General features: G+C 45.8%; 39 protein-coding genes (1 of these 39 running past the window's edge). 29 read left to right on the top strand and 10 right to left on the bottom strand.

The features are described 5' to 3' along the window. A protein-coding gene (locus LZG73_RS20955; RefSeq protein WP_233854286.1) for a S8 family serine peptidase crosses the window boundary here: on the bottom strand, positions 1-1,192 show its 5' portion. 4,214 nt of this gene lie to the left of the window's left edge; only the first 1,192 of its 5,406 coding nucleotides appear in the window; the start codon lies at positions 1,190-1,192; its stop codon lies off the left edge, out of view. Positions 1,193-1,404: 212 nt separating this feature from the next. Between LZG73_RS20955 and LZG73_RS20950 the strand changes: the two genes are divergently transcribed. After that, complete coding sequence (locus tag LZG73_RS20950) at positions 1,405-2,178, top strand: shikimate dehydrogenase (RefSeq protein ID WP_233854285.1); 774 nt, start codon at positions 1,405-1,407, stop codon at positions 2,176-2,178. Here the strand turns inward: LZG73_RS20950 and ribD are convergent. Further along, entirely contained in the window at positions 2,175-3,242 is a 1,068-nt protein-coding gene (gene ribD, locus LZG73_RS20945; protein WP_233854284.1) for a bifunctional diaminohydroxyphosphoribosylaminopyrimidine deaminase/5-amino-6-(5-phosphoribosylamino)uracil reductase RibD, read from the bottom strand. The two genes, LZG73_RS20950 and ribD, sit on opposite strands and share 4 nt — an antisense overlap. Positions 3,243-3,334: 92 nt before the next feature. On the opposite strand from ribD, the gene prmC reads away from it, so the two are divergent. Beyond that, positions 3,335-4,195, top strand: a complete 861-nt coding sequence (gene prmC / locus LZG73_RS20940) for a peptide chain release factor N(5)-glutamine methyltransferase (RefSeq protein WP_233854283.1) — start codon at positions 3,335-3,337, stop codon at positions 4,193-4,195. A 15-nt stretch (positions 4,196-4,210) separates the two neighbouring features. After that, positions 4,211-5,164, top strand: coding sequence for a MoxR family ATPase (locus LZG73_RS20935; protein ID WP_233854281.1), 954 nt, complete (start codon positions 4,211-4,213; stop codon positions 5,162-5,164). On the opposite strand, the gene yidD is transcribed toward LZG73_RS20935, so the two are convergent. Then, entirely contained in the window at positions 5,161-5,370 is a 210-nt protein-coding gene (gene yidD / locus LZG73_RS20930) for a membrane protein insertion efficiency factor YidD (RefSeq protein ID WP_233854280.1), read from the bottom strand. The two genes, LZG73_RS20935 and yidD, sit on opposite strands and share 4 nt — an antisense overlap. A gap of 50 nt (positions 5,371-5,420) precedes the next feature. On the opposite strand from yidD, the gene lgt reads away from it, so the two are divergent. After that, positions 5,421-6,266 (top strand): prolipoprotein diacylglyceryl transferase, encoded by an 846-nt coding sequence (lgt, locus tag LZG73_RS20925; RefSeq protein ID WP_233854278.1) that lies wholly within the window; start codon positions 5,421-5,423, stop codon positions 6,264-6,266. Continuing rightward, positions 6,263-6,871, top strand: a complete 609-nt coding sequence (locus tag LZG73_RS20920; protein ID WP_233854276.1) for a hypothetical protein — start codon at positions 6,263-6,265, stop codon at positions 6,869-6,871. The genes lgt and LZG73_RS20920 overlap by 4 nt, the downstream gene beginning before the upstream one ends. A gap of 49 nt (positions 6,872-6,920) precedes the next feature. Here LZG73_RS20920 and LZG73_RS20915 read toward each other — a convergent pair whose 3' ends face one another. Further along, positions 6,921-7,463: an RNA polymerase sigma factor gene (locus tag LZG73_RS20915; RefSeq protein ID WP_233854274.1), complete on the bottom strand. Its 543-nt coding sequence runs from the start codon at positions 7,461-7,463 to the stop codon at positions 6,921-6,923. A 562-nt stretch (positions 7,464-8,025) separates the two neighbouring features. On the opposite strand from LZG73_RS20915, the gene LZG73_RS20910 reads away from it, so the two are divergent. The 10 genes from LZG73_RS20910 to LZG73_RS20865 all read left to right on the top strand — a co-directional run bounded on the left by LZG73_RS20910 (position 8,026) and on the right by LZG73_RS20865 (position 22,421). Next, positions 8,026-9,951, top strand: coding sequence for a PfkB family carbohydrate kinase (locus LZG73_RS20910; protein ID WP_233854272.1), 1,926 nt, complete (start codon positions 8,026-8,028; stop codon positions 9,949-9,951). Beyond that, positions 9,948-12,206, top strand: coding sequence for a regulator (locus tag LZG73_RS20905; protein WP_233854270.1), 2,259 nt, complete (start codon positions 9,948-9,950; stop codon positions 12,204-12,206). The genes LZG73_RS20910 and LZG73_RS20905 overlap by 4 nt, the downstream gene beginning before the upstream one ends. A gap of 1 nt (position 12,207) precedes the next feature. Then, complete coding sequence (locus LZG73_RS20900) at positions 12,208-13,377, top strand: exo-alpha-sialidase (RefSeq protein WP_233854268.1); 1,170 nt, start codon at positions 12,208-12,210, stop codon at positions 13,375-13,377. A gap of 131 nt (positions 13,378-13,508) precedes the next feature. Then, positions 13,509-15,737, top strand: a complete 2,229-nt coding sequence (locus LZG73_RS20895) for a hypothetical protein (protein ID WP_233854266.1) — start codon at positions 13,509-13,511, stop codon at positions 15,735-15,737. Positions 15,738-15,742: 5 nt separating this feature from the next. Next, on the top strand, positions 15,743-17,119 hold the full coding sequence (locus tag LZG73_RS20890; RefSeq protein ID WP_233854264.1) for a DUF3748 domain-containing protein: 1,377 nt from the start codon (positions 15,743-15,745) through the stop codon (positions 17,117-17,119). Positions 17,120-17,174: 55 nt separating this feature from the next. Next, positions 17,175-18,374, top strand: coding sequence for a mannonate dehydratase (gene uxuA, locus LZG73_RS20885; RefSeq protein WP_233854262.1), 1,200 nt, complete (start codon positions 17,175-17,177; stop codon positions 18,372-18,374). A gap of 44 nt (positions 18,375-18,418) precedes the next feature. Then, positions 18,419-19,207, top strand: a complete 789-nt coding sequence (locus tag LZG73_RS20880; RefSeq protein WP_233854543.1) for an SDR family NAD(P)-dependent oxidoreductase — start codon at positions 18,419-18,421, stop codon at positions 19,205-19,207. A gap of 29 nt (positions 19,208-19,236) precedes the next feature. Beyond that, positions 19,237-20,070 (top strand): Bro-N domain-containing protein, encoded by an 834-nt coding sequence (locus LZG73_RS20875; protein ID WP_233854261.1) that lies wholly within the window; start codon positions 19,237-19,239, stop codon positions 20,068-20,070. 44 nt (positions 20,071-20,114) lie between these two features. Beyond that, positions 20,115-20,957, top strand: coding sequence for a ThuA domain-containing protein (locus LZG73_RS20870; protein WP_233854259.1), 843 nt, complete (start codon positions 20,115-20,117; stop codon positions 20,955-20,957). A 27-nt stretch (positions 20,958-20,984) separates the two neighbouring features. Continuing rightward, the gene (locus LZG73_RS20865) at positions 20,985-22,421 is read left to right on the top strand and encodes a Gfo/Idh/MocA family protein (protein WP_233854257.1); all 1,437 of its coding nucleotides are present in this window, start codon (positions 20,985-20,987) and stop codon (positions 22,419-22,421) included. Between the two features lie 49 nt (positions 22,422-22,470). Here LZG73_RS20865 and LZG73_RS20860 read toward each other — a convergent pair whose 3' ends face one another. Beyond that, positions 22,471-23,331: an AraC family transcriptional regulator gene (locus tag LZG73_RS20860; RefSeq protein WP_233854256.1), complete on the bottom strand. Its 861-nt coding sequence runs from the start codon at positions 23,329-23,331 to the stop codon at positions 22,471-22,473. Between the two features lie 286 nt (positions 23,332-23,617). On the opposite strand from LZG73_RS20860, the gene LZG73_RS20855 reads away from it, so the two are divergent. The 4 genes from LZG73_RS20855 (at position 23,618) to LZG73_RS20840 (ending at position 28,163) form a co-directional block, all read left to right on the top strand. Further along, on the top strand, positions 23,618-24,046 hold the full coding sequence (locus tag LZG73_RS20855) for an META domain-containing protein (RefSeq protein WP_233854255.1): 429 nt from the start codon (positions 23,618-23,620) through the stop codon (positions 24,044-24,046). Positions 24,047-24,273: 227 nt separating this feature from the next. Beyond that, positions 24,274-25,104 (top strand): sugar phosphate isomerase/epimerase, encoded by an 831-nt coding sequence (locus tag LZG73_RS20850; protein ID WP_233854254.1) that lies wholly within the window; start codon positions 24,274-24,276, stop codon positions 25,102-25,104. A 178-nt stretch (positions 25,105-25,282) separates the two neighbouring features. Then, positions 25,283-27,757: a TonB-dependent receptor gene (locus LZG73_RS20845; protein WP_233854253.1), complete on the top strand. Its 2,475-nt coding sequence runs from the start codon at positions 25,283-25,285 to the stop codon at positions 27,755-27,757. A 166-nt stretch (positions 27,758-27,923) separates the two neighbouring features. After that, positions 27,924-28,163 carry a helix-turn-helix domain-containing protein gene (locus tag LZG73_RS20840; RefSeq protein WP_233854252.1) on the top strand — a complete coding sequence of 80 codons (240 nt, stop codon included), beginning with the start codon at positions 27,924-27,926 and terminating at the stop codon, positions 28,161-28,163. Between the two features lie 50 nt (positions 28,164-28,213). Here the strand turns inward: LZG73_RS20840 and LZG73_RS20835 are convergent, their stop codons facing one another. The 3 genes from LZG73_RS20835 to LZG73_RS20825 form a co-directional block, all read right to left on the bottom strand. Further along, positions 28,214-29,659 (bottom strand): glycoside hydrolase family 125 protein, encoded by a 1,446-nt coding sequence (locus tag LZG73_RS20835; RefSeq protein WP_233854251.1) that lies wholly within the window; start codon positions 29,657-29,659, stop codon positions 28,214-28,216. Between the two features lie 80 nt (positions 29,660-29,739). Continuing rightward, on the bottom strand, positions 29,740-31,011 hold the full coding sequence (locus LZG73_RS20830) for an acyltransferase family protein (protein WP_233854250.1): 1,272 nt from the start codon (positions 31,009-31,011) through the stop codon (positions 29,740-29,742). 20 nt (positions 31,012-31,031) lie between these two features. Further along, positions 31,032-31,589, bottom strand: coding sequence for a GNAT family N-acetyltransferase (locus tag LZG73_RS20825; RefSeq protein ID WP_233854249.1), 558 nt, complete (start codon positions 31,587-31,589; stop codon positions 31,032-31,034). A 160-nt stretch (positions 31,590-31,749) separates the two neighbouring features. Between LZG73_RS20825 and LZG73_RS20820 the strand changes: the two genes are divergently transcribed. The 3 genes from LZG73_RS20820 (at position 31,750) to LZG73_RS20810 (ending at position 37,685) form a co-directional block, all read left to right on the top strand. Next, the gene (locus LZG73_RS20820) at positions 31,750-32,874 is read left to right on the top strand and encodes a Gfo/Idh/MocA family protein (protein ID WP_233854247.1); all 1,125 of its coding nucleotides are present in this window, start codon (positions 31,750-31,752) and stop codon (positions 32,872-32,874) included. Positions 32,875-32,935: 61 nt separating this feature from the next. Then, a complete protein-coding gene (locus tag LZG73_RS20815) occupies positions 32,936-36,700 on the top strand; it encodes a PVC-type heme-binding CxxCH protein (RefSeq protein WP_233854245.1) in 3,765 nt (1,254 codons plus the stop codon). Between the two features lie 106 nt (positions 36,701-36,806). Next, positions 36,807-37,685, top strand: coding sequence for an AraC family transcriptional regulator (locus LZG73_RS20810; RefSeq protein ID WP_233854243.1), 879 nt, complete (start codon positions 36,807-36,809; stop codon positions 37,683-37,685). A 25-nt stretch (positions 37,686-37,710) separates the two neighbouring features. Here the strand turns inward: LZG73_RS20810 and LZG73_RS20805 are convergent, their stop codons facing one another. Continuing rightward, positions 37,711-39,207 carry a hypothetical protein gene (locus tag LZG73_RS20805; protein WP_233854241.1) on the bottom strand — a complete coding sequence of 499 codons (1,497 nt, stop codon included), beginning with the start codon at positions 39,205-39,207 and terminating at the stop codon, positions 37,711-37,713. 113 nt (positions 39,208-39,320) lie between these two features. Here LZG73_RS20805 and LZG73_RS20800 point away from each other — a divergent pair, with 113 nt between their 5' ends. The 6 genes from LZG73_RS20800 to LZG73_RS20775 all read left to right on the top strand — a co-directional run bounded on the left by LZG73_RS20800 (position 39,321) and on the right by LZG73_RS20775 (position 55,050). Beyond that, entirely contained in the window at positions 39,321-43,115 is a 3,795-nt protein-coding gene (locus tag LZG73_RS20800) for a hydantoinase B/oxoprolinase family protein (protein WP_233854239.1), read from the top strand. 14 nt (positions 43,116-43,129) lie between these two features. After that, positions 43,130-44,293 (top strand): NRAMP family divalent metal transporter, encoded by a 1,164-nt coding sequence (locus LZG73_RS20795; RefSeq protein WP_233854238.1) that lies wholly within the window; start codon positions 43,130-43,132, stop codon positions 44,291-44,293. A 201-nt stretch (positions 44,294-44,494) separates the two neighbouring features. After that, positions 44,495-46,816 carry a S9 family peptidase gene (locus LZG73_RS20790; RefSeq protein WP_233854237.1) on the top strand — a complete coding sequence of 774 codons (2,322 nt, stop codon included), beginning with the start codon at positions 44,495-44,497 and terminating at the stop codon, positions 46,814-46,816. A gap of 82 nt (positions 46,817-46,898) precedes the next feature. Next, positions 46,899-50,402 (top strand): PVC-type heme-binding CxxCH protein, encoded by a 3,504-nt coding sequence (locus LZG73_RS20785; RefSeq protein WP_233854236.1) that lies wholly within the window; start codon positions 46,899-46,901, stop codon positions 50,400-50,402. Between the two features lie 45 nt (positions 50,403-50,447). Continuing rightward, positions 50,448-53,444, top strand: a complete 2,997-nt coding sequence (locus LZG73_RS20780; RefSeq protein ID WP_233854235.1) for a SusC/RagA family TonB-linked outer membrane protein — start codon at positions 50,448-50,450, stop codon at positions 53,442-53,444. A gap of 22 nt (positions 53,445-53,466) precedes the next feature. Next, positions 53,467-55,050, top strand: coding sequence for a RagB/SusD family nutrient uptake outer membrane protein (locus LZG73_RS20775; protein WP_233854234.1), 1,584 nt, complete (start codon positions 53,467-53,469; stop codon positions 55,048-55,050). A 171-nt stretch (positions 55,051-55,221) separates the two neighbouring features. Here LZG73_RS20775 and LZG73_RS20770 read toward each other — a convergent pair whose 3' ends face one another. After that, positions 55,222-56,043 carry a DUF3800 domain-containing protein gene (locus LZG73_RS20770; protein ID WP_233854233.1) on the bottom strand — a complete coding sequence of 274 codons (822 nt, stop codon included), beginning with the start codon at positions 56,041-56,043 and terminating at the stop codon, positions 55,222-55,224. 131 nt (positions 56,044-56,174) lie between these two features. Between LZG73_RS20770 and LZG73_RS20765 the strand changes: the two genes are divergently transcribed. Next, entirely contained in the window at positions 56,175-57,560 is a 1,386-nt protein-coding gene (locus LZG73_RS20765; RefSeq protein ID WP_233854231.1) for an aminopeptidase P family protein, read from the top strand. Positions 57,561-57,671: the final 111 nt, after the last annotated feature.

Here is a 57,671-nt window from a genome sequence, read left to right as displayed (position 1 = left end):
TTCCTACGCTGATGACGTTTTTGGCGCTTTGAAAACCACTTAAAACATTGGCATATCCGGCCGGATATGGCCCGCATGAAAAGTTGCCGCCACTGTTCCCTGCTGAAAAAACGTGCTGCAAGTAAGGCAGTTGAAAAGCCTGTTCATCCAAAATGTGCGAATAAAGATCATAAACCCCATAAGTGTCGCAATTGTTGATTTCGCCTCCGTAGGAATTGCTGGTAACGACCATTCCAAAATCGTTGACATACGCAGGTGAATAAAGAATGATGTTGGAAAAACTTTGCGAAACCACCGTCGTCTTGGGAGCATAACCTTGATAAAGCTCATTCATGATGCCTGCTCCCGCAAGCGTGCCCAATGTGTGCACGCCATGCTGCCCGCCTTCGATGGCAGCGCGGTTGATAATGCGGTTATTAAAATCCACGTGCTGCAACGGATTGGAATCATCACCATGTCCCACTACAACGCCTTTTCCCGTTAAATTACGCCCATTTGGAAGAGACGACTGCAACACATTTGCGCGTCCGTTGGTCAGGCTTCGGTTGTTGGTTGGCTTGTCCCCGGACGGCACCGCCTGCACATATTGAATGAAAGGCAATGCAGCCAGCTCCTTGATTCGCGTATCCTTAATGCGCAATGCAATGACCTGATAATCTTTGTATTGCTCTGAAATGATTTCAAAACCGTTGGCCTTCAAACCTTCCCTGACCTCATTCAAAGAAAATGTTTTTGGAAAATTGATCCAGACGTCGATTGTGCCCGGCAATTGGACTGCATGAATGGGAAACTGGCCCCTGGCAAGTCCCGGCTGCATTTTCTGCTCAGGAGTCAGCTCAAAAATCGCCCTGCCGCGCATTCTTGAAAGCACGTTTTGATCGGTGTTGCTTGTAATGGTGGCGGTGTAGGCATTATTGGGAATGTAATCGAGCAATGTAATGCCTTGTTCTTTCAGCTCGGCGCGTTCCAATGCAGTAGGAATTGTTTCAAACTGAATGATTACCAATGTTTTGGAACCACTAGCGATCGTGCGAAGGCTTGCAGTTTGCTTCCCGGAAACTGCTATATTTTTTTCAGGCGTAAACGATCCGCTTTTCAACAAGATCTTGAAATCCCTGTTATGCTGCGCATTCACTGAAAGCGAGGCAAGCAAGAAAATAAAAAGTGTGTGGTAAAGTTTTTTCCATTCCATAATTTTAAATTGAATGCATTAGGTAATTCTACTCGAATAAAGTTCTATTTACAAATTAATTCGATCATACTTTAACTGAATATGTTACAGTTTTATAATGCTACACGCGCGTTTTCAGGATCGGTCACTTAATTTTTGCAAATGCCTGCGCCGCGCGTAACTTCGCAAATTGAATTTCACTTGCCATTGCATTGTCATCAGTGCCCAGAATTATGAATTTATACGGCCTAATCGGATTCCCCCTGACCCATTCTTTTTCAAAACGCTATTTTACCGACAAATTTATTCGGGAAAAGATCAGGGAAAGCAGTTACGAGCTTTTCGAAATGAGCTCGCTGGAAGGTCTGCCCGCATTGCTGAAAAAGAAAACCGATCTGCGCGGACTGAATGTGACCATTCCCTATAAAAAAGATGTGATTCCTTATCTGGACGATCTGGACGATGCTTCTGCTGAACGGATAGGCGCGGTAAACACAATCAAAATTTACGCTGACGGAAGCACAAAAGGCTTTAATACAGACTATTATGGTTTCCGGCAATCATTGGAAGAATGGCTGGACAGACGCGGAGAAAAGTGCAGCAACTTCAAAGCATTGGTGCTGGGAAACGGCGGAGCGGCAAAGGCGGTGCAGGTTGCATTGCAGGATCTCCACATGGAATACATTCTCGTGTCGCGGCAAAAAAGTGACGACTCCATCGTGTACGAGGCGATTACGGAGGAGGTTATGAGCTCGCATTTGCTGATCATTAACACCACGCCGCTAGGCACATTTCCAAAAACCGAAGAGTGCCCGGCCATCCCTTACGACCTCCTTACGAAGCAACATTATCTCTACGACCTGGTTTACAATCCTGCCGAAACATTGTTTTTGAAAAAAGGCATTGAAAAAGGAGCCGCTGTGCAAAACGGACTGAAAATGCTTGAACTGCAAGCGGAAAAAGCCTGGGATATCTGGACTGAGGAAGAAAACCTTTGGAGCGTTTAGATCCTGGAATAATATGTCCAGAGATCTTTTTCAATTTGCTCGGAAGAGCGCAAAACGCCCTGAGCCAATGGAGCCTTCACGCCGCTGCCAAGGACAACAGCTCCCTGACATCTGCGGATTTCATCCCAAAGGCCTCTTTGTAAAAATGCGTTGATCACAGCCGCTCCGCCTTCCACAAACACGGACTGGATTCCCCTGGCAAGCAGCGCTTGCAGCAACTGATCAATTTCGTCATCACCCGGAGTTACTTTTAGATAAGCGACATCTCCCGGTTCTGCATAACGTTCCGGCGAAACGGGTAACGCATTCGCTTTGTGATAATTGACAACGACGGTGGGCTGCGTTTTGTCAAACAAATTCAATGTTTCCGGCAAGCGCAAATGCCTGTCCAGCACAACTCTAACCGGATTTTTACCGGCCCAGCTTCGCACATTCAACCGCGGATTGTCCGTTAACGCAGTTTTATAGCCAACCAAGATCGCATCCTCTTCCGTGCGCCATTTGTGCACCCGCATGCTTGATAATGTCCCGCTAATCTGCAACGCTGAACCTGTCTCCGGACCGAGAAATCCGTCAGCCGTTTCTGCCCATTTCAAAATGACATATAGCCTTTTCTGTTCCATTGCGGTAAAAAACCTTTTGTTAAGGCTAAGTCCCTCAGCAGCAAGCAAGCCGCTCTCCACTTCAATACCCGCAGCCTGCATGCGCGCAATGCCTCGCCCCGAAACCAACGGATTGGGATCGTTATTGCAGATGATTACTTTCTTGATTTCCTTTCGAATGATCAGGTCGGCGCAAGGCGGCGTTTTGCCTGTATGCGAGCAAGGTTCCAGCGTAACATAAGCCGTTGATTGAGCGAGTAAATGTCCGCTTCCCTTCATTTCAGCATCATTTACAGCCCAAACCTCGGCATGCGGACCGCCATATTGCCGGTGCCAGCCTTCGCCTATAATGCGGTCTTCATGGACGATCACACAACCAACCATCGGGTTGGGGCTCACGCTTCCACGGCCATTGGCCGCAAGTTGCAAAGCGCGGCTCATCCATAAAATATCTGACTCCATATGGCAAAAATACAAACGTCCTTTTAAACTCAACTTTCGGGAGTTCCCATAATTTGCTAACTTTCCGACATTGGAATAAAAAACACCTGAAAATGACTTCGGCACGTCAGCTATATCAATACATTTCAAAAGGCATCAAAGTATATCCCGAAAAAGAGGCGCAGGCAATCACATTTATGTTGCTCGAACATTATATGAGGCTTCGCAATATTGATGTGCTGGTGGACAGACCCGTTCCTGACAACACTGCGCAGCCTGACTGGGAGACAATTATCCGCCGACTGAATGACAATGAACCTGTTCAGCATATCATAGGGTCCACAGAATTCTGCGGCCTGGAATTCAGGGTTTCTTCTTCTGTCTTGATCCCAAGACCTGAAACTGAGGAGCTTGTGCGCATGGTGACGCGTGACTATGCCGAGCCCGACAAGAACATTTCAATTCTGGATATTGGAACCGGCAGCGGCTGCATTGCCATCGTTTTGGCCCGCTTCCTGCCACACGTCTCTGTTCATGCGTGGGACGTTTCGGATGAAGCTTTGCAAGTTGCCAAAGAAAATGCGCGACAGCTGATCGCAGATGTGACTTTTGCCAAACAGGACATGCTGAATGTTACTTTTCCATTGCCCGGCGACATTGTACAGTTCGACTGCCTGGTTAGCAATCCACCTTACGTAACTTACTCAGAGCAAGAGCATATGCGGCCAAATGTTTTGCGCTTTGAGCCACACGAAGCATTGTTTGTAGAAGACAGCGATCCCCTTCTTTTTTATAAAGCCATTGCAGATTTTGGCATTCACCATTTGAAGCCAAGCGGCAAATGTTATGTCGAGATCAATGAGCATTTCGGAGCTGGAACGAAACAGGTTTTTGAAGAAAGAAATTATAAGAAAGTGGAAATCCTGCGCGATATCCACGGAAAAGACCGGTTTGTAAGGGCTATTTGGGAGTAAAAGAAACAATCTTCAATGTATATAGAGAAAATAAGGGAAGTGCTGGATGAGATGGGGAAAGTGGTTGTGGGACAGGATAAACTGCTCAACAGATTGCTTATAGGCCTTTTTACAGGAGGGCACATTCTCCTTGAAGGCGTTCCCGGACTCGCCAAAACACTCACGATCAATGTGATGGCCAAAGTGCTTCACCTTGATTTCAAACGCATTCAATTCACACCCGACTTGCTTCCTGCCGATTTGATAGGAACAATGATTTATAAACCAAAAATCGGGGATTATGAAGTAAAAAAAGGGCCGATTTTCTCCAACATTATCCTTGCCGATGAGGTGAACCGCTCTCCTGCAAAAGTGCAGTCTGCTTTGTTGGAAGCAATGCAGGAAAAGCAGGTGACAATTGGGGACGAAACCTATTTATTGGATCGTCCGTTCGTTGTGCTTGCAACGCAAAACCCGGTTGAGCAGGAAGGGACTTATCCGCTTCCCGAGGCTCAAATCGACCGTTTTATGATGAAAGTCTATGTGGATTATCTTGATAAAGCCAAAGAACTGGAAGTAATGCGGCGCATGTCGGACATTAATTACGAATATCATATCAGGCCGATTTTAAATAAAGAAGAAATTTTCGCGATCCGCGATAATGTCAACAAAGTAAACATTTCGGACACGCTCGAACGCTATATTATTGAGCTCGTTTTTGCCACGCGCCGGCCATTGGATTATGGCTTGCGTGACGAAGCGCGTTACATTCAGTTCGGCGTTTCTCCACGTGCAACCATTTATCTCAACCGCGCCGCCAAAGCGCTCGCTTATCTGGAAGGACGCGATTATGTGCTTCCGGAAGACATTAAAGAGCTCGCGCCCGACATTATGAACCACCGCATTCTGCTCAATTACGAAGCAGAGGCAGACGGCGTTCGCACAACGGCCATCATTGATTCTATTCTCAGAAAAGTGGCGATTGGCTAAGGAACTGGATCGTGGCCGTGACCGCCCCATGGATGACATCTCGAAAACCGCTTTAAGCCTAATCCGGTGCCTTTTATAACGCCATGCTTCTGTATGGCCTCGATCATATATTGCGAACAGGTGGGCGTATAACGACAAGAATTAGGCAGGTAAGGAGACAGCACTCCCTGGTAAATCCGCACCAGCCCTACGAGTAAAAATTTCATTTCGCTTCTTGTGTCAAAGTAGTATATTTGGCAATTAACATCATAAAAGCATGATTTCGTATATAATATGGAATGTCAGTCCTGAAATTTTCACCATTCCGGAATTTCTTGGATTCGGTCCCTTCCCTGTGCGCTGGTATGGCTTGCTGTTTGCAGCCGGCTTCCTGATCGGACAGCAAATAATGATCCACATTTTCAAAAAGGAAGGCAAGCCGCTCGAAGACATTGACTCGCTGACATTATATATGGTGCTTTCGACCGTGATTGGTGCCCGGGTGGGTCATTTCCTCTTTTACGAACCCGAAGTGCTTTTCAAAAATCCCTTAGAAGTGATCATGCCGCCCTATGCCGGACTTGCCAGCCATGGCGCGATCATTGGAATTATAACCGGTTTGTTGCTTTATTCACGTTCAAGAAAAGCTTCTGGTCAAACATTCCTTTGGGTTGCCGACAGAATGGTGATCACCGTTGCACTGGCCGGCGCATTCATCCGCTTTGGAAACCTCATGAATTCGGAAATCGTAGGCAAGCCAACTGACGTTCCTTGGAGCTTTATTTTTGTTCAAAATACGGAATTCAGACAGATTCCGCGGCACGCTGCGCAACTTTACGAATCCATATCCTGCTTTATCCTTTTCTTCATTTTGCTTGGGATCTGGAACAAATACAAAGCTGCAACGCCGCGCGGATTAATGGTGGGCGTTTTCTTTGTTTGGGTGTTCACATTGCGTTTTATGTATGAATTCCTGAAAGAAAACCAGGAAGCTTTCGAAGCAAATTACGCATTGAATATGGGCCAGATCCTCAGCATTCCTGCCGTTTTGTTAGGCATTTATTTCATTATTCAGTCCAGAAACGCAAGTATTCATCGTGTCAGCCAAAACCCATTGAGATGAAAACATCAATTACCCTATCGCTCGTTTTGGCGTCGGCATTGTTATTAGGTGCTTGCGGAGGAAAAAAAGCTGAACAGGAAGCCGAAAAGGAAGAAACTGCCGTCGACGCGTTAGAGGCCTTTGCGGATAAAGCGAAAGAAATCGGTGACAGAAAGGCTGTTGACCCAATTGATTTTCGCAAATTGAAAGACTTGATGCCCGAGAAAATCGGCGGTTTGTCGCGCACGGAAGCCACAGGCGAAAAATCGGGTGCAATGGGATTCACCGTTTCTACTGCAAACGCCAAATACAAAGGTGAAGGCGACGAAAGTTTGGATATCGAAATCGTTGACACGGGCGGCATTGCAGGCGTTTCCACGATGGCTCTCGCGGGCTGGTCCATGGCTGAAATCGACAAGGAAACAACCACTGGTTACGAGAAAACAACCAAAATTGAAGGTTACAAAGGTTTTGAAAAATATGACAACGAAAGCAAGTCAGGTGAACTGAATGTGCTCGTTGCCGACCGTTTTGTGGTTAATGTGCAGGGCAATAATGTATCAATTGACCAGCTCAAAGGTGCGCTGAAAGACCTGAATTTAGCGAAACTATCCGATCTGAAATAAAAAAAAGCGGAAGCGCACTGCTTCTGCTTTTTTAATGCCTATTTCTGGCTTATGCTACGGCAAAGTCCACCTTCTCTCTTAAAATCTGCTTCGCTTTTACCAATTGATTTTTGACCGTATTTTTCGAAATCCTCAAAAATTCTGCAATTTCCTGGTAAGATTTCCCTTCTTCTATATTCAGTCTGAGAATTTGCCTGCGTTTCACAGACAATGATTCCACAGCATTCACGACAAGGTTAATCCTGCGCTCGCTTTCCTCCCTTTCATCTTCCTCCACCACTTTCATGGCTTCCATATAATTTTTTCTGAGCAATTCACTTTTTTCCACTTTTTTGAAATGATCAAAAGCCATATTTCTCAGGCAAGTGAACAAGTATGAATTGAAGTTATACTCAGGCTTAATCTGCTCCCTTTTCACCCAAATCTTGATAAACACATCCTGCACCATATTCTCAGCTTCCTCTTCATCTTTAAGCAAAGAGGTTGTAAATCGGAGAGCCGGCGTTTTGTAATAATTATACAGTTCGGCAAAGGCTTGCTCATCGCCTTGCGTTACTTTAATCAGCGTGCTTTCGTCGGGATATGATGCCACAGTTGTAAATGTTTATCGATATAAATAGGGTTACAGCTTCTTTAAACTTTGGTTGCTTTTATTTTATCTTGAATAGATCCTACTGAAACAATGCCGTGTAAGAACAATGTTCATTTATTCATGATCAAATTGATATTCTGACTACTTTCTAAAATTTAAGTAACTGAGGCAAAGCCATAGCAATAGTAAATTCTGCTAATCTCCGAATCGGCAATGCATTATGTTGAGCGGCTTCTTATAAATCTTTGATAAATCTACGCTTAGGTTTGTAAATACAGATCGCAAACTGCGTAAATGAATCGTCATTTTGCGCAAACCCGTTTTATTAATATTTTCGCAACAATAAATTTACCCGCGGCTATCTATACTCATTATCAGTCATTTCATAGTGAATATTACAACCGTAAATGCCAGCTCGAATGAATGGCTAAAATATCCAGCTTAACAATTTTTTAACAATTGCTCAAAATGCCAGGATTGCAGATAGCCCGCCATTCAGGTTAAAGAGTATATATTTCGGTTAAAACGCCGACACCAATTAGTTGAATTCAGCTGCATTATCATGGATCAAAGTCGCATTTCAGAAATCCTTGAAAAAATTTCCTCGGTCAAAATCGGCGTCTATGGCGATTTCTGCCTCGATTCCTATTGGATTATGGACGAGCGCGGCTCGGAAGTTTCCATTGAAACCGGTTTGCAAGCGCAGGCAGTTGCACGGCATTACTATACGCCGGGCGGCGCAGCGAATGTTGTGGCTAATCTGGCAGCATTAAAACCCGCAGCAATTCGCGTGATCGGGACGGTTGGCAATGATATGCAAGGCCGCGAACTGACTTCACAATTACAAGGATTAGGCGCTGACACAACGGCTTTATTTATCCAAAAAGAGAATTTTAACACATATAGTTATCTCAAAAGGCTGGTCGACGGCCAGGAAGAGCCGCGCATTGATTTTGGTGTTTACAATGAACGAAATGAAGAAAGTGACGATTTGATTTTGAATGCATTGGAACAAGCATTGCAGGAATGTGACGCATTGATTTTCAACCAGCAGGTGACGGGCAGCATTAACAATGAAACATTCATTCAGCAGGCCAATGCATTGTTTGCAAAATACAGTCACAAAATCGTAATGTTGGATTCCCGACATTTCAATGACCGGTTTGAAAATACATTCTTGAAAGCCAATGACCGCGAAATCGCTTCGTTAAATGGCAAGCTGGTCAGCCCGGACGAAAATGTCCCGATCAGCGATGTGAAAAATTATGGAAAACAGGTTTTTGATAAATATAAAAAACCTGTTTTCGTGACTTGCGGCGAGAGGGGCATTATCGCTTTTGACGAAACTGGCGCACATGAGATTCAAGGTTTGCAGCTGAAAAACAAGCTGGACACGGTTGGCGCTGGCGACACGGCCATCAGCGCCATCACGCTTTCCCTGGCCGCTGGATTCTCTCCATTGCAAGCAGCAAGTTTCGGAAACTTTGCAGCCGCTGTGACCGTCCAGAAATTGTACACAACTGGAACAGCCAGTGCGCAGGAAATATTGGAAATCAGCACGGAGCCCGACTTCGTTTATAATGCAGATCTGGCTGATAACGAGCGCAATGCTTCATTTTTCACTGAAAGCGAATTTGAAATTTGCGAATCGGGTGTTCTGGAAAAGCTGGGTCACATTCGTTACGCTGTTTTTGATCACGACGGCACGATCAGCTCGCTCCGGCAAGGCTGGGAGGAGATTATGGAGCCCGTTATGATGCAATCGATTCTTGGAGAACATTTCGAAACAGTGGACACGAACACATTTAACCGCGTCTTGGCGCAGGTGAAGGAGTTTATTCACAAAACCACGGGCATTCAGACCATCTATCAAATGGATGGATTGGTCAATCTTGTTCGGGAATCAGGCTTCGTTCCTGAGCATCAGATCCTCGACAAATTCCAATACAAAGCGCTTTATAATGCAGGCTTGATGGAAATGGTCAACAAGCGGATGGAGAAACTCGCAGCAGGTGAGCTTGGACAAGAAGATTATACAATGAAAGGCGCCGTGGCTTTCCTCTATGAATTGAAAGAAAGAGGCGTAACGATGTATCTCGCAAGCGGCACGGATGAAGCCGATGTGAAACACGAGGCAGAAATGCTCGGTTACGCACATTTGTTTGACGGCGGGATTTATGGCGCATTGAAGGATTACACCAAGTTTTCGAAGAAAATGATCATTGAAAAGATCATTAAGGACAATAACCTCCGTGGAAACGAGCTCGCTGTTTTCGGCGACGGCCCGGACGAAATTCGCGAAGGGCGGCGTGCGGGAGGCGTTGCGGTCGGCATTACGAGCAATGAAGTGCAGCGGTTTGGTCACAATCCAGCCAAACGCCCTCGACTTGTCAAAGCCGGAGCACATTTGCTGATTCATGATTTTTCTCAATACAAAAAACTGGTCAACCTGCTCTTTCAGGAAAATGTAAAATTTGCCGATGCATGACGGGCCAATCCAGCAGACTTTCCCTAAACCCTATCTTCCTGATCCTGTTCGCAATTCTGGCTTCGTGCAAGGATAAAAAACCGGTCGTTCGTGAAGTTCAAAATTACCAAGACAAGCCCTTTTTACAGGAATATCACGACGCATATGTGCTCCCGGGTGGCATCGCAGAAAACGATGTAAGAAGCATTGTTGCAGATCAGCAATCGAACATTTGGGTTGCCACTGGCGCAGGAATTTTTCTCAAAAAGAAAAATCAGCGTGAATGGCAGAATGTGATTACGGGAGCCGATAAAGGTCCTGCATTTGCTGTTGCGGTTGATGCTGAAAATACGGTTTGGCTGGGAAACTGGAACGGCTTATTTACATTTAAAAACGGAAATTTAGAAAAGCTGGACGGCCCAAAAGGCCCGATTTCTGCAATCTGTGCGGCATCCGAGGGATTGTATGCATGGGGACCAAACGGATTTTGGTGCAACAATGGAAACGGCTTCAAGCAATTAAATGATCGGATTTCCAGATCTGTGAGGGATGTAATTTCTGATCAGAAAGGCGGGTTGTGGATGGCGACGGATGTTGGTTTATATCATTGGACAAAGGACAAATTACATCATTATTATAAAACAGACGCGCTGATCAGCGGTTATACCAAAGGACTCGCATTTGATTCAAATCAGCAATTGTGGGTCGCCGGACTGGGCGGTGTAACGATCCGGGATTCAGACAAAAAGCAAAAAGAACTTAAACCCGAAAACGGCCTCCCGACTGTGTACGCAACCGCCGTCCGCCGCGCATCCGACAGCACAATGTGGGTTGGAACCCAAGCAGGCATTGTGCGCTATAAGCCCGATGGAAGTCATTCGTTGCTTTTTTCGCGGCGCTGGCTGATGGACGATCAGGTGAATCACATTGATTTTGACAAAGAAGGAACGGCTTGGATCGCGACGCCGAAAGGGGTTAGTGCGATCAGAAAAAGGCAAATGACTTTGGCACAGAAAAGTGACTTTTTCTATAATGTGTTAATGAAACGGCACATTCGTGCGCCATGGATCGCGGGCCAGGCGCATCTGAAAATTGCGGGAGACACCACTTCCTGGCAGCCCGAGGACGATGACAATGATGGCGAATACACGGGCAATTATCTGGTAATGGAAAGTTTTAGATATGCTGCAACGAAAAATCCGGAGGCCAAAGCAAATGCTGCCAAAGCTTTCCGGTTCCTGAAATTATTGCAGGAAGTCACGGGCACGGACGGCTTTTTTGCCAGAACTATTGTCCCTTCGGACTGGACGAATGTGCATGATGGGAACCGGATCTTTACGGAAAGAGAAAAAGCGGATGAGCTGGTTAAAGAACCGCGATTTAAGCCCGTGGAAGTCCGCTGGCATAAGTCGAAAGATGGAAAATGGCTCTGGAAAGGCGACACGAGCAGCGATGAAATGTGCGGCCACATGTTTGGCTATTATTTCTATTACACATTGGTCGCTGACAACGCTGAAAAGAAGATTATTGCAAGCCACGTTTCCAAAATTGTTGACCACTTAATAAATAATAACCTCAACCTGATCGACGTCGATGGCACGCACACGCGCTGGTCTGTGTGGTCACCCGACGAGCTGAACCGGGACCCCGAATGGCTTCCTGACCGCAATCAAAATTCCATGGAAGTGCTCGCTTTCATGAAGCTCGCCTACCAAATGACGGGTAACAAAAAATATGAAAATGAATATATCGGGCTGATTAACAAGGAAAACTATCTCGAAAACATGTCGCAGGTTACCAGCCAGAACCCGGCCTGGCTAATTTATTTTGATGTGGTTTTGCAAGCTTATTTATATCCGATTTTGCTCAAATGCGAGCGCGATCCCGAGCGTTTGAAATTTTATAAGAACCATCTGAACGAATGGTTCGCCAAGGGCAAAGGCGATCATAACCCACTGATTAACTTCATATATTGCCATTCAACCGGCCAGAAAGTTGAGCTGGCCAATTCCATTGACTTCCTTGTCGACACACCGCTCGATCTGGTTGACTGGCCCATTGATCACAGCAAACGCGAGGACATTCACATTGTTAGAAAACCTGTGCTGGAAGACCAGCAAGTGAATGCATTGCAGCCCGCTAGCATTCGCATGACAGTGCGCTGGGATAAAAATCCGTGGACAGCAGCGGGTGGAAATCCGCAAGTGGAGCGGGAGCCCGTTTTTTGGCTTTTACCGTATTGGATGGGACGATACATGAAGATGATTCAAGATTAATATGAAAATTTCATTAGCGGCATTCTTCTGGCTTATTTCACTCACCATCACTTTTGCACAAAACAGCGCGGTGAAACAGCAAATGCTGATTTTTCCGCTGCAAGAAAAGCACGTCCATGGGAGCAGCATTGTGAGCTTGCCAAATGGCGATTTTCTGGTGGCCTGGTTTCAGGGAAGTGGCGAGCGAACTGCCGACGATGTGCGGATTATGGGGGCAAGATTGAAAAAAGGGCAAACAAAATGGAGTGAGCCTTTCCTGATGGCCGACACGCCGCACATCCCCGACTGTAATCCGGTTTTATTTCTCAATGCGGAAGGAAAGTTGTTTTTGGTCTGGATTGCCGTGCAAGCTAACCTTTGGGAACAATCCATACTAAGGCTCAGAACGACAACCGATTACAACGAAAACGGCGCGCCCAACTGGACCTGGCAAGACAATATCTTATTGAAGCCAGATAACAGTTTTGCACAAGAAATTGAGATGAAATTCAAAGATCTGCCCGGTTATACAGCTGGCTGGGCTGGCTATGCGCCTAAGTATGATAACATGATCATTGAAGCTGCCAAAGATCCTGTTAAACGCAGCATTGGCTGGATGACGCGGATTAAACCGCTGATTATGGAAAACGGACGCATAGTGCTGCCACTTTATTCCGACGGTTATAATCTTTCAATAACCGCCATTTCCAATGATTATGGCGCAAGCTGGAAACCAGGACTTCCGATCGTAGGACGCGGACCGATTCAACCTGCATTAGGCATCAAAAAGAATGGTAACCTTTTTGCTTACATGCGCGACAGCGGCGACGCACCCACCCGCGTTCACTACAGCGAATCTTCTGATAAAGGGGAAACGTGGACGGCGACGCAAAAAACAGACATTCCGAACACGGCCAGCGTGGAAGTGCTGGTTTTGAAAGATGGCAGATGGGCGTTTCTGGGGAATGATATTGATAATGGCCGTTACGAATTGAGTCTCAGGATTTCAACGGATGAAGGCAAAACTTGGAAAAGAGGTTGGATTGAAAACGACAGCTCCAAAAAGGGCAGTTTCTCCTATCCTTCTCTGATCCAAACCGCTGACGGAATGTTGCATATGACTTATTCATTTCATACCGAAAAAGAAAAAAAGTCGATAAAATACGTAACTGTCGACCCAAGTCTTTTGTAAAACATTGCTAGCGCGAAGCTGGAGCTTCGCGCCAGCGATACAAAATAAGCTAGCGCGAAGCTCCAGCTTCGTGCACCCGCACCCTGCTTCGTGCCAACAACAAAGAACCAAAAATCTAAACCCTATAAATAATGCTCAAACGCTCTCAATTGCCACTTTTTTCGCTCATTGTCTTGGCGGGAATTTTTTCCATCCCAAAAATTACAGCGCAAAGTGTTCACCAGGACAAGCCCTTCACGCAGGATTACAGCGTCAAATATTACGGCGATGCTAAAATGGACTTTCAGCAGGTCAGCGCAGACCGGAACGGCCATGTGCAAATTCTAGGAAAGGAAGGTTTGCTGCGCACTGAAAATGGGCGGTTTCAATATCCCGGCAGCATTAGGACCGACAATAGTTATCGGTTCATGAAAGACAATAAGATTACAGCAATCACGAATTATAAGGAGCAATTTGTTTACCTGACCGACTCATTTGTGATGAGCAATGCATGGGCCGGGACGCTCCTATGCAAGCACACATTGCCCAAAGCCAATATTTTCGCCGGTGGAAATGAATTCTCGTTTCTTGTTTCTGATGGAAAATCTCTCGAATTGGTCAGGGATTCAAAAACGCTTTGGAATGGCTCTTTGCCGGACGATCGGGTTTTAGACATTGTTTTTCAATCCGCAGGAAATCAGTTCTGGATTCTCGGAAGCAAGTCATTATATAGCTTTAATCCCGGAAATAATGCGTTGACAAAGGCTTTTTCGGGAAATAATTTCACTGCATTAAGTCTTGCTAGTAAAGGTGAAAGCATCATTATCGGCACAACCGACGGTTACATTGATTTTGATATTTCAACTAAAAAACAAACCGGAGAAATACATAATAAGCTGCCTGTCAATAAAATATCAGTCATTAAAACGATTGGTGAAAAAGTCTGGTTTGGCTCCGAAGAAGGGGCATTTGCACTTCGGTCAGATGGGAAATTCGATTATTACAATGGCGAGCGCTGGCTCCCCGGTGATGTGGTTGTGGATATTGCAGAGGGGCCAAAAAAATCTGTTCTAATCCTTACGGATAAAGGCTTGGGGCAAATCGCATTTAAAACTATAACCCTTGAAGAAAAGGCGGCTATTTTTGAAGAACAGGTCCGGCAACGCCACATTCGCAACGGCTTCAATGCTTCGTTAGTCCGCATGGAGCAGGGAAATCTCGCGACGGGATTTATGGAAGATTCTGATAATGATGGACTTTGGACCTCGATGTATTTGGGCGGTGAGATTTTTAAATATGCTGTAACCAAAGATCAGGAAACACTTCAAAACTGCCGTGAGTCATTGGATGCGATGGAGAGGCTGTATTCGGTAACGCATATTCCCGGCTTTCCGGCGCGTTCATTCGAGCGGTCGGGGCATATGAAAGAGCTGAGCGATGTAGAGCGCTGGCAACGGAGCGCCGAAAAACAATGGGATTGGAAGTCGACCACAAGCAGCGACGAGATCATCGGACACATTTTTGCATTCAGCGCAATGGCTGAATTGGTAGACGACCCTGCCATGAAAAAGAAAGCCGTTGCGCTCATTGACACCGTCATGTCACATATTGTTAAAAATGACATGTATCTGGTTGATTTTGATGGCAAACCTACGATGTGGGGCAAGTGGAATCCGGATTATGTGAATGCTTTTCCAATCAATGTAGGCGACCGAAAGCTGAATTCGTCCAACATTGTGGCCATGCTGCAGACCGCTTATCATTTTACCAAAAAAGAGAAATACAAGGCAAAGGCTTTCGAATTAATGAATAAGCACGGTTATTTCGAAAACATGATGCGATCAATGAAAGTCATTGGTAAGGCACCGGAAGACGCGGACGAGCACAGCAAAGACATGTCTGACGGCTGGAACCACTCGGATGATGAAATGTATTTTGTGGGTTATTGGGGACTTTACCGATATGCGTTCAATGACACGTTGAAAGCACATTATAAGCAGCAAATCCTCGACCATTGGCAAGTTGAGCGCCCGGAGAAAGAAGGTGCGTGGAACATTTTTACAGCATTGACCGGTGTAAAAGATTTTGATTTGAAAGAAGCTGTCTGGTATTTGCAGGAGCACCCGCTGGATTTCATCAATTGGAACATTAAAAACAGTCACCGAAAAGACATTGAGCTGATCGCCCCAAACTTTCGCAGGCAAACGACGAAGGAAGTGCTTCCACCCGACGAGCGGCCCATTCAGCGCCATAATGCGAATATGTTTAATTTGGACAAAACGGGAAGCAATGGAACTGAGGAGCACAGCGCTGGCGACATTTGGCTTTTGCCTTACTGGATGGGCCGTTATTTAGGCGTCATCAGCGCGCCTCAAAAATAGCTCTTATGCGAATCCAGCGTTATTCTTATCTTTTTTTACAAATGCTTTTGCCAATGCTTTCTTGTCAAACAGAATCTATGCCGCAGGAAAAACAGATCACGCATGATTATGGTTACCATCACGATCTGGACAATAACGACAACTTTTCACCTGACGGAAAATGGCTGGTTTACGACACGAGAACGGATAGCGGTGGCATTGCAGAGTCGGCTAAAATTGAAAAAGTGAACATTGAATCCGGCGAAAAGAGGGTTTTGTTTGAAATTAAAAACAATCAGGTTTGGGGGCCCGGAGCAGGAGCTGTCAGTTACAGTCCGAAAGAAAATGCAGTTGTTTTCATTCATGGTTTGGCAAATAGCACGCAAGAAAATCCGTATCAGCAATGGAGGCGAACGGGCGTTATCATTGAAGACGCCCACCCAGGCACGCCGATTTTTATGGATGCCCGCGACGTCACTTTCCCTTTCACGCCGGGCGCATTACGCGGCGGAACACACCGGCACGAATGGAGCGGCGACGGAGAATGGATCGGTTTTACTTATAATGATGCCATTTTAAAAGCATTGGAAGATTCGACCGGCTCTAAACGAAACCTGCGCACCATTGGCGTTTCGCGCAAAATCAAACCTGTTTATGTTGATAAAAATGACGAAAATGTTTCTGGTGAATGGTTTAGCGCGTTGGTCGTGCGTGTTGTGCCAAATCCAGCGCCAGGAAGTGATGAGATTAGTCATGCGGCGGGCGATAGTTGGGTTGGGACCAATGGTTATTCGCTAAAAAATGGCCAAAAGCAGCTTGCCAGGGCATTCACTGGCATTGTAAAGGATAAAAATGGAAAGGATGTAAGCGAAGTTTTTATTGTGGACATTCCCGTGGACATCACCATTCCCGGCGAGCTCGGACCTTTGGAAGGCACAAAAGACGACTTCCCTATGCCGCCAAAAGGAGCAATTCAAAGAAGATTAACATTTACCGCCAAAACCAAAAATCCCGGATGCACAGGCATTGTGCGCTCCTCCTCAGACGGAACCTCGCTCGCCTATTTTGCCAAAGATGCCAACGGCATTGATCAGGTTTTCCTCATTTCGCCATTTGGCGGCGAGCCACGCCAGCTCACAGCGCATGAAACCAATGTTTCCGGAAATGTAAGATGGCGGCCAGACGGGAAATCTGTAAGTTACGTGCATGAAGGGAGCATTACATTGTGCAAAACGGTTGAAGCGCCTTTTGAACAAAGATTTACAAAACTGACACACCCGACCCGTCCGGCTCCTACAAATATGGTGTGGTCACCGGATGGAAAAATGCTGGCTTTCAATCGGTTGATCAAAAAAGAAAATACGGCTTCGCAGCAAATATTTGTTGTAGAGGTGAAAATGTAGGGGAAAGCGCAAGCAATTGCGTCTGCATATTGTAACTTAATATGCAATTTATCCTATGATTCATACCATGCGCTGGTTCGGGCCGAATGATCCTGTTTCATTGATGGACATACGCCAGGCCGGATGCGCCGGAGTTGTCAGCGCGCTGCATCAGATTCCTGTTGGAGATGTGTGGTCGGTTGATGCAATTAAAGAGCGCAACGCCTTAATCCACGCTGGGAATGAACAATTTACGGATCTTCAATGGCTGGTTGTGGAAAGTCTCCCGGTTCACGAACACATTAAAAAAGGACTCCCTACCCGCTCATTATACGTTGAAAATTACAAGCAATCGTTAAAAAACCTGGCGGCTTGCGGGATTAAAACCGTTTGCTACAACTTCATGCCTGTGCTGGATTGGTCGCGCACCCAGCTCGACTATGCAATGCCGGAGGGGCATAAAACGTTGCGCTTTGTTTGGGAAGATTTTGCATTGTTTGACCTGTTCATTCTCAAAAGACCCAATGCTGCCGCTGATTACGAGCCTGAAATTCAGCAATCCGCTTCCTTGAAATTCGAGCAAATGTCGCAGGATGAGATTTTGCATTTGACAAACACTGTTCTGCTCGGCTTGCCTGGTTCTGAGGAAGCATTTGATCTGGTCAATTTTCAAAGCTTGCTGGACGCTTATGCCGACATTGACGACAAGCAGCTGCGTCAGAATCTTTATTATTTTGTCAAGGAAGTGGCTCCCATTGCTCAGGAATTGGGAATCAGCCTCTGCATTCACCCCGACGATCCGCCACGCTCTTTATTAGGATTGCCGCGGGTTGTCAGCACGGAGGCGGATCTTGAAGAGCTCATGCAGGCCAGCAATGTGCGTGCAAATGGAATCACTTTTTGCACAGGCTCGCTTGGCGTAAGGGCTGATAATGACCTGGTTAACATCGTTGAACGATTCGGCGACCGCATTCACTTCGTGCATTTGCGGACGACAAAGCGGGAAGACGGGACGCGCAATTTTCACGAAGCACCTCATTTGTATGGCGATGTGGATATGTATGCTGTGGTAAAAGCATTATTAGCCGAAGAGCAAAAACGCAAAGCTGCTGGCTATCAAGACAGTGAATTGCCCATGCGGCCCGACCACGGTTTTCAGATGCTCGACGATTTGCACAAAAAAACTTATCCCGGCTATTCCGGCATCGGACGCTTGAAGGCGTTGGCAGAACTGCGCGGCCTGGAAGTGGGCATAAAGCGCTCGGCTGCCATATGAGAGAACAAGATCAGCCTCATTTAATTACTTACGATTATAGAAAAATGCCTGAAATTGGAGATAAAAATACGCCTGGTTTGAATGTCTTTTCGCTCGAAGGCAAACTGGCGCTGATAACGGGAGGCGGGAGTGGAATTGGCTTTTACATTGCGCAAAGCATGGTTCAGTCTGGCGCAAGAGTGGTGATTACAGGTCGTCGCGAGGCTGTTTTGCAGGAAGCAGTTGGCAACCTTGGCGACAATGCTGCTTATTTTGTCAATGACATCACGCAGCTCAGCAGCATTCCCGCATTGATCGCAGACATTGAATCCACGCATGGAACGATTGATATTTTGGTCAACAATGCGGGCATTAACATGAAAAAACATGCCGTTGAGGTTACAGATGAAGATTTCGATCGCGTCATTCGGACCAATTTACATGCTGTTTTTGCAGTAACAAGAGAATGCGGCAAACGAATGATCGCACGTAAGCAAGGCTCCATTATAATGATCACTTCCATGGCCGCATTATACGGAATTGACCGCGTGGTGGCATACACGGCATCCAAATCGGCTGTCGGTGGCATGGTGAAGGCGCTCGCCACTGAATTTTCTCCATTTAATGTAAGGATAAATGCAGTCGCGCCGGGTTTTATAGAAACGCCCATGATGCTCACCGCGATGAACGGCGATCCGGCACGCCGCGACAAAGCCATGGACCGCACGCCCATGGGAATCTGGGGAAAACCCGAAGACATCGGCTGGGCCACCGTTTTCCTGGCCTCCCCCGCCGCCAAATTCATCACCGGCATAACCCTGCCCGTGGACGGAGGGAATTCGATTGGGTTTTGACTTTGAAAATTTAGACTTCAACACATGCTATGGAAGGGAAAATTAAAATGTTTGATCAAAAAAGAATTAGAAGCCATTGGGATGCTGACCATGAAAGATGGTTTTTTGCGATCACTGACATTGTTGGCATTTTAACAGAAAGCCCAAATCCGAGAAAATACTGGAGTGTCTTAAAGGGACGCTTAAAAAAAGAAGGGAGCGAGTTGACTACAGTCTGTAGTCAACTGAAAATGACCGCTGCCGACGGAAAAGCTTACCTGACCGATGTTGCGGACACGGAACAAGTGTTGAGGCTAATCCAGTCAATCCCATCGCCCAAGGCCGAGCCATTCAAGTTGTGGCTTGCTAGTGTAGGAAATGAGCGGATTAACGAGACGGAAAACCCAGAACTTACTTTTGACCGAGCAATGAAAACTTATTTGCAAAAGGGTTATAGCAAAGCATGGATCAATCAACGTCTTAAAAGCATTGAAATTAGGAAAGAATTAACTGATGAATGGGAGAATCGCGGCGTTAAAACAGGTAAAGAGTTTGCAACATTGACAGACATTATCACGCAAGCGTGGAGTGAGAAAACAGTTAGGGAATACAAAGAATTTAAGAATCTCCAAAAAGAAAATTTGAGAGATAATATGACAAATCTCGAATTAGTCCTCAACATGCTGGCAGAAGCAACGACCACTGAAATCTCAAAGGAAAAACGTCCTGCCAGCTATAATGAAAGTAAAGAAATTGCAAATGCCGGCGGAAGTATTGCTGGAAACACACGAAAGGAAATAGAGGCAAAGACGGGGAAGAAAATTGTAACTAGGGACAACGCCAGATTACTGGCCAGTCGCGAAAAGCCTGACGAATTGCGATAATTCAATTCTGCGTCATAGACATTAATCATCTCAATTTTAACCCCATGAACCAACATAAGTTTTTCAAATTGATTCGACTTCTCTTTACTTTTTTGATTTTGACTTCCATTTTCCAAAACGGCTTCGCCCAAAAAATCAAATGGAATAAGGTTAAAGTTCTGGTTTATACCAAGAATGGCAAGGGTTATGTGCATGATAACATTGCGGCTTCCGTGGCGGCGATTCAGGCTTTGGGGAAGCAGCACGGCTTTGCGGTGGAAGCGACGGATGATCCTTCGAAGTTTACGGATGAGAATTTGAAACAATATGATGTGCTGTTTTTTTCAAATACAAATAATGATGTCTTCGACACGGATGCGCAGCGCGTTGCATTAATGCGCTATATGCAGGCTGGCGGAAATTTTGTTGGCCTGCACTCGGCTTCGGGGACGGAGCGGAAGTGGCGCTGGTTTAAGGACATGCTGGGCGGGACGTTTTTCTGGCATGAACCGGGGCAAAGCTTCTCAGTCAACATTCTTGATTCGAAAAACCCTGCTTTAGCGCATTTGCCAGCCAAATGGGAGCGCAAAACGGACGAGTTTTATTTTGTAAAAGAAATGGCTGTGAATTTGAATGTGCTCGCAGTGAACGATCATTCCACCATTCAAAAACCGGCTGGAAAAGCGCTGGACACATTTGGAACCGTGTTTCCATCTGTCTGGTGGCACGAGTATGACGGCGGACGAGCGTTTTATTCTTCCCTGGGGCATCAAAAAGAAGATTATGAGCAGGAGGATTTGCGAAAGCACATTTTGGGCGCAATTGAATTTGCCATTGGACCCCAAAAATCAAGGGATTACAGCAAGGCTTATGCAACAAGCCCGACGGATGAAGTGCGTAAAAAGTAAATTCAATCATCACATTTCCTGGCTTTTATGAGAAATTTAACCGAACAAAATAATCAGGACAGGCGGTCATTCCTGAAAAGTGCCGCTAGCGGAACTGCCGGAATTATAGCGGCGTCCATGTTCCCCGCGATCGTTCCGGCAAGTGTTTTTGGCAAATATGCGCCTAGCAACCGGATTAATATCGGCCAGATCGGCATTGGACGCATTGCAACGGGACATGACCTTCCCGAAATTTTGAAGAACGAAGTCGCACACGTGATGGCTGTTGCGGATCTGGATAAAAACAGATTGGCACAAGGAAAAGCGTGGATTGAAAAGAAATATGCGGACAAAACCGGAAAGGCAAATTACGTCGATGTTAAGGCGTATGACGACTATAAAGAGCTTTTGGCCAATAAAGAAATCGATGCGGTGATCATCAGCACGCCGGATCACTGGCACGCGCAACCTGCAATGGAGGCGGCCGTGGCCGGAAAGCATATTTACATGCAAAAACCGACTTCGCTCACGATCAAGGAAGGCCGGATGATGGCTGAGATGATCAAGAAAAAGAAGGTTGTTTTCCAGCTGGGGAGCCAGCAGCGGTCTATGAACCCTTGGCCGCAGTTCAAACGGACTTGTGAGCTCGTGCGAAACGGGCGCATCGGCCAGCTGAAAAAAGTTTATGTCGGTCTTCCCGGCGATCCTGCTGGTGGTAACACAGAAAAAATGCCTGTCCCGGCGAACTTGAATTACGATATGTGGCTCGGCTCGACTCCCGAGGTCTATTATACATTGGACCGCGTGCATTCGCAAACCGATATCAATGACCGTCCGGGCTGGCTGCGTTTGGAGCAATTCGGCGCGGGAATGATCACGGGCTGGGGCTCGCACCACATTGACATTGCACATTGGGGCATGGACACAGAACTCACCGGCCCCATTGAAATCGACGGAAAAGCCACTTTCCCAGCCGCAGGCTCGGGTCTTTGGAATGTGCACGGGGACTTTCTGGTTAATGCAAAATATGCCAATGGCGTTGAAATGGAAATCGGCGGCACCAATCCGAACGGTATTAAGTTCGAGGGAACGGATGGCTGGATCTTTGTTTCGCGCGGAAATGTAGGCGTAACAGCTTCTGATCCAGTCGCTGCGGCTTCGGCGGCTGAAAACAAAGCATTTTACGCAAGCAACAGCAAAATCCTTGGCTCGGTAATCCAGTCGGATGAAGTTCACTTATACGAAAGTCCTGAGCAACACCAAAACTGGCTGGAATGCATTCAGAATGGCAAAGAAACGGTTAGTCACGTCGAAATTGCTCAGCGTTCCTGTTCAGCCTGCTTAATTGCGCACACAGCCATGAAGCTGGGCCGGAAACTGAAATGGGATCCAAAAAAGGAAGAATATATCGGCGACCAAGAAGCCAATGCAACACTTTCAAGGCCGCAGCGCGGCCCATATGGGACAAACTATGTTAAAGGATAATTTTTTCAATTGCCCCGGGCTTAAGCCCGGGGCAATTGAAAAAATTGAGTCAGTAATTTCCTTTATATTCTCTCGGCGTATGCCCGATGTATCTTTTGAAATTTCTGTTGAAGTTAGATAAAGAATCAAATCCGCTGTCATAAGCGATCTGGGCGATCGTCCACTTGTCTTCCAGCAGCAATTTGCACGCGTGGCCAATGCGGATTTCGTTTACAAAATCAATAAATGTTTTGTTTGACCTGGCTTTGAAATATCTGCAAAAAGCCGCCTCCGTCATGCCTGCGAGCGAGGCGACATCGCCAAGCCGCATCTCCTGAGAAAAATGCTGCAGCACGTAATTGTGCACCTTCTGCATGCGCTCGGTTTCCGAAACTTTGTATGTGTTGACATAACCATAACTCGAAATGGGCGAACCGCCTGCCTCATGCGCAAGCTTATCAAGCAATGTCAGCAGCCTTAAAATAGTCTGGAAACCTTCCGAATGCATGATAGACATCAGCTCTGCTCGAATGTGAGTTCTGAGTTCATTTTTGTATTCAATTCCGCGTTTGGAATCCATCAGCAGCTGCTTTAAGGCCAGCATTTCAGGTTTGTCCAGAAAATCTTTTCCCAAAAAATCTTCCTGAAAATACAAAACAACACCGTGCGTCTGCAAGGGCGAGCCAGCCTCAAAATAGGCCGCATCACTCCGCCAAAGGTGTGGCACATCAGGCCCCAGGAAAACCGTATCCCCCGGACCGAAAGTTTGCACCGAATCACCAATCAGCCGCTTGCCCGTTCCTTCCAGAACTGTGAACAACTGATAATGCGGATGAAAATGCCAGTTAGGATCGAAATGAGGCGCTTTAAGCTCCTGAATCGTCACTGTCCTGACCTGACTTTCGATGTTTTTATGGATTGGTGCCTTCATGAAACCTGCCCTATTTTACCTTATAATCTTGTAAAAATAACGAATAGCAATCAAAATCCGATTAGAAGTGATTTCTACTCACGATGATGGTTGGAATAATCAATGATCAAACGGCAAAAGAATTTTACGTTGTGCGCGTTGTAATAAACGGAATGTGCGGATCTGAGAAATGGTGTGATTTACCAGTGGCATAATTTTTACAACGAAATGTTACCCGTAAATCCTGTTTCAGGCATTTCCTTCAAGTAATGTTCCCTATCTATTTAATCGTTAGCAGTAAAGCGTCATGAGAAAAATTGTCCTTCAATCAACATTCCTAATCTGTGTTTTCTTGTTATCAAGTTGTGGAAAAACGACTACAATCAATACAAATGTGGAGCTTACCGGCAAATGGGAGCTTCAAAGTATAGTGCAAAATTCTGACACCATCCAAAAACCTGCGTTAGCAAGAGGCCAAATGCCTATCAGCTTAAATTTTAAGGAAAAAGGCGAATTGGAAGGCACAACATCAACGAATATTCTGACTGGCTTTTACGAAACCGCTCAACAAAATACAATTCAAATGGGCGGCGGCGGAACAGAACGCGCAGAGACACATTGGGGAAATCTGTTTGTAAATGCATTGCCGAATGTGAATTTGTATGACCTGAAAACAAACAAGCTGGTGCTCTATTATGAAAACAATAACCAAATGATTTTCAGCCGAGTGCAATAGATTCATTATTAAGGAATCCTTAAAAAGGCAGCATTGATCTCGCGATTGATGCTGCCTTTTCTGTGCTTTTTGCAGGAGGTTAACCGGATTTTATTTCAAATTGCTTTTGCGCAATCTTTGATTTGTCAATATGTGACCGATAATAATCAAAACAGGTGAACAGTAAGGTGGCTTTTTGTTGTAAAATTGTGTGCAATAATGAATGGGACGCTTAAAAAATTACATTGATGAAGTACAGTATGAATCTCCTTCTTTGGGGAAACCAGATAGATGAAAGTCTTTTTCCAACGCTTGAACTGATTAAAGAAATTGGCTTTGATGGCGTGGAAGTCCCGATTTTTAACACCGATCCTTCGCATTGGTTTGGCTTCCGCAAAAAACTGGATGAACTCGGACTCGCATGTGAAACGGACACAATCTGCGGCCCAAATGAGCATTTGATCAGTCCAAATCCTGCCATGCGAAGACACACCATTGATCATTTAAAAAGCGCATTGGATTGCTCACTGGTTTTGGGTGCAACCAAGTTGATGGGCCCTTATCATTCTGCATTGGGCGTTTTTACTGGTAAACCGGCAACTCCGGAAGAATGGCAATGGGGCATTGAAGGCATTCGCGAAGTGGCGGATTATGCTGAATCGCTTGACATTACATTGGGTTTGGAATATTTAAACCGTTTTGAGCTTTATCTGACAAGCTGCGGCGACGAACTGATCCGCTTTGTGGACGAAGTGAACCACCCGAATTGCAAGATCATGTTTGATACATTTCACGCGAACATTGAGGAAAAGAACATTGGTGACGCAATCCGCAAAGCAGGCGACCGCATTTCGTTCATCCAGCTTTCAGAAAACGACAGGTCTACGCCGGGAAAAGGGAATGTGGACTGGGATGGAATTTTCCAGGCGATTAGCGACATCCGTTATGACGGCTGGATCAGCATTGAGGCCTTTAGCCCAAAACTTCCGGTTGCGAATATCTGGCGAAAAATGTTCGAGTCAGAAGAACAGTTGATGCGCGATGGACTTTTATTTATCAAATCCAATTTATCCAAATAACGGCCCGCATTCAACGCATAGCCTGAAAAGCAGAATTAATAGAAAAAATTGAACATTTAAAATGAATTTCGCAATCTGCGTATATAGTATGTGATTTTCCAAATGCATTATTTTGGATTAGTCTAAATAAGATTACTTTTGCTCGACAAATCAAAAGTCCTCTTATCCATCCATATATATGCGTTTACAACTTCTATTATGCTTTACGCTGCTGTGCGCGGCAGCTCATGCGCAGACTGGCAATATAAAAGGCTCAATTAAGAATGGTTCGGAGCAGCCAGCTGAGTCGGTTAATGTTATTTTGAAAGGAACAGGAAAAGGAACCGTCACTTCGGCTGATGGTTCCTTTGAATTTTCAGGGCTTACTCCGGGTAATTATCAGTTGATTGGAACAGGCGTTGGTTTCAAACGCATTGAAAAAAATATTTCCGTAAAAGCGGACGAAACGGCAACCCTCGAACTGACTGCGACCGAAGATGCGCAGGAATTGCAAACCGTAGAAATCACTGGCCGCAAGGAAACAACTTACAAAAATGACCTCTCTTTCATCGCCAGCAAAACGGCCACACCAATTAAGGACGTGCCGCAGGCGATCAGTTATATTACCAAAGAAGTAATGCGCGACCAGGGAACATTCCTGATGGGCGATGCCGTAAAAAACATGAGTGGCGTAAATCAATTCACCTTTTACGATGACCTGACCATTCGCGGTTTCCGCATGAATGGCGGCAGCACAACGCAGCTTGTGAATGGTTTGCGGACATTTTCGGGATTTTGGAAACAGCCCCCGGTGAATTATCTGGAACGAGTGGAAGTGATTAAAGGCGCTGCCTCAGCATTATACGGAAACACTTCACCAGGCGGAACGATCAACCGTGTGACCAAAAAGCCGCTTACAACTCCACAGAAATCGCTGACGTTTACAACCGGAAGTTTCAACACATTGCGCACATTGGCCGATTTTACCGGACCTATGAACGAAGACAAAACATTGCTTTACCGCCTTAACCTGGGTTATGTAAATGCGCAGGGATTCCGGAATCTGCAATTTGATAAAAACATTATCGTCGCGCCGTCCGTATCGTTCCTGCCAACTGACAAAACCCGCATCAATTTTGACCTCGTATACAACCGCTCAAACAGCAGGCTCGATCGCGGACAATCTGTAAAAGGCAATGATCTTTATTCGAGTTCGATCAAGACGTCGCTGAATGCGGTGAATGATTATTTGAACGAAGAAACTTACCTGATTACGACCTCATTAAATCACCAGTTTACCCAAAACACATCTTTCAACATTGCTTATCTCCGCACAGGTTATTCCGAGGATTTGCTCGAACACAGAAGCAGCAATGTGAATGGCATTGATTCGGCTGGAAAAGCGATTGAAAATCTGGTTGCGAGACAGGTTTTTATAAGAAAAACGAAGTCATTTATGGACAATGTATCATTGTTTTTCAACCATAATTTCAGCACCGGAATTGCTGAGCATAAGCTGGTTGTGGGTTATGATTACATTCAATCTGTAACGCCAAAAGGCTCGGGACAACAAACTGCAAACGGTTATTTACTGAAAGCAGGCGGCGCAGCCGCATACAATGCCAAAACGCCCGAAAAATTCGTGTTTTATGATTACACAGAAAACGGCGTTACCAGGAGCATTCCAAAGCCTAATATCACGCATTACGACCTCACCGAGCAGAATAACAATATGGAAGATCCTTCCAAATACATTTATAATGTTGTTACGAATGCGTCTACAACTCCCGTTTTTTACAAGTTGCACGGCCTTTATTTGCAGGAACAATTGAAGCTAAACCGCTTGCAAATTCTGCTCGGCCTGCGTTACGACACTTACGTTGACAAGAAGAATTACACTAAAAATAACGAGACAAATGTAACCCAACATGCGTTTCTGCCGCGAATCGGCGCTGTGTATACGCTTACAAACAACATAAACATTTACGGAACTTACACCAAGGGTTACAACCCGCAAGACGCCACCGTGCAAAGCGATCCACTATCCGGCGGCCCATTTGACCCAATCCGCAGCAGCTTGTATGAAGCTGGTTTGAAAACAGAGTGGCTGGATGGACGCGTTACTGCCAATGCATCGGTTTATCAGATTGAGCAATCCAACACATTGTATTCCGCCAATGCACCTGAAAATCCAAACCTTATGCAGCAAATTGGTTCGGAAAAAGCAAAAGGAGTTGAATTTGATGTAACCGGAAACATTCTGCCAAATTGGAACCTGATCGTCGCTTACAGTTATAACGATGCCAAAATCACAGACGCCGGTTCAAAAGCAACGGATCAAGTCCTTGTGAATCTGCAAAAACCCAATGCGCCCAAGAATCAGGGAAGCATTTGGACTAAATATACTTTTTTAAATCAAGCATTAAGCGGCTTGGGAGTTGGACTGGGAGCCAATTTCGTAACCGAAAGGAATTTATCGCTAAACAATACGCAAACATTGCCGGGTTACGAGTTGCTGAATGCAGCCATATATTACAAGATTGACAAATTCCAGTTTCAAGTGAATCTCAACAACCTGGCAAACAAGACTTACTGGGTTGGTGGATATGATTATTTGCGCCTTTTTCCAGGAGCGCCGAGAAATTTCATGGCTACGATTTCCTACACTTTTTAATGTGAGTGTTAGTAATGCTGCGCCCGCTTGATTAAACCCATTAATTTTTGATTCTGTAATCAAAACCATGTCCATTATACGAATCGGCAGTAGAATACTTATCTGAAAACCGAACAGTTGCTCAGACGAGCATATTTAAAGAAAACGTTCGCAGATTGGACTCGCTTTGCAAGAGTACGAGCTTAAAACCTACCCGATTTCTGCACCAAAAACCCTAGAGGGCATGATTGAATTGCGCATGTACGAATTACGCCTCAAACAAAAAGATATTGCTGAAACGCTCGGGGTAACGCCTGTAAAGCTTTCTATGATTTTGAGCGGTAAGCAAAAGCCGGATATTCATTTTTTAAAAGCACTTTACAAAAAATTAAATGTTCCGGCTGATTTTATTCTTGAACACATTTGAAAAGACTTCCCAAGTCTTGGAGACTTGGGAAGTCTAACGCCCAGCGGCGCTCAATAAACCTTCGCCAGCAAATGCGGCCGCTCCTTCTCCAATTTCAAAATCAACTCCCCAAACAAAGTATTAACCCAAGCAAACCATTTCCTCGTAAACTTCGACTGGTCGTCTTTGTCGAAGGATTCGTGCATAAAGCCGGTGTTGTTGTGGGTGTTTTTCAGGAGTTTTAGCTGGGCTTCAATTTCTTTATCGTCCGTAGATGTGATGGCTCTCGCGATGATGCCCATGGGCCAGATCTGGTTGACCAATGTATGCGGGCTGCCTAGTCCTTCTCCTGCTTTTCCTTTGAAGAAATATGGATTGGAATCGCTTAACACGAATTTTCTTGTATTGATGTAAATTGGGTCCTTTACCGACATTGCGCCCAAATACGGTAAGCTGATCAAGCCTGGGATGCCTGCGTCGTCCATGAGTAGATAATTTCCAAACCCATCCACTTCAAACGCGTAAATCTTTCCAAATTCCGGATGTGTATACACTGCGAACTTTTTCAGGGCATTTTCAACTTCGGTTGCTAATGCCTTGAACTCGCCTGCGAGCTTAGCTCCTTCTCCGCCAGTTTTCTCCAAAAGCTCAGCGATTTCCCGAAAAGAAACGACTGCAAAGAAATTAGAAGGAACAAAAAACGGATACATTGCCGCATCATCAGAAGGTCGGAATGTGCTCGCTATCAAGCCATTTGGTTTAATAGGATTTCCATAACCATTCCCCGGAACCGTATCCGTAGACCAGGAAGTTACGCGGCCGAATTTGTACGGACCGGGACCGTCTTTGCGTTGCTGTTCTTTGCAGGTTTTTAGGATAAGTCCCATTGCCTTCGTCCAATCGGCATCGAATGGCTTTGTATCGCCTGTTATTTTCCAATAATTATAAGCCAGCCTGACCGTGTAGCAAAGTGAATCCAGCTCCCATTTGCGTTCGTGGAGCATGGGTTTCATGTCCGTCACGTCCTTTGTCCATTCACTTTCCTTTGGGCGGTCGTAAAATGCGTTGGCATAGGGATCAATATTAATGCATTTGGTCTGGCGGTTGATGAGGCCTGCGACCATGTCCTTCAACTTCGCGTCTTCTTTGAGCAATGGCAAATAGGGCCAAACTTGCGCTGTGCTGTCGCGGAGCCACATGGCGTCAATGTCGCCTGTAATTACGAATGTATCAGGCTTGCCATCGATGGGCTTGTAATGGACGGTTGTGTCAATGGTGTTCGGAAAGCAGTTTTCAAAAAGCCAGGCCAATTCCGGGTCTTTAATGACTTTTTTCATGCGGGTAATCGTGGCTTCTACTGCCGGGCTGGTGAAGCTGCGCTTGTCAGCTGCGACGCGCACGACGGGGAAATCAGCAGGACTTTTTGCAAATGACCATTTTGAAACGGCTATTCCAGCCACGGCCAATGCGCTGGTTTTTATGAATGTTCTTCGTTGAGAGCTGCTCGGTTGAGACATGGATTCAGGAAAAATGTGATTTATTAAAAATTTTTAAAGAAGCAATTTAGACAAAAATTCATCACTTCCTTTTAAGAAAGTCAAACCTTAAACACCAGCTTATTTCTATAAAGCAGCCATAAAATCACAAACCACAATATCAGATAAAGAAGCGCATAGACCAAAGAAGCATTCATAGGATTGGCAAATGCAGGACTGATCTGATATTTATACAAATAAGGAACAAGTTCCATCTGCCCTGAGGCCGGATCGGCAGGGTTATCGACTTTAATAGCATTCAAAACTCTGAAAATCATTCCTGAAAAGAAGAATACGACCATTGGATTAACCCCAAAAATGACCCAGAATATAGTCCAGCCTGCATAGCCTTTTACATCAATGATAAAATACAAAATCGCAAGAGATACGAGTGCCCAGCCAGCCGCGTACAAGACAAATGAACTCGTCCAAAGTGCTTTATTGAGCGGAAATACAAAACTCCAACCCCAGCCCACCACAATGGCAGCGATGCCTCCAATGAGCAGATAAGTTGCTTTTTGATTTTTGTCAAAATTAGCTCTTAACAATGTTCCCGTCAGCAAACCGGCGATCCCCGTTCCTATCGCCGGCAATGTGCTCAATATCCCTTCTGGGTCCCAGGTTTTTGAAGTGGCCCACAAATGGCCTGGCAACAGCAAGTTATCTAACCAAGCAGCCAGATTAGTCCCTTTTTCCAAATTCGCATCGCCTACTCCCGGAACAGGAATGAGGGTCATGACAGCCCAGTAAACCAATAAAATGACAACACCAACAATTGCCTGCGTAACCCAGCCGGTTCGTAAATAAAGTAAAGACGCAATCAAATAAACAACCGCAATCCGCTGTAATACCCCCGGAATCCGAACGGTGTTAAATGGCTCAAATCCGCCGAAAGCGAGGATCATCATCACTAGGAAGATGAAAAATGCAACTAAGAACTGCCAGTTTTTATCATAATCCGCAAAAAGCGCCACGACAATGATCGCTGTGATAAGCAGCCTGACACCCAATAATGGCAGACCTTCCAGACCGAACATTTGAATGCGAATGAAGAATCCTGAAAACAAACCCAGACAAAATATCCGCAATGCCCGCGTTATGATTCTTTGCAAAACGGCCACATTCCAAGTTTTCTGAGGCGTTGCCAGAACGATTGAGACTCCGACGATGAACAGGAATGTTGGGAAAACCAGATCCGTGGGAGTGCAACCGTGCCATTCTGCATGCAAGAGCGGCGCATATACATTGCCCCAGTCGCCCGGATTGTTTACGATTGTCATCAGGATAATGGTGAGCCCGCGCAGGACGTCCAGCGAAACCAGTCGTTGTTTCATAGATTTCTAATACTTTTTGATTAAAATGAAATCTCCCGCACCATATGATCATACGTGTGCCCCAGAAAATCCTTCTCACCAACCACCTGAAAACCTACTTTTTCATAGATCTTTCTAGCATCCGGATTCACATGATCCACAATCAGCCCGACGCGGCTGAAATGCTGCGTTGCGGCAAGCTCACAAAATGCATTAAGCAGTTTTTTACCAATTCCTTTCCCCTGATGCGCTGGATTAACATTCACGCAATCAATATAATATTCGCCCGCTTCCGTTTCATCATTGGGCGAAAAATCGGGATCAGACTTTCTGATCACTTTCAAAACCGGCTCACGCAGCTTGTGCAAACGAGCGCCGTCATAACCCACAATAGAGCCGATGACGCCACTTTCATCTTCATACACCAATGTATTTTCATAACTATATTGATTGCCTTTGCTTCCAATGAACTGCTTCATAAGCGGAATGGCGTCATTAGGATCGTCGGATTGGGCGAATATGCAGGCAATGTGGCCTAATGCTAAAATGATAAGCGGAGCCAGGGCAGGAGCATCTTCTGATACGGCAGGTCTGATCATAAAATTCACAATTTGTATCTATATTTTGCAAGAAATCATCCTTGCGCCAAAAAACAGGTCAAAATCGAGTCAGTACTAATCAAAAGACGTAAAGTTTTTAGCACTATTTTGTTTTAAAATTGTATTACCCAAAATCCAGATCATTAACCTAGTAATAAATATGTCTCAAAAAATTAACGTTGCGATCGTTGGACTTGGCTTCGGAGCCGAATTTATCCCCATTTACCAGCAACATCCCAATGCCAACATGTACGCAATTTGCCAGCGCACAGAGTCAAAACTGAATGAAGTGGGCGATCAATATGGCATCGAAGTGCGTTACACAAGTTACGATGACCTTTTGAATGATCCGAATGTAGACGCAGTGCACATTAACTCCCCGATCCCCAATCACGCCGAGCAAACATTGAAGGCATTGCGCGCTGGAAAGCACGTAGCTTGCACGGTGCCGATGGCGACGAGCGTGGAGGATTGCATCGAAATCGTGAAAGCGACCAAAGAATCGGGCAAAAAATACATGATGATGGAAACCGTTGTTTATGCGCGGGAATTCCTTTTTGTAAAAGAATTGTATGAAAAAGGTGAGTTAGGAAAGGTGCAATTTTTAAAAGCAAGTCATCAACAAGACATGGAAGGTTGGCCTGATTACTGGCCTGGATTGCCTCCTATGCACTATGCAACGCATTGCGTGGGCCCCGTTGCGGGACTTCTGAAATTGGAAGCGCAATATGTTTCCTGCTTTGGATCAGGGACAATTAGTGAAGATCTTGCAAAAATTCACAACTCTCCTTTTGCAGTTGAATCTGCCCATATTAAATTTAAGGACAGCGACTTATCAGCTTATGTCTATCGCTCGTTATTTGATGTGGCGCGTCAGTACAGAGAAAGTTTCGAGGTTTACGGAAGCAAGAAATCATTTGAATGGCCATTGATCGAAGGTGAAGATCCTGTGATCCACACGGCTAAAAAACCGGAGCACGAGATCGCGGAGAAAGTGGCAACACCTGATTACGCACATTATTTGCCAGAGGAAATCCGTCATTTCACCGGAAAAGGCGTTTATAACCTGGATGAAAATGCGCATTTGTCATTCGTACAAGGCGGCGGCCACGGCGGCTCGCACCCACATTTGGCACACGAGTTCATCACGGCATTGATCGAAGACCGCGAACCTTTCCCGAATGCATGGCAATCGGCAAACTGGACGAGCGTTGGGATTTTAGCGCATGAGTCTGCATTGCAAGGCGGGGCGTTGATACAGTTGCCGGATTTTAAAAACGTATAAATCAAATAACAGACTTTCCAAGTCTTAAAGACTTGGAAAGTCTCTATACAAACCAAACCCAATGAAAACCAAAGCGTTATCCTTTATACTTGGTATTGTCCTGCTGGGCTGTGCCTCTCAGCCTTCATCGCAGAATGCGTCGGTGAAGAGCTCCTCGGCCAAGAGTGAGGCCGGAAAGGCGCGGCGTCTGGAAATCCTGTTTCTGGGAGACAACGGACATCACAAGCCTGCCGAACGCGTTCCGCAGATCATGGCTGCATTAGGCCCGAAAGGTTTCAATTTTACCTACACGGATAACCTGAACGACCTTAATCCCGAGACACTTAACAAATACGATGCCCTGATGCTTTATGCAAACTGGGATTCCATCGCGCCGCAGCAAGCGAAAGCATTGCTGGATTACGTGGCGAGCGGAAAAGGTTTTATCCCCATTCACTGCGCTTCGTATTGTTTCCGCAATAACCCGGATGTCGTGAAGCTGATGGGTGGTCAGTTTTGGAAACATACCTGGGACACTATTCAACCTGTTTGGACAAAACCGGATCACCCTGCGATTGCTGGTGTGAAAGAATTTAAAACGGTGGACGAAACCTATTTGCACGAAAAGTTACAGCCTGATAATATTGTCCTGACAGAACGCTTGATCCAGAAAGATCAGGAAAAAGACAGACCGGGACAGCAAAAAGAGCCTTATACTTGGGTGAGAACGCATGGAAAAGGCCGCATTTTTTACACGGCTTATGGTCACGACGAACGCACCTGGTCGGTTCCTGGATTTCAGGATATGTTGGAAAAAGGGATTCTTTGGGCGGTTAATGATGACGCCAGAAAATCATTGGCAGCTTTGGCTCCAAAACCCTTTGAATATCGCGCAGCTAAACTCCCTAACTACGAGCAACGCCCAGGCGAACAAATGCAGCAATTGCCGTTGTCGCCGGAAGAATCTGTAAAGCACATTCAAATCCCGGTTGACTTCACATTGGACGTTTTCGCGCATGAGCCGGACGTAATGCACCCGATCGCAATGACCTGGGATGAGCGCGGCAGATTGTTTGTTTTGATCACAAAAGATTATCCAAACGAGCGCAAAGACACAGGCGGAAGCGATTACATTTTGATTTGTGAAGACACAAACAAAGATGGCAAGGCCGACAAATTCACGAAGTTTTCAGACGATTTGAGCATTCCGACAGGTTTAGTTTTTGCCAATGGCGGAATCATTGTTTCGCAAGCGCCGCATATGCTTTTCTTGCAAGATACAAATGGCGATGACAAAGCGGATGTAAAGAAAATCCTCTTCTCAGGCTTTGGAACGGGTGATACGCACGCAGGACCATCTAACCTACATTATGGATTCGACAACTGGGTTTACGGATCGGTTGGCTACTCCGGTTTCAAAGGAAAATTCGGAAGCAAAGACTCTCTGGACTTCGGACAGGCACTTTTCCGCTTCAAGCCGGATGGAACTGATATGGAAATCGTTGCCAAAACCTCTAACAACACGTGGGGACTTGGTTTCAACGAAGCAGGCGATCTTTTTGGCTCAACGGCCAACAACTCGCACGGCTGGTATAGCGCCATTCCAAACCGTTTTTTTGGCAAAAGCAAAGTGGATAACGGAAGCCGCAGCACAGATACGCACAAAGACATGCAGCCTATCACGCCGAAAGTGCGTCAGGTGGACGTTTTTGGCGGATTTACTGCCGCAGCCGGACATAATTTTTACACAGCAAGAGCATTTCCAAAAAAATATTGGAACAATGTTGCATTCGTTTCTGAGCCTACGGGACACATTCTGCACCAAAATTTCATGACTCGGAAGGGAACCGATTTTGAGGATGCATTAGGCTTCAATTTGCTGGCTGGTGCCGACGAATGGGTTGCTCCTGTATTTGCAGAAGTGGGTCCGGACGGCGCGGTGTGGGTGGCTGACTGGTATAGCTACATTATCCAGCATAACCCGACGCCAAAAGGGTCTGAAAACGGAAAAGGAAATGCTTATGAAACCGATTTGCGTGATTTTACACACGGTCGTTTGTATCGCATTGGCTGGAAAAACGCGCCGAAATATACGCCAATCGTTTTGAGCAAAGACCGCCCGGACGAGCTGGTTGCAACATTGAAAAACACCAATATGCTATGGCGCCGTCACGCGCAACGCCTTTTGGTGGAACGCGGCCAGAAAGATGTTACGGCGAAATTGGTAGAGCTGGTTAAAGACAAATCAGTTGACGAAGTTGGCCTGAACACCGCTGCCATTCACGCCTTGTGGACATTGCACGGCCTGAAAGCCATTGAAGATCCGCAGGTTTTAGCTGCTGTGACGGAAGCATTGAAACACCCATCTGCTGACGTGCGCAAAACGGCCGTTCAGGTGTTGCCACGCAATCCTGCAACTGCGCAGACATTGCTGACAGCCGATGCATTGCACGACAAAGCACCGCTTGTGGTTTTGAATTCGCTGCTTGCATTCTCCGAAATTCCTTACACGCCGGAAGTTGAAACTGCGGTTTTGGGATTGATGGACACTTTTGCACAGCCCGAAGATCGCTGGATGCCGGATGCTTTTGCAGCGGTTTTAAATGCACAAGATGGCAAATTGCGCGAAAAATATCTGGCGCAACGTGCTGGCAAAGCGTCTTCTGCAACCGCGTTAACACAAAAAGCGAATGCGGATAAAGCGATGGATCACAGCAACATGGACCACAGCGCGCACGCCGCAGCTGCGAAGCCAACCGTTGAAGGATCGGCAGAACTGGCCATTACAAACATTACGATCGAGCCAAAAACACCTTACGTTCGTGAATATGCGCGCGTGGTGATTGAGATTACAAATCAAGGCACAGTGGCGGTTCCAAAAGAGCTGGTTCCGGTTGTGAATGTAGGCATCAGAAGCCGTTCTTTGAACACCAATTACATCAGCCGCCAGCTTACCAATGGCATCGCGCCAGGTGAAACGGTAAAACTGACTGAGGGAAATAATGGCCCTTGGAAATCAGGTTTCGGCTTTACATCGGATGAGTCGGGCAAGGTGAATATCACTGCGACTGTGGACGTTGACAATGTAGTTCCTGAGAAGGATGAAAACAAAAACAACACCATGAGCAAAAGCTTCGAAGTGAAGCGCATGGATAAACTGTCGGATTTTGCTTTGGAGCGCGCAACGCGCGGTTACACTTCATATGCAAGCGGTGACGATGTTTTGAAACTGATGAAAACAGCGCAAACCCTTGATCCGCAAGGTCGCAATGCAATTTTCAAAGGAATCGTCGGCGCATGGAATCCGAAACGTAAGGAAACGGCCAGCGACGAAGGCAAAACATTGCTGGCTTCTGTTAAAGGCGACCTCCCGGAAGATTTGAGCGCTCGTTTCACGACATTGATGGAGTCTTACGGCATTAAAGAAGATGTCGCAGTTGACCCAAATGTTCAGGTGGTTCAAATCAAAGCGATCCGCGAGGAAATGAAGTTCAGCTTAACCGAATTCACTGCCATTGCAGGTAAAACGATTGAACTCGTTTTCGAAAACCCGGATGCCATGCAGCATAATGTTGTCGTTGGAAAACCAAAATCAACTGAAATCATTGGTGCAGCTGCTGACAAAATGATTACTGCAAAAGACGGCGCTGAGAAAAACTACGTTCCGAACATTCCACAAGTGTTGGCCGCAACGCCGCTTGTGAATCCGGGACAGACTTTCCGCCTGAAATTCGTGGTGCCTGACGCAGTTGGCGATTATCCATATGTCTGCACATTCCCCGGTCACTGGAGATTGATGAAAGGCAATATGAAAGTAATTAAAGAGCAGGCGGTTTTGAGTAAATAATTCAAAAAACGAGGCTTAAATTGAATCCCGGGTGCTACTATTCATGCGCCCGGGATTCTTTGTTTTAAAACAAAAGCCTTATCATTATATCTCAGGCACCATTTCAATGAAAGTCGTTCAATTCACTATTCCGGTTTCCAAGGAGCACACCATTGTGGTGCAGGAAGACATTTTGCCGCATTACTACAATCATTTGCACCGGCACCGGGAAGTTCAGATTGAGTGGGTGGTGGAAGGTTCCGGCATCCTCATCGCCGGGAATTATATGCAAAGGTTTGAGTCGGGCGAAGTCTATATTATCGGTGCCAATCAGTCGCATATTTTCAAAAACGACGAAGCCTATTTCAATCCCGAAGAGAAAAAGCAAATACATTCCGTTTCCATTTTTTTCAATCCCACGCAGTTGCACCAGAACATTCTGAGCCTGCCCGAAATGAACAGCATTAGGAAATTTGTGGACGGCCTGCACAATGGTTACCAGATTCCGGAATCCGCATTGCTCATCGTCCAAAAAACGATTTCAGAATTAAAACAAAACAAAGACAGCATGCGGGTCGCGTCGTTCATTTCGCTCCTGCATTTGTTCTCCACAATCCGGGACATCAAACCGCTGGCGACTAACAACAGCGAACAAATCATTTCCGAAGTCGAAGGAATCCGCATGGACCAAATTTTCCAATATCTGGTCACGAATTACAAAAGGCACATTTCCCTTGCCGAAATCTCCGAAGTCTCCAACCTCACCCCCCAAGCCTTCTGCCGTTATTTCAAAAAACACACCGACAAAACCTTCATCAGTTTCCTCAACGAAGTTCGCGTCAACGAAGCCTGCAAAATCATCATCTCTGGAAAGTTTGACAGCTTTTCGGATGTGAGTTATCAGACTGGATTTGATAATGTGACCAATTTTAATCGAGTTTTTAAGAAGATCATGGGGAAGTCACCGAGGGAATATCAGCGGGGTTTTTTGGAAGGGGTTGCTTAGTACCAGTAAATCCTGCGAATAGATTTTAAGGTAGCAATTCCGTTAAATTTCTAAGAAAGTAATCTATGTAGGTCTTAGAGATTAGTGCGCTGTCATAGCACACCGTTACTTGTAGCTCTCCATTATAAGTAAAGGCACTCACATATTTCTCTATGTTATCAAGTACCAGAACCAATGGCAGAAATCCGGAAAGTATATCTTTGCAGTTTTTGTTTATCTCTATTACCCCTAGATTTGTAAAAGCAAAAGCAGGTCCGATTTTATTCGCTCCCTTTTTTGCTATAAACCTCTGAATTGTTCTGTCGCTGCGAAATCCGAATTTATTTAGCTGAACCAGATCAAGAAAAATCGGGCTTAAGAAATAAGCTGATAGACCCTGTGAAATCGATTTAGGTTGCAGTTTTCTCTGGATTGAGATTTGCAAATATTTTAGAGTATCTGACTTTAATACATTTACAAATCCAGCCAGGCTAATCCTCACTCCGGTGACAAAGTAGCCAAACTGCCTTCCTGGGCTTTTGGCCAACATATCTCTTAGATTTACGGAAATCATAATTTCTTCCTGAGATGCTTTTTCTGAAAGTTTTAGTTGACTTTCGTATAACATGTAGGTAAGATAGGTGTTTACAGAAACTTTGCTTTCTTTCGCCGCAGTGATAATCTTAGTAGTCAAGCATTTATCAAAACTAACCGACTGAAATTTAGGCTGGTGGCACTTCCAATAAGCCGTACTGACCTCGGAAAGTACTCTCTGAGATAGCTTGAAAGAACTTTTTTTCACTTTCAAATTCATGTATGACAAAAGCAATCTTTCTACAATTAACCAGTGCCTCGTCTTTAAATGCCTTGGATGGAGTGTTACTGATTCATTAGCCACTGGTATAAATCCTCTTGATAGATAGGCAGCAATATCCTCTAACAAGTATACCATCGACTTCCCATCACAGATACAATGATTAGCAACGATTATTATTTGGCAACTATCTCCGCTCAGTTCATTGACAATAAATTTAATAAGGGGTCTTTCAAGCTTCCATTCCTCTTTCAAATGGTTGTTAGTTATCGTCTCATAAGATTGCCCTTTGTATTGTATTATTTCAAATGCATCGGTGTCAACATCGACAAAGTAAGCATCGTTCGACTCATCAATTTTAACAATATTGGCTATTAATGGATGAGCATGATTGATCTTTTTCAGACAGTCGTTTAATTGCTTCTTGCTTGGGAAAATAGATAGTTCACACCCCATAATTACAGTGGAATCGGGACTAGAAATATATAATCGGGGAATTCCTTTCAGCCTCGTTGTAGACAGCAATTTCCCCTTTTGATATTTTCGTGCATAGATAATCGCCACTAAACAAATTGGTAGAGCAAAATACCAATTTCTCCACCACCATAATTCTTGTAAGTAAATGCCAGCAAAGCCGATGACTGTCCACTTAACGATAACGTATATGAACAGCACCAAACTATTCCTCTTAGTTATTTCTGAACTACCGTTTTTTCCTGTAAAACTCATATATTGTTAGTTTTGGAAATCCGACTTTAAAGAAAGAATAGGATTCTTAGTCTCGGGCAACCATTTGACTAAAATGCTCATTAACCTGTTAAATCATTTAATCCGCTTATTATTTGGTCACTTCAATTATCAAATGGCAAATCTGGATTGATACCGGCGGTACGTTTACCGACTGTCTCGCTACCAACCCGCAAGGCAATAAGACCCGCATCAAAGTCCTCAGTTCGAGCTGTCTCCGTGGACGAATTTTGAGGAAGGTAGGGGAAAACATTTTTGAATTCTCCACCAATTGGTCTTTCGATGAAAATCTTCTGCGAGGTTACGCATTCGAAATAATTGGTTCAGGCAAACAGAGCCGCATTCAACATATAGATAGCAAAGCGGGCATTCTTAAATTGACCGACAATCTCCAATTCGAAACACCAGTTGATTTTGAGATCACTACGGGCGAAGAAGCTCCTATTCTGGCAGCCCGGCTTTTGACCAATACGCCTTTGAATAAAACATTACCAGCGCTGGAAATGCGGCTCGGCACCACGAAAGGAACCAACGCTTTACTCGAAAGAAAAGGAGCTAAAACACTTTTAATCGTTACCAAAGGTTTTAAAGACTTGCTTTACATCGGTAATCAGCAACGCCCTTCCCTGTTTCAACTCGACATTCCCGAACCGAGATTGCTTTATTCCGAAGTTCTGGAAGTCGAAGAACGGTTGGATGCTTCGGGAATTGTAATTCAAGATTTGAGGGCTGATAGTTTGACAGCATTAGCAATCTCAAATAGCGCAGATTCTATTGCTGTTTCGCTGTTACACTCCTATCAAAACAATGCGCATGAGCTTTTGGTTGAGAGAGCATTCATAGAAATTGGAGCGAAATACATTTCCGTTTCGTCCAAACTTTTCCCATTCTCCCATTATCTGCGCCGCACGCAAACGGCCGTGGTAAATGCGTATCTCGATCCGGTTTTAGATCAATATTTGACCAATATAAAAAATGCGTTGGGCAGCATCCAGCTTGCAGAAGGCAGCCTGAAAGTCATGACCAGCACCGGGAGCCTGTCGAAAGTCAACGGCTTCCGAGCCAAAGATAGCTTATTAAGCGGGCCAGCCGGTGGGATGGTTGCGGCGGCTAATGCTGGAAAACGCCTCGGGTTCTCCAATTTGATCACATTCGATATGGGCGGGACGAGCACCGATACGGCGTTGATCGACGGAGGGCCAGAGTTGAAATACATTACCGAAATTGACGGGATTGAATTCCATAATCCAACATTGGCGATTGAAACCGTTGCGGCGGGAGGCGGTTCTATTTGCTGGTTTGATGGATTTTCATTGCAAGTCGGGCCGGAGAGTGCGGGTGCTTCGCCTGGACCTGCGTGTTATGGAGCCGGTGGGCCACTTACGATTACGGATGTGAACTTGCTTTTGGGAAAACTGGATGCCTCTAAATTTGGCATTCCAGTTCGGGCGGATGCGGCTTTGGCGGCGCTAGCCGCTTTGCAAAACAACATTGAAACACGGACTGGAAACTCACTTTCATTTCAAGAGCTGTTATCTGGCCTGGAAAGCATTGCCAATGAGAAAATGGCTGATGCGATTCGGAAAATCTCCGTTGGAAAAGGCATTAACCCTGCTGATTTTGCGCTCATCACTTTTGGCGGCGCGGGTGGTTTGCACAGTTGCCAGCTGGCCGATTTGCTGGATATTCAAACCGTGATCATTCCTTATGACGCCGGACTTTTCAGTGCCGTGGGAATGGGCGAGGCGTTGATCAGCACCATTGTTTCAAAACAAATCTTGCTCCCATGGCGCGAAGCGAAGGATCAAATTGAACATTGGAAAAATGAGCTTTTGCAAGAAGGCGCTGAAAAACTACAAAATCAAGCTGTTAATGTGTTTGAGACTGCATTTTGCTATGTTTATCTCCGTTTTGCAGGACAGGAAAATACGATCGAAGTGAATTATGATGGCGCTGAGACATTAAATGCTTTTGAAAAACTTTACACGGCACAGTTTGGCTATTATCCTTCGAATCTGACGGTTGAATTGGAAAGTTTAAAGTTAATGGTTCAAGAGAAAGCAGCTCCTATTAAACCAGAAACGATTATTAAGGAAGGAAGTTCAGCGAATGCATCAAGAAGCGTTAGTCCTTTATTTAAAACTAACTCATTTGAAACTGAAAAAGCAAATCATGACACTGAGGCAAGCCTTTTCGAATGGGATCAACTTTCGGCGGGTGATCAAATTACTGGCCCCGCGATTTTATTAAACAACACTTCCACAGCCTACATCCCGAAAAACTGGAAACTGATCATTCAAAACAGCAAGGACGCCATTGCTTTTAAGACTTCGGAAACGCAGGTTATAGCCGAAAAACAAAGCGAGGAAGTTGCATTGCAGCTTTTTACCAACCGTTTCAAATCCATCGCGGACGAAATGGGCGTTCAGTTGCAGCGGACTGCGTTTTCGGTGAATGTGAAGGAGCGGCTGGATTTTTCGTGTGCGTTGCTGGATCAGGATGGCGAGTTGCTGGTGAATGCGCAACATATTCCGGTGCATTTGGGCAGCATGGGCATTTGCGGGCGGCTGGTGAAAGATGCGATTGAGATTGGTCCGGGGGATGTGATCATTACAAATCATCCGAAATACGGAGGCTCGCATTTGCCTGATATTACATTGATTTCGGGCATTTTTACGGAAGACGAAATTTGCATTGGATATGTGATCAACCGCGCGCACCATGCCGAAGTCGGTGGCAAAGCGCCTGGCTCGATGCCACCCGACGCCACTTGTCTGGCCGAGGAAGGCGTTATTATTTTGCCTCAATATTTGATTAAAAACAATGTATTTCAATGGGATAGCATTCGCCGCCTTTTCACCGAAGGACCCTATCCTACCCGGCATTTCCTGTCCAATGAAGCCGACATTATCGCTGCATTATCTGCATTAAGGAAAGGAAGCGAGCAAATGTTGAGATTGGTAGACTTGCATGGATTGGAAACGGTGCGGAAATACATGCGGTTACTAAAAGAAAATGCTGTTGCGCAGCTGGAAGCAGCATTAACATCGCTTCACGGCCAAACTTTTAAAGCAACCGAGCTTTTGGACGACGGTCACCGCATTCAGGTGGCTGTTTCAATCTTCCCTCAAAAACAGATTTTCGACTTCACAGGAACTTCAAAAGTGCATCCCAACAACCTCAATGCAAATATTTCGATCTTGTACAGTGCGATTTTGTATGTGTTGAGACTTTTGGTAAACAAAGAAATCCCGCTGAATGATGGCTTGATGAAAAATGTGGACATTATCCTGCCCGATAACAGTTTTCTGCATCCTGACTTTTCTGACAATCCATTTGAGTGTCCAGCTGTGGTCGGTGGGAACACGGAAGTGAGCCAGCGGTTGGTGGATACATTGCTCAAAGCATTCGGATTGGCGGCGTGCAGCCAGGGAACGATGAATAATTTCCTTTTCGGCGACGAGCAATTTGGTTATTACGAAACCATAGGCGGCGGAACCGGTGCTGGGCCGGGCTTTCATGGCCGGTCTGCAGTGCACCAGCACATGACCAACACGCGCATTACTGATCCCGAACAATTGGAACGCAAATATCCGGTTCGCTTATTGGAATTCGGCATCCGAAAAAATTCAGGTGGAAAAGGAACATTCAACGGCGGCGACGGCATTGTGCGGAAATTCGAATTTCTGAAACCATTGCAAGTGACTCTGATGGGACAACATAGAAAATACGCACCTTATGGATTGAATGGAGGGGAAAATGGGCAATGCGGCGTGCACACGTTGATTCGCGGAGATGAATCGTCTCTATTACCCGGAATTTGCAGTTTGACAGCGAAGGAAGGCGATATTCTGGTTATCGAAACGCCGGGTGGCGGTGGATTTGGTTAAAATTTGATATCAAAATGGCAAGCAACAAATCCTCCAAAGCATTACTAGGCGCTGCATTCCTGATGGCAACCTCGGCAGTTGGACCGGGTTTTCTGACGCAGACGACCGTTTTTACGCAGCAACTTGCCACCAGTTTCGGATTCATCATTCTGCTGACGGTCATCATTGACCTTTGTGCACAATTTAACATTTGGCAAATTATCACCGTTTCGGGAAAACGAGCACAGGAACTGGCCAATGAACTATTTCCTGGACTAGGTTATTTGCTGGCTTTCCTGATTGTAATCGGCGGTTTTGCATTCAACATTGGCAATGTGGCCGGAGCTGGTTTGGGCTTGGAGGCCATGACCGGAATGAATGTGAAAGTCGGGGCGGTTTTGAGCGCGGCAATTGCGATTGGGATTTTTCTATTCAAAGAAGCTGGAAAAGCGATGGATATTTTCAGTCGCGTGCTCGGCATGTTAATGATTGTTTTGATCCTTTATATTGCATTTACATCACATCCGCCGCTGGTCGCAGCTTTGCATCGCACCATTTTACCCGAAACATTTGACGCGACGGCGGCGGTAACATTGGTCGGTGGGACGGTTGGTGGATATATTTCGTTTGCGGGCGCGCACCGGTTGCTGGATAGCGGGATTAGCGGCGAGGCTTCGTTGACGCAAGTAAATCGGAGTGCTGCGACAGGCATTTTGATCACGACTGTTATTCGTTATTTGCTGTTCCTCGCAGCATTAGGCGTCGTTTTGTCCGGTGCCGTCATTAATCCCGAAAACCCAACCGCTTCCATTTTCGAACAAGCCGCAGGATCGGCGGGACGGCAGATTTTTGGTTTGGTGATTTGGAGCGCGGCCATTACTTCTGTGGTCGGGGCGGCTTACACTTCGATTTCTTTTGTGCGTTCATTTCATCCGTTTTTGGAAAAATATCATTCTGCATTGACCATTATTTTCATCGCCATTTCCACGGCCATATTCACAATTATCGGCAAGCCGGTGAAAGTTCTGGTTTTTGTGGGAACATTGAATGGCTTCGTTTTGCCCGTTGCGCTGGCTATTTTGCTGATTGCGAGTGGAAAATCGCGGTTAATGGGCACTTACAAACATTCGCGCACCTTACTCGTGATGGGCTGGCTCGTTGTTGCGGTCATGGCGGCATTGGCATTTGGAATCTATTAACCTAGCGAATCAGAATGTGCACCATTGTTTATTCTAAGCTTCTGCACATATCCCGAATTAAATCCTCTGTTTTACCCTTAAAGCAAAATCTAAGACTGAAATAAGTTAATATCGGTAAAAAAGGCGCTAATTATAACGAAGTTTATTGCAACCCAGAAGGGTAATTTTACCCATACGAAATTGAAGTTAATCTCTCTTAGTATGGTGCGTTTTACCAGTCAAAAGCTTCGTCTGCTGGCCTTTTTTGTCGGCGCCACGGTCATAATGTTTGCTCAAAAAAGCATTGCACAACAATCTGCATTGTCTCCTTACCATCCTGATGCGGCGGAAATCACGGCTTCCTATAAGCATATGGAGCTCATGGATTCGTTGACAAAAGGGACGATCTTGAAAGCAACCATCCAGCCTACCTGGCAATCAGACGGACATGCTTTTTGGTATAGAAACGTGTTGAAAGACAGCCTTACAGAATATGTTTTTGTAAATCCAACAACCGGTAAAAAGACAAATCCACTGGACAAAAAAGAGCTGGCAACTGCACTTTCGAAAGCACTCGATTCCACATTATCGGCCGATAAATTATTGCTCAGCGAAATTTATTCAGACCCTAAAAATCAAACCCTTTTTGTGCAGACAACAGGCAAATGGTTTGCATTTAATACAAAAACCAAGACCGCCAAAAAGCTGGATAAACTGCCCATCGAACGGCCAAAAGAAATAGGCTGGACGCGTGCCATAAGTCGGTGGAGGCCGTTCCGGGCGGACAGCACTTCGCCGGACAAAAAGCTGACCGCTGTCATCCGAAACGGCAATATTTATTTAACCAAAAAAGAAGCAAAAGATGCTCAGCAGCTCACATTTGAAGGAAATCCGCTGAAACCTTTTGGCCAACTCAGCTGGTCGCCGGATGGGAAATACATTGTTGCTTACCGCATTACGCCGCATGAAGAACGGCAGATCAGCATCATTATGTCGTCCCTGCCCAACACGACGCGCGGCGAGGTGAAAACGCGTGGTTATGCGCAGCCGGGAGATGAATTTACGTCTTATGAAATGTTTGTGGTGAATGTCGAGACAAAGGCATTGACCAAAGTCAAATCGGACATGATCGACTTTTTCGAGGCGCCGGTGATTCGTTGGCGGCATGAGGATAACACGCATTTTACTTACGAAAAAGTGGACCGCGGGCATCAGCGTTTCCGGGTGATTGATGTGGACGCGGCAACGGGCGAAACGCGGAATGTGATTGACGAAAAAACGGAAACATTTATTTACCAAAACCTGATTTACACGCATTACCAACCCGAAAAACACGAAATTATCTGGTCTTCTGAAAAAGATGGCTGGCGGCATTTATATCTGGTGGATGAGCTTTCAGGCAAGATCAAAAATCCGATTACAATAGGCAACTGGGTGGTTCGCGACATTGACAGCATTGACACCCAAAAACGTGAAGTCTGGTTTCGGGCAAGCGGCATGAATGCGGACGAAGACCCATATCACATTCATTATTACAGAATCAAATTCGATGGCAGCGGACTAGTAAAATTGACGGATCATGCGAAAGCAACGCACCAGCTCACTTTTTCACCCGACCGCACTTACTACATTGACACTTACTCAACGATGATGAGCCCGCCGGTTTCTGAGCTGCGGAAAACGGCGGATGGCTCATTGGTTACCAAGCTGGAAGAGGCCGACATTTCACAATATCTGGCATTGGGCTTTCAGTTACCCGAGATTTTCAAGGCCAAAGGACGCGATGGCGAAACGGATATCTGGGGCATTGTGTATCGTCCAAGCAAATTTGATCCGACTAAAAAATACCCGATCATCGAGAACATTTACGCCGGTCCGCATGATTCGTTTGTGCCGAAAGCATTCCGTTCTTATGGCGAAATGCAGAGCATGGCCGAGCTTGGATTTATTGTGGTGCAAATGGACGGCATGGGCACGGCCAACCGCTCCAAAGCATTTCACGATGTGTGCTGGAAAAATCTGGCTGATGCCGGTTTTCCGGACCGCATAGCCTGGATGAAAGCATTGGCTTCAAAATACGCTTACATTGATTCGACCAGAGTGGGCATTTACGGCACTTCCGCGGGCGGGCAAAATTCGCTGGGTGCCTTGCTTTTTCATCCTGGCTTTTACGATGCTGCGGTTTCCGCCTGCGGATGTCATGATAACCGTGTAGACAAACAATGGTGGAACGAACAATGGATGGGTTACCCCGTCGGCAAGCATTACGACGAACAATCCAACATTACCAACGCCACCAAATTGCAGGGCGACCTGCTGCTGATCGTAGGCGAAGCGGACACGAATGTGCCGCCCGAATCGACTTACCGCGTGGCGGATGCATTGATCAAATCGAACAAAGATTTTGAATTGCTGGTGGTGCCGGGGATGGGCCACAGCGACGGCGGGACTTACGGAAGAAGGAAAAAGAGGGACTTTTTTGTAAACAAATTATTGGGGGTAACGCCTCCGAAAAGAAATAAAACAGACCTAACACCACAGTAAAATAGATCAGAACCGGCCGGAAACGGTGTAATGGATTGCAAAAATTGCAAACATCCAGACAGGAAAACTTTGCCTTTTCAAAATGAAAAAAATACTACTCATACTGACATGCTTACTCTTCATCAACAGCTGCACTAGGAAATCTGGAACGAATGTTCAAGTAAAATCCAGTGAAGGTCGGCGCATTGAAATCCTGTTCCTCGGCCACGACAGCAAGCATCATTATTCGGAAAAATTCTTTCCCATGCTGGCGCATCCTTTGTTCCAAAAAGGCATTAACCTGACTTACACATCGGATCTCAACTCTTTGAATACAGAGAATCTAGCGAAATATGATGCGTTAATGATCTATGCCAACCATAATGTGATCTCTAATGCGCAGGAAACCGCGGTGAAGGATTTCGTCGAAGGTGGCAAGGCATTGATCCCTTTGCATGCGGCTTCTTTTTGTTTTCAAAATTCGGATTGGTATATCAAAGCAGTCGGCGCGCAATTCAGCACGCATGACTACGGGACATTCACTGCGCCTATTACACAGCCAAATCATCCGGTGATGGCGGGTTTGAAGGAGTTTGAAACCTGGGATGAAACTTATGTACACGCGAAGATCAATCCGGATATTAACATTTTGCAGGAACGTGTGGAAGGCACGCATCGCGAGCCGTGGACCTGGGTGCGGACGCAGGGAAAAGGCCGCGTGTTTTACACCGCATACGGGCACGATGAGCGCACCTGGAAACAAAGAGGATTTCACGATCTGGTGCTGAATGGCGTGTTGTGGGCGATTAATGATGAGGCAAAAGCAGCGTATGCAAGCCTGAAACTGCCCACGCCCGAATTCAAGGATGCCGACGTTCCAAACTACGAAAAACGCGATCCGGCGCCAAAATTCCAGCTTCCGCTTTCACCAACAGAATCTGCAAAACTGATCCAGGTTCCGGTTGATTTTGATTTACAATTATTTGCTTCCGAACCCGACATTGTAAAACCCATTGCAATGGCCTGGGACGAAAAAGGCCGCTTGTGGATCATTGAAACAGAAGATTATCCAAACGAAATCAGAACCGAAGACGGAACCGGAAAGGACCGGATCAAGATTTGTGAAGACACAAACAATGATGGCAGGGCAGATAAGTTTACCGTTTTTGCAGACGGCCTGAACATTCCGACCAGCATTACATTTGCCAACGGCGGCGTCATCGTAGCCCAAGCCCCGCATTTCATTTTCCTCAAAGACACGAACGGCGACGACAAAGCCGACGTGCGCGAAAACATCATCAGCGGCTGGGGCAAAAGCGACACGCACGCCGGACCTTCCAATTTGAAATATGGGCTGGATAACAAGATCTGGGGCGTGCTGGGATATGCAGGTTACCGCGGAACGGTGAATGACAAGCCGGTGAATTTCAGTCAGGGCATTTACACATTTGATGTGGATGGCAAGAATCTGGAATACATTGGCCGGACGTCGAACAACACCTGGGGACTGGGCTTTTCGGAAGATTTTGAAGTGTTTATTTCAACAGCCAACGGCAATTACAGCGGACATTTCGCGATGCCATTGGAATATGTAAAACGCTCCGTCGCGGATGGCTCGGGTAACACCGTTTACAAGCTCGATTCACATTATGACATGAACTATATGACGCCTGCATTGCGCCAGGTGGATTTTCATGGCGGCTTCACGGCTGCAGCAGGTCATAACCTTTATACAGCGAGAAATTTCCCTAAACAATATTGGAACGCAACCGCATTTGTCTGCGAACCGACGGGCCGCTTGCTTTATCAGGCCATATTGAAACCAAAAGGCGCAGGTTATAAGGAGAAAAATGGTTTCAATTTGCTGGCCAGCTCGGACGAATGGTTCTCGCCCGTACATGCGGAAGTGGGGCCGGATGGAGCCGTTTGGGTGGCGGATTGGTATAGTTTCATCATTCAGCATAATCCTACACCGCGCGGTTTTGAAAACGGAAAAGGCAATGCTTACATCAACCCGCTGAGGGACAACAAACACGGACGTATATACAGGGTCGTTTATAAAAATGCAAAACCTTATCAACCGGTAAAACTGGACAAAAACGATCAGGCGGGGCTTTTGGCAGCATTGAAAAATGACAACATGTTCTGGCGCACCACAGCGCAAAGATTGATCGTGGAAGCGCAGCACACAACATTGATTCCCGAGCTGATTAAGCAGGTTAATGATCCGTCTGTGGATGAAATTGGCTTAAACAGTCCCGCCGTGCATGCGCTTTGGACATTACAAGGATTGGGTGCGCTGGATGGCTCTAATGAAGAAGCTTATCACGCGCTGGTTCGTGCGGTGCGGCATCCGGCTGCCGGCGTTCGCAAGAATGCAGTGAAACTTTTGCCAAGAAACGATAAAACGCTTTCTGCATTGAAATGGACGAACTCATTGAATGATCCAGATTTGAAAGTTAGGCTCGCCGCAATTCAAGCGCTGACCGATTTGCCGGCTTCTGAGGAAATTGGAAAAATGCTTTATCTGGCTGGTCAGGATTCGGAAAATGCTGCGGATGAATATTTGCAGCAGGCTATTTTCTCAGGCGTGATCAAGCATGAAGCCGGTTTTAAAAATGCAGCCGCAAAACTTAAAGATTCCACATTAACCGCTCGCATTGAACGTGGTTTAGTGCAGGAAACTTATGTACTCAATCTCTGGTCGCCGCCGATTTTCCCACCGGACATTGCCAACAAAGAAATCACCATTAAGGCCATTATTACCAAATCGGATGAGGAATTATCGGGCGTAATCACGTCGCAGGGCAACAAGGAGAATGGTTACAGTCTTTATATGAATGAGGGAAAACTGCATTGGCTGATCAAACAGGATGGCAAAGCTTATGACATTTATTCAAACCAAAAGTTGCCCGCTGAGCGCTTTGATGCGGTTGCAACATTGTCGGAAGGCGGCGAAATGACATTGGCCATTGAGGACGAAACGCCGGTGAAGGGCAGAGCCGCATCGCTTTTCGCCAAACCATTCAATCCAGACGACATTCGCCTCGGACGTGACTTGCGTGATGAAAACCGAGTAGGCGATTATCCTGAAAATTTCAGGTTAAGAGGCTGGCTGGATGTCAAAAGCACGATGCAATTGAACCAGGTTTCAAAAGATAAACCAGAGAAAAAAGTGGCCTCAGCAGTGCCAGTTGCAAAGCCGGAAGCCATTGGAAAAGGCAAAGGAAGCCCGATCACGGTTAACCTGAAAGTGATTGAGCATGAGATGAAATTTGATAAAAAAACTTTCACTGTAAAACCCGGACAAAAAGTGACGATCCGCTTTACTAACCCTGATTTTATGCAGCATAACCTGCTTATCGCCGCGCAGGGAAGTCTGGAAAAAGTGGGTGCGGCTGCCGATTTGCTCGCCCGGGAAAGCAATGCCATTGAATTGAATTACATTCCAAAAATGCCAGAAATCCTTCATTCGACTGAGTTGATCAGTCCGGAGGGAAGTACAACGCTTGTTTTCATTGCCCCCGAAAAACCCGGCGATTATCCTTTCCTGTGCACCGTCCCGGGCCATTGGCGGATTATGAATGGAATCATGAAAGTGCAGTAAGTAACCCAGCTAACTAAAATTTTATCACCATCTAACTTTTGACACATGAATAAACAATTATCCAGACTTATTCAGGAAGTGGCCTGTTACCTGCTTTGCAGTGTGGCCGTGCTGCTTTTCCTGCCAGCCACCGCAAAGGCAGCCGACCGCCAGATTACCGGAAAAGTGGTTTCCGCCGAAGACAAAAATCCGTTGCCCGGCGTGACCATTATTGTAAAGGGAAATAATACCATTGGAACAGCCACAGACACCGAAGGAAAATTCAAACTGACCGTTCCAGAAGACGCAACGCTTATTCTCAGCTACATTGGTTACACCAGTCAGGAGCTTGTTGTGGGCAGCCAGAATGACTTTAACATTGAGCTGGCTTCGGACCAAAAACAGCTTTCGGAAGTGGTCGTGATTGGTTATGGAACGCAGAAAAAAGGCGACATTACCAGTTCGGTTGCGAGCATAAAGCGGGAGGATTTTGTAAAAGGAACCGTGCGCGATGCGGCGCAATTGATCCAGGGAAAAGTGGCTGGTTTGCGCATTACAACGCCCAGCGGCTCGCCTACTTCGAATACGCAAATTAACCTGCGCGGGATTAACTCTATTAACGGAACCTCTGCGCCTTTAATTTTGATCGATGGGATTCCAGGCGGATTGAACACTGTTGCGCCGGAAGACATTGAGTCTGTGGACGTTTTGAAAGACGGATCTGCGGCTGCGATTTACGGAACGCGGGCAACGGGCGGTGTAATTTTGATCACCACGCGTAAAAACCGCAACAACACTTCGCGGTCAAGCGTGGAATATTCGAATTACGTGAACATTCAAACTATCGCGCGCAGACCTAAACTGCTGACAGGCGATGATTACCGTAGAAAAATCAGCGAAGGCATTGATTATCAGGACTTCGGCGGCAACACCGACTGGCTGGATGAGATCACACAAAAACCTGTAAGCCACAACCATAACCTGACATTCTTTGGCGGAAACAGCACGACAAATTTTACAGGATCAGTGAATTACAGGAATTGGGAAGGGATCTTTTTGAGATCAGGACAAAACCGCTTTACCGGCCGCGCCGACCTCAATCACGCGATGTTTGATAACAAATTAAAAACAAACATTCAGATTATTAACCGCATTACTTCGTCCAACGGAGCGGTCTCACCTGCGAATAATGACGCGGCTTATGGCTATGCTTATCGCCAGGCAATGATCCGAAATCCAACGGACCGCGTGAGAACAGAAACAGGCGCATGGCAGGAAAGAGACGGTTATTTTTACGAAAACCCGGTCTCGCTTTTGAACGAATCAAACTATGAAGCCAAGTTCAAAGAAATGCGGATGAGTGGAAGTCTGGATTATGCGCCGATTGCCGATTTGAATTTTAAATTATTGGTTTCAAATGTGCAGAACAGCACCCTCGAGGGCGGTTCTACAACATTTAACCACACGGCAACGCGCCTTAGCAACCAAAATGCAACTGCATTCAGAAGCACCGACGCGAACAACGAAAACCTGCTGGAATTCACTGGAAATTATGCCAAAACATTTGGTAAACACCGCTTTACATTGCTGGGCGGTTACAGCTGGCAGGACGCAACCTACGAGGCATTCAGCGCAAGCAACTGGGATTTCCCAACGGACGCTTATGACTGGAACAACCTCGGCGCGGGCGGCGCTTTGCAAAAAGGACAGGCTGGAATGGGAAGCAGCAAGAACAAATGGCAGCTCGCAGGCTTCTTTGGTCGTTTGACTTACAGTTTGGACGAGAAATATTTGTTCATGGCGAGCGTTCGTCGCGAAGGTTCATCCAGATTTGGGATTAACAATCAATGGGGAACATTCCCGGCGGCTTCCGTGGGTTGGAGAATCAGCAAGGAACGTTTTATGGAAGGGCTTACAGGCGTTTCTGAAATTAAGTTAAGAGCGGGGATTGGTGTCACGGGAACCATTGCGAGTGATCCGTATTTGTCACAAATCAGCTACAATTTTACGCGTACGGAAGGTGCTTTTATTGGCGGAAAATGGGTTCCTGGTTTTGTTCCGGCACGTAACTTCAACCCTAATTTGCGTTGGGAGAAAAAAGAGGAGATCAATGCCGGTGTGGATTTCGGTTTCTTGAAAAACAGGATCAACGGCTCGGTTGATTTTTACAGCCGCAAGGTGAAGGATCTGCTTTACGATTTCCCCGTTCCGGTTCCTCCTTACTTGATTAATTCGATGCTGATCAATGCAGGAACGATGAAAAACGAAGGTTTGGAAGTGTTGCTGAACATTGTGCCCATTCAAACTGCTAACCTGCAATGGAACACTGGTTTCACTTATTCGACCAACAGAAACAAACTGGTGAGTCTTTCCAATGACCAATTCGAAGCATCCAATGACTTTTTCGATGCGGGTTACACCGGCGAGCCTATCCAGGTTTCCACGCACCGCGTGAAAGTGGGCGAGCCTATCGGACGGTTTTTCGTTTGGAAAAGTGTTGGCCTTGATGAAAAAGGTGCCTGGTTGGTTGAAAACAAAGACGGCGAGGTCATTCCTATCGCCAATGCAACACCGGAAGATCGTCAGTATTACGGCAACGGGATTCCAAAACACGTCATGGGCTGGAATAACTCGGTGCGTTACAAAAACTTCGACTTGGCTGTAAATATGCGCGGCGCGTTCGGATTTGACATTCTTAATTTCCAGAGCATGTTTTATAATAATCCAAAAAACAAGGCTTACAACATGCTGAGCACAGCTTACGATCCGATCGACGGCAAAGTGCTGAACAATGATCTGGTGTATGTTTCCAATTACATTGAAAAGGGCGATTACTGGAAAATTGACAACGTAACATTCGGCTATACTTTGCCAAACACCGTTTTGAAAGGCTTAAAAAACGCCCGCATTTTTGTTTCGGGACTGAATCTCGCTACCATTACAGGTTACACGGGAATTGACCCCGAAGGCGTAGACATGACGGGTTTTGCTCCCGGAAGCGACCAGCGCGACAAATATCCGACAACGCGGACATTCACAGCAGGCCTAAGTGTAACATTCTGATCCACAGCCAATTTTTGACAAAATGAAAAACAAAGGAAAAATATACATCATACTCGCATCCATGATGGGTGCGGCCACGCTCTACTCCTGCACCGACCTGGAAGAACAGGTTTACTCAGAGGTTTTGTCGAGCACTTATCAGCCAACCGAAAAGGACATTCCAGCAATCGTAGCGCCTGTTTATTCGTCCCTTCGCGGATTAATGTTAGGCTGGCAGGGCTATTTCGATTTGCAGGAAGAAGCAGCCGACGCCATTGTAACGCCCGTGCGCCCAAATGGCTGGGACGATGGCGGAACGTATCGCCGGATGCACCAGCACACCTGGACTTCGCTCCAATGGCAGCCGGAAAATGCCTGGCAAAGCTCATTCCGCAGCATTACTACAGCAAATCGTGTTTTATCTCAAATTGCAGAAGGTGAAATTCCTTTAACGACGGGAAAAGTGGAACTGGAATCTGAGCTCCGGGCTGTGCGTGCATTGGCTTATTATCTTTTGCTTGATAATCACGGCAATGTGCCCATTGTGACTGACTTCAAGGATATTTCTTTGCCAAAACAAAACACACGCAAGGAAGTGTATGATTTTGTGGTCAAAGAACTGCTGGAAGTGATGCCTAACCTTAGCGAAAACGCGTCCACCACTTACGGACAGCTTAACAAATGGGGCGCAAAAGCGCTTTTAGCAAAAATATATTTGAATGCACAAGTTTACACCGGAACGCCTGAATGGGAAAAGGCGATTGCGCAAGCTGATGATGTAATCAAAAGCGGCAAATACGCATTAGATGCCAACTATTCGGATGTTTTCACCTGGACCAATTTCAATTCCAAAGAGATCATTTTCGCAATCCCTTACGATGAAATTTATGGAACCGGCAACCAGATCCACATGAAAACGCTCGACCCATTGAGCCGCACCGTGTATCCGATGAACGCCGGTCCATGGGGCGGAAACTGCGCCGTGCCGCAATTTATCGACACCTACGACGCCGAAGACGGCCGCCTGGCCGACACCTGGATCATGGGCCCGCAGAAAAATGCAACAACGGGAGCCGTCGTGATCACTTATTCAAAAACCGTCCCCAGCATTGAAAAAACAGCTTCCACAGACGGTTATCGCATTGGAAAATACAAAATCAAACCCAACGCAACCGGCAGCTTGGACAATGACTTCCCACTGCTTCGTTATGCCGACGTGCTGATGATCAAAGCAGAAGCATTGCTGCGCACAGGCAAAGCAGCCGACGCAGCAACCATCGTAACGGAAGTCCGCAAACGCGCATTCAAAGCCAACCCTGCAAAAGCCACTGTAACCGCAGCTGATCTGGCAAAAGGCAGTCGCTACAATTACGGTTTCCAGGCAGTGAACGGCACCATCACCGAACGCCAGGGCGGAGACGATGTGAAATTCGGACGCTTTTTGGATGAGCTAGGCTGGGAATTCGCAGCCGAAGCCCACCGCCGCCAGGATTTGATACGGTTTGGTATATACGAAACCAAAAAGTGGTTCAACCACCGTCCGCAAGCACAGCAACGGGCGTTGTTTCCAATTCCGCAAACAGAGTTGGACAAAAACACAAACCTGAAACAAAATCCGGGATACTAATAAAGAACTCAAATAGGTTAGGTAATAAGCTCCTGCTCCCACGACTTGTTGGTGAGCAGGATTTTTTTGTATTCTGTAATTATTTTTTGATCTTTGTATCAGCCTGTTATGCATGAAGGTCGGCTCCACGCCGTTGAAGGGTATCCTTCTTAGTGCACTTACGGGCTTTTTTTATGGGATAAAATTCAACTTTGTGAGCTTGTTTTTCCGGCCATAATAGTTTCCTGCTCTCCCATCTTCAAGCCTATATTTATCAAAATCGTACAGATCTATTATCAAACCGATTTGATCGCTGATATAATCGTAATAACGCGTTTCACCTTTTTCGAAAACTCGTTGAATTGCCCAGCAGAAGTAGTCTGCAATATTGAGCAACGGCTCCGTTGTTGGTTGCTGGACATTGAAAACCACCCAGCAGTTATTCGATTTATCCGGAGCTTTTGTTTTTGACCGTTCGACTGATTTGTCCAATCCTTTTTGCAGGTTAGCATGTGTCGTACATTGCGATCGATGTGCAATGTTCAGCACCAGGCTATCATATTTATTAAGTTTGTTTTTTAGCAAATGGGACATTAAATCGGCGTAAAACTCCGCTTCTCTACCATTATGCTTGCTTTGATAAAGGGTATATATTTTTCTTGCTACAATGGCCTCAAAACTACAATCAACGCTTTTGATCAAGTCAAACGCCATTTTCCTGACTTCCGGAATATCATCTTTCGCATGAATATAGAATCCCATCTTATCTTTCCTTTTTTGAATGCTGGGAATTCCAGTGAAGTAAGGATCTTGGGCGATTTTGGATTGCAAATCGATGACTTTTTGCCTTACAACGTCCAAGGGTTCGTATATTTTCAACATTCCAAGGATAAAGCATTTCGAAACGCCATCGTTACCAACAATTGGCGTGTTACCTTTGCCATAGAAAGTTGTATCGCCAGCTTCGTCCAGAAAACGGTGGTGATGAAAAAGAGGTAATTTCTTTGTAGTCATTATGATTTTTATAGTGTGTTAAATAAATAGACGTTTCAAATAAGTAAATTAAAATCATTCATCAAAACGTTCTTTTGATATAGACAAACACAGCCGAAAGCCGACCGCTGACGGCCGAAAGCCACATCATTATGTTCTCAACAGAAACTTACAAGCAACGCCGTCAGATATTAAAACAGAAAGTTGGAAGCGGCCTTATTCTTTTCTTAGGCAACGAAGAGTCCGGGATGAATTATCGGGATAATACTTATCCGTTTCGCCAGGACAGCACTTTTCTATATTATTTCGGGCTGGACATTGCGTCGATTCATGCCGTTATTGACATTAATAATGATCAGGAAATCATTTTTGGCGATGAACTGACGATTGATGATATTGTCTGGACGGGTTACCAGGAACCGCTTACTGAAAAAGCCGCAAAAGTAGGCGTTACGCAGGTGAAATCCCTTTCGGCGCTTGCTGGATATTTAAAAGACATTCAGAATAGAAAACAAGAAGTCCATTTCCTGCCCCCTTACCGTGCAGAGCATACATTAAAATTGCAGGAATGGCTGCAAATCTCGCCTGCCGAAGCTCCGCAACGTGCTTCTGTAAAGCTGATTAAGGCCATTGTTTCCATGCGTTCATACAAATCAGCAGAAGAGATTGCGGAGATCGAAAAAGCAGTCAACACGTCTATTGACATGCACTTGGATTTCATGCGCACAACCCGCCCGGGCATGACGGAAAAAGCCATCGCCGGAAAGTTACAAAGCATTGCCATCGCGCGAGGCGGCGACATTTCCTACCCTATTATCCTGACCGTCAACGGAGAAACATTACACACGCACACCCGCGACTACGTTATCAAGGACGGCCAAATGGCATTATGCGACGCCGGAGCCGAAACCGCCATGCATTACTGCGGTGATCTCACGCGCACCATTCCCGCAGGAAAGCAGTTCAGCAGCATTCAGAAAGAAATGTATGAGAACGTCCTTAATGCACAAGTTTCAGCAATCGCAGCATGCAAACCAGGCGTTTTGTTCAAAGACGTGCATGCATTAGCATCAACCAAATTACTGGAAGGCCTAAAATCAGTAGGCATTATTAAAGGCGATCCGCAGGAAGCACTTGCAAACGACGCCCACACCCTATTCTTCCAATGCGGCCTCGGCCACATGATGGGCCTAGACGTTCACGACATGGAAAACCTCGGCGAACAATACGTTGGCTACACAGACGACCTCATCAAAGGAACCACCTTCGGCTGGAAATCCCTTCGCTTAGGCCGAGCCTTGGAACCCGGTTTCGTGCTAACGGTTGAGCCTGGCCTTTACTTTATCCCAACATTAATTGATCGCTGGAAGGCGGAGAATAAGCTTTCTGAGTTTATAGATTATGGGAAGTTGGAGCAGTTTAGGGATTTTACGGGGATTCGGGTGGAGGATAATTTGGTGATTACCGAGGATGGGAATCGGGTGCTTGGTAAGGGGTTGGTGAAGGATGTGGTGGGGATTGAGGCGTTGCGGGGGTGATGTTATTTGGAAAAAATGACTAGTCCTAAGATAGCGATACAGATTTTAGATTAGTTTAATTAATACTCACAAAGCCGTTGCAAGGTTATTCTTGTAGCGGTTTTCTTTTTT

Source organism: Dyadobacter sp. CY326, assembly GCF_021390515.1.
Classification (GTDB): Bacteria; Bacteroidota; Bacteroidia; order Cytophagales; family Spirosomataceae; genus Dyadobacter.
The sequence above is the reverse complement of the archived record's forward strand: the minus strand, read 5'-3'. Positions and strand labels throughout refer to the sequence as shown.

Coding starts and splice junctions, on each gene's coding strand:
- LZG73_RS20770 (WP_233854233.1), bottom strand. CDS start 56,043: ATGACTACAAAGAAATTACCTCTTTTTCATCACCACCGTTTTCTGGAC.
- LZG73_RS20785 (WP_233854236.1), top strand. CDS start 46,899: ATGAAAAAAATACTACTCATACTGACATGCTTACTCTTCATCAACAGC.
- LZG73_RS20920 (WP_233854276.1), top strand. CDS start 6,263: ATGAAAACATCAATTACCCTATCGCTCGTTTTGGCGTCGGCATTGTTA.
- LZG73_RS20890 (WP_233854264.1), top strand. CDS start 15,743: ATGCGAATCCAGCGTTATTCTTATCTTTTTTTACAAATGCTTTTGCCA.
- LZG73_RS20810 (WP_233854243.1), top strand. CDS start 36,807: ATGAAAGTCGTTCAATTCACTATTCCGGTTTCCAAGGAGCACACCATT.
- LZG73_RS20825 (WP_233854249.1), bottom strand. CDS start 31,589: ATGATCAGACCTGCCGTATCAGAAGATGCTCCTGCCCTGGCTCCGCTT.
- LZG73_RS20860 (WP_233854256.1), bottom strand. CDS start 23,331: ATGAAGGCACCAATCCATAAAAACATCGAAAGTCAGGTCAGGACAGTG.
- LZG73_RS20870 (WP_233854259.1), top strand. CDS start 20,115: ATGAACCAACATAAGTTTTTCAAATTGATTCGACTTCTCTTTACTTTT.
- LZG73_RS20905 (WP_233854270.1), top strand. CDS start 9,948: ATGACGGGCCAATCCAGCAGACTTTCCCTAAACCCTATCTTCCTGATC.
- LZG73_RS20795 (WP_233854238.1), top strand. CDS start 43,130: ATGGCAAGCAACAAATCCTCCAAAGCATTACTAGGCGCTGCATTCCTG.
- LZG73_RS20935 (WP_233854281.1), top strand. CDS start 4,211: ATGTATATAGAGAAAATAAGGGAAGTGCTGGATGAGATGGGGAAAGTG.
- uxuA (WP_233854262.1), top strand. CDS start 17,175: ATGATTCATACCATGCGCTGGTTCGGGCCGAATGATCCTGTTTCATTG.
- LZG73_RS20805 (WP_233854241.1), bottom strand. CDS start 39,207: ATGAGTTTTACAGGAAAAAACGGTAGTTCAGAAATAACTAAGAGGAAT.
- LZG73_RS20845 (WP_233854253.1), top strand. CDS start 25,283: ATGCGTTTACAACTTCTATTATGCTTTACGCTGCTGTGCGCGGCAGCT.
- LZG73_RS20815 (WP_233854245.1), top strand. CDS start 32,936: ATGAAAACCAAAGCGTTATCCTTTATACTTGGTATTGTCCTGCTGGGC.
- LZG73_RS20900 (WP_233854268.1), top strand. CDS start 12,208: ATGAAAATTTCATTAGCGGCATTCTTCTGGCTTATTTCACTCACCATC.
- LZG73_RS20765 (WP_233854231.1), top strand. CDS start 56,175: ATGTTCTCAACAGAAACTTACAAGCAACGCCGTCAGATATTAAAACAG.
- LZG73_RS20780 (WP_233854235.1), top strand. CDS start 50,448: ATGAATAAACAATTATCCAGACTTATTCAGGAAGTGGCCTGTTACCTG.
- LZG73_RS20830 (WP_233854250.1), bottom strand. CDS start 31,011: ATGAAACAACGACTGGTTTCGCTGGACGTCCTGCGCGGGCTCACCATT.
- LZG73_RS20855 (WP_233854255.1), top strand. CDS start 23,618: ATGAGAAAAATTGTCCTTCAATCAACATTCCTAATCTGTGTTTTCTTG.
- LZG73_RS20875 (WP_233854261.1), top strand. CDS start 19,237: ATGGAAGGGAAAATTAAAATGTTTGATCAAAAAAGAATTAGAAGCCAT.
- LZG73_RS20895 (WP_233854266.1), top strand. CDS start 13,509: ATGCTCAAACGCTCTCAATTGCCACTTTTTTCGCTCATTGTCTTGGCG.
- LZG73_RS20790 (WP_233854237.1), top strand. CDS start 44,495: ATGGTGCGTTTTACCAGTCAAAAGCTTCGTCTGCTGGCCTTTTTTGTC.
- yidD (WP_233854280.1), bottom strand. CDS start 5,370: ATGAAATTTTTACTCGTAGGGCTGGTGCGGATTTACCAGGGAGTGCTG.
- ribD (WP_233854284.1), bottom strand. CDS start 3,242: ATGGAGTCAGATATTTTATGGATGAGCCGCGCTTTGCAACTTGCGGCC.
- LZG73_RS20880 (WP_233854543.1), top strand. CDS start 18,419: ATGCCTGAAATTGGAGATAAAAATACGCCTGGTTTGAATGTCTTTTCG.
- lgt (WP_233854278.1), top strand. CDS start 5,421: ATGATTTCGTATATAATATGGAATGTCAGTCCTGAAATTTTCACCATT.
- LZG73_RS20775 (WP_233854234.1), top strand. CDS start 53,467: ATGAAAAACAAAGGAAAAATATACATCATACTCGCATCCATGATGGGT.
- prmC (WP_233854283.1), top strand. CDS start 3,335: ATGACTTCGGCACGTCAGCTATATCAATACATTTCAAAAGGCATCAAA.
- LZG73_RS20910 (WP_233854272.1), top strand. CDS start 8,026: ATGGATCAAAGTCGCATTTCAGAAATCCTTGAAAAAATTTCCTCGGTC.
- LZG73_RS20865 (WP_233854257.1), top strand. CDS start 20,985: ATGAGAAATTTAACCGAACAAAATAATCAGGACAGGCGGTCATTCCTG.
- LZG73_RS20950 (WP_233854285.1), top strand. CDS start 1,405: ATGAATTTATACGGCCTAATCGGATTCCCCCTGACCCATTCTTTTTCA.
- LZG73_RS20820 (WP_233854247.1), top strand. CDS start 31,750: ATGTCTCAAAAAATTAACGTTGCGATCGTTGGACTTGGCTTCGGAGCC.
- LZG73_RS20850 (WP_233854254.1), top strand. CDS start 24,274: ATGAAGTACAGTATGAATCTCCTTCTTTGGGGAAACCAGATAGATGAA.
- LZG73_RS20835 (WP_233854251.1), bottom strand. CDS start 29,659: ATGTCTCAACCGAGCAGCTCTCAACGAAGAACATTCATAAAAACCAGC.